Source organism: Deltaproteobacteria bacterium (assembly GCA_016183235.1).
GTDB lineage: Bacteria > UBA10199 > UBA10199 > DSSB01 > JACPFA01 > JACPFA01.
Genome location: JACPFA010000003.1, coordinates 57,672 through 114,241, shown reverse-complemented (window position 1 = coordinate 114,241; position 56,570 = coordinate 57,672). Strand labels below are relative to the sequence as shown.

The 56,570-nt window shown below is 43.8% G+C and carries 61 protein-coding genes (2 of these 61 cut by a window edge); 30 read left to right on the top strand and 31 right to left on the bottom strand.

The features are described 5' to 3' along the window. Window positions 1-351 carry the 3' end of a hypothetical protein gene (locus HYU97_00945; GenBank protein MBI2335321.1) on the top strand. Its footprint begins 966 nt before the window's first position, so the window shows 351 of its 1,317 coding nt (coding positions 967-1,317); its start codon lies beyond the left edge, outside the window; its stop codon occupies window positions 349-351. 230 nt (window positions 352-581) lie between these two features. Then, window positions 582-1,385 (top strand): ferredoxin--NADP reductase, encoded by an 804-nt coding sequence (locus HYU97_00940; GenBank protein ID MBI2335320.1) that lies wholly within the window; start codon window positions 582-584, stop codon window positions 1,383-1,385. An 85-nt stretch (window positions 1,386-1,470) separates the two neighbouring features. Here the strand turns inward: HYU97_00940 and HYU97_00935 are convergent, their stop codons facing one another. Continuing rightward, window positions 1,471-2,655, bottom strand: a complete 1,185-nt coding sequence (locus tag HYU97_00935) for a M48 family metallopeptidase (protein ID MBI2335319.1) — start codon at window positions 2,653-2,655, stop codon at window positions 1,471-1,473. Between the two features lie 223 nt (window positions 2,656-2,878). Between HYU97_00935 and HYU97_00930 the strand changes: the two genes are divergently transcribed. Together HYU97_00930 and HYU97_00925 are read left to right on the top strand one after the other, a co-directional pair. After that, window positions 2,879-3,370 carry a hypothetical protein gene (locus HYU97_00930; GenBank protein MBI2335318.1) on the top strand — a complete coding sequence of 164 codons (492 nt, stop codon included), beginning with the start codon at window positions 2,879-2,881 and terminating at the stop codon, window positions 3,368-3,370. Further along, window positions 3,371-3,889, top strand: coding sequence for a hypothetical protein (locus tag HYU97_00925; protein MBI2335317.1), 519 nt, complete (start codon window positions 3,371-3,373; stop codon window positions 3,887-3,889). It abuts the gene before it with no gap. Between the two features lie 81 nt (window positions 3,890-3,970). Here HYU97_00925 and HYU97_00920 read toward each other — a convergent pair whose 3' ends face one another. Together HYU97_00920 and HYU97_00915 are read right to left on the bottom strand one after the other, a co-directional pair. Beyond that, window positions 3,971-4,342 carry a nucleotidyltransferase substrate binding protein gene (locus tag HYU97_00920; protein MBI2335316.1) on the bottom strand — a complete coding sequence of 124 codons (372 nt, stop codon included), beginning with the start codon at window positions 4,340-4,342 and terminating at the stop codon, window positions 3,971-3,973. After that, window positions 4,314-4,901, bottom strand: coding sequence for a nucleotidyltransferase domain-containing protein (locus tag HYU97_00915; GenBank protein MBI2335315.1), 588 nt, complete (start codon window positions 4,899-4,901; stop codon window positions 4,314-4,316). The genes HYU97_00920 and HYU97_00915 overlap by 29 nt, the downstream gene beginning before the upstream one ends. Before the next feature lie 157 nt (window positions 4,902-5,058). On the opposite strand from HYU97_00915, the gene HYU97_00910 reads away from it, so the two are divergent. Beyond that, window positions 5,059-5,469, top strand: a complete 411-nt coding sequence (locus HYU97_00910) for a hypothetical protein (protein ID MBI2335314.1) — start codon at window positions 5,059-5,061, stop codon at window positions 5,467-5,469. 84 nt (window positions 5,470-5,553) lie between these two features. On the opposite strand, the gene HYU97_00905 is transcribed toward HYU97_00910, so the two are convergent. After that, complete coding sequence (locus tag HYU97_00905; protein ID MBI2335313.1) at window positions 5,554-6,024, bottom strand: hypothetical protein; 471 nt, start codon at window positions 6,022-6,024, stop codon at window positions 5,554-5,556. Window positions 6,025-6,115: 91 nt separating this feature from the next. After that, window positions 6,116-8,758, bottom strand: a complete 2,643-nt coding sequence (acnA, locus tag HYU97_00900) for an aconitate hydratase AcnA (GenBank protein MBI2335312.1) — start codon at window positions 8,756-8,758, stop codon at window positions 6,116-6,118. 408 nt (window positions 8,759-9,166) lie between these two features. Between acnA and HYU97_00895 the strand changes: the two genes are divergently transcribed. Then, complete coding sequence (locus HYU97_00895; protein ID MBI2335311.1) at window positions 9,167-9,673, top strand: YjbQ family protein; 507 nt, start codon at window positions 9,167-9,169, stop codon at window positions 9,671-9,673. Then, the gene (locus HYU97_00890) at window positions 9,666-10,559 is read left to right on the top strand and encodes an RsmB/NOP family class I SAM-dependent RNA methyltransferase (protein ID MBI2335310.1); all 894 of its coding nucleotides are present in this window, start codon (window positions 9,666-9,668) and stop codon (window positions 10,557-10,559) included. The genes HYU97_00895 and HYU97_00890 overlap by 8 nt, the downstream gene beginning before the upstream one ends. 219 nt (window positions 10,560-10,778) lie before the next feature. Here HYU97_00890 and clpA read toward each other — a convergent pair whose 3' ends face one another. Together clpA and clpS are read right to left on the bottom strand one after the other, a co-directional pair. Beyond that, the gene (gene clpA, locus HYU97_00885) at window positions 10,779-13,037 is read right to left on the bottom strand and encodes an ATP-dependent Clp protease ATP-binding subunit ClpA (GenBank protein ID MBI2335309.1); all 2,259 of its coding nucleotides are present in this window, start codon (window positions 13,035-13,037) and stop codon (window positions 10,779-10,781) included. Next, window positions 13,034-13,357 carry an ATP-dependent Clp protease adapter ClpS gene (clpS, locus tag HYU97_00880; GenBank protein ID MBI2335308.1) on the bottom strand — a complete coding sequence of 108 codons (324 nt, stop codon included), beginning with the start codon at window positions 13,355-13,357 and terminating at the stop codon, window positions 13,034-13,036. Before clpS ends, clpA begins: the two co-directional genes overlap by 4 nt. 219 nt (window positions 13,358-13,576) lie before the next feature. Here clpS and HYU97_00875 point away from each other — a divergent pair, with 219 nt between their 5' ends. Next, window positions 13,577-14,113: a hypothetical protein gene (locus HYU97_00875; protein MBI2335307.1), complete on the top strand. Its 537-nt coding sequence runs from the start codon at window positions 13,577-13,579 to the stop codon at window positions 14,111-14,113. Beyond that, complete coding sequence (locus HYU97_00870) at window positions 14,079-14,702, top strand: hypothetical protein (GenBank protein ID MBI2335306.1); 624 nt, start codon at window positions 14,079-14,081, stop codon at window positions 14,700-14,702. The genes HYU97_00875 and HYU97_00870 overlap by 35 nt, the downstream gene beginning before the upstream one ends. On the opposite strand, the gene HYU97_00865 is transcribed toward HYU97_00870, so the two are convergent. After that, on the bottom strand, window positions 14,703-15,686 hold the full coding sequence (locus HYU97_00865) for a deoxyhypusine synthase family protein (GenBank protein ID MBI2335305.1): 984 nt from the start codon (window positions 15,684-15,686) through the stop codon (window positions 14,703-14,705). A gap of 110 nt (window positions 15,687-15,796) precedes the next feature. Between HYU97_00865 and HYU97_00860 the strand changes: the two genes are divergently transcribed. Both HYU97_00860 and HYU97_00855 read left to right on the top strand, forming a co-directional pair. After that, window positions 15,797-16,381, top strand: a complete 585-nt coding sequence (locus HYU97_00860; protein ID MBI2335304.1) for a NifU family protein — start codon at window positions 15,797-15,799, stop codon at window positions 16,379-16,381. Continuing rightward, entirely contained in the window at window positions 16,378-17,418 is a 1,041-nt protein-coding gene (locus HYU97_00855; protein MBI2335303.1) for a 3-deoxy-7-phosphoheptulonate synthase, read from the top strand. Before HYU97_00860 ends, HYU97_00855 begins: the two co-directional genes overlap by 4 nt. A gap of 172 nt (window positions 17,419-17,590) precedes the next feature. Here the strand turns inward: HYU97_00855 and HYU97_00850 are convergent, their stop codons facing one another. The 13 genes from HYU97_00850 to HYU97_00790 all read right to left on the bottom strand — a co-directional run bounded on the left by HYU97_00850 (window position 17,591) and on the right by HYU97_00790 (window position 31,072). After that, window positions 17,591-18,001, bottom strand: a complete 411-nt coding sequence (locus tag HYU97_00850; protein ID MBI2335302.1) for a hypothetical protein — start codon at window positions 17,999-18,001, stop codon at window positions 17,591-17,593. A 40-nt stretch (window positions 18,002-18,041) separates the two neighbouring features. After that, window positions 18,042-19,322, bottom strand: a complete 1,281-nt coding sequence (gene hisD, locus HYU97_00845) for a histidinol dehydrogenase (GenBank protein MBI2335301.1) — start codon at window positions 19,320-19,322, stop codon at window positions 18,042-18,044. Between the two features lie 95 nt (window positions 19,323-19,417). Then, window positions 19,418-20,683 carry a UDP-N-acetylglucosamine 1-carboxyvinyltransferase gene (murA, locus tag HYU97_00840; GenBank protein ID MBI2335300.1) on the bottom strand — a complete coding sequence of 422 codons (1,266 nt, stop codon included), beginning with the start codon at window positions 20,681-20,683 and terminating at the stop codon, window positions 19,418-19,420. Window positions 20,684-21,171: 488 nt separating this feature from the next. After that, on the bottom strand, window positions 21,172-22,146 hold the full coding sequence (gene prmC, locus HYU97_00835) for a peptide chain release factor N(5)-glutamine methyltransferase (GenBank protein MBI2335299.1): 975 nt from the start codon (window positions 22,144-22,146) through the stop codon (window positions 21,172-21,174). 58 nt (window positions 22,147-22,204) lie between these two features. Further along, window positions 22,205-23,455: a hypothetical protein gene (locus HYU97_00830; GenBank protein ID MBI2335298.1), complete on the bottom strand. Its 1,251-nt coding sequence runs from the start codon at window positions 23,453-23,455 to the stop codon at window positions 22,205-22,207. A 162-nt stretch (window positions 23,456-23,617) separates the two neighbouring features. Further along, window positions 23,618-24,379, bottom strand: a complete 762-nt coding sequence (locus tag HYU97_00825) for an ABC transporter permease (protein MBI2335297.1) — start codon at window positions 24,377-24,379, stop codon at window positions 23,618-23,620. Continuing rightward, window positions 24,380-25,396, bottom strand: coding sequence for an ABC transporter ATP-binding protein (locus HYU97_00820; protein ID MBI2335296.1), 1,017 nt, complete (start codon window positions 25,394-25,396; stop codon window positions 24,380-24,382). It lies immediately after the preceding gene. Beyond that, the gene (locus HYU97_00815) at window positions 25,396-26,157 is read right to left on the bottom strand and encodes a hypothetical protein (protein ID MBI2335295.1); all 762 of its coding nucleotides are present in this window, start codon (window positions 26,155-26,157) and stop codon (window positions 25,396-25,398) included. Before HYU97_00815 ends, HYU97_00820 begins: the two co-directional genes overlap by 1 nt. A 268-nt stretch (window positions 26,158-26,425) precedes the next feature. Beyond that, window positions 26,426-27,004 carry a hypothetical protein gene (locus HYU97_00810; GenBank protein ID MBI2335294.1) on the bottom strand — a complete coding sequence of 193 codons (579 nt, stop codon included), beginning with the start codon at window positions 27,002-27,004 and terminating at the stop codon, window positions 26,426-26,428. A 38-nt stretch (window positions 27,005-27,042) separates the two neighbouring features. Continuing rightward, window positions 27,043-28,362 carry an FAD-dependent oxidoreductase gene (locus HYU97_00805; GenBank protein MBI2335293.1) on the bottom strand — a complete coding sequence of 440 codons (1,320 nt, stop codon included), beginning with the start codon at window positions 28,360-28,362 and terminating at the stop codon, window positions 27,043-27,045. Between the two features lie 67 nt (window positions 28,363-28,429). Then, window positions 28,430-29,269, bottom strand: coding sequence for a squalene/phytoene synthase family protein (locus HYU97_00800; GenBank protein ID MBI2335292.1), 840 nt, complete (start codon window positions 29,267-29,269; stop codon window positions 28,430-28,432). Further along, a complete protein-coding gene (hpnC, locus tag HYU97_00795; protein ID MBI2335291.1) occupies window positions 29,266-30,189 on the bottom strand; it encodes a squalene synthase HpnC in 924 nt (307 codons plus the stop codon). Before hpnC ends, HYU97_00800 begins: the two co-directional genes overlap by 4 nt. After that, the gene (locus HYU97_00790) at window positions 30,170-31,072 is read right to left on the bottom strand and encodes a hypothetical protein (GenBank protein ID MBI2335290.1); all 903 of its coding nucleotides are present in this window, start codon (window positions 31,070-31,072) and stop codon (window positions 30,170-30,172) included. Before HYU97_00790 ends, hpnC begins: the two co-directional genes overlap by 20 nt. Window positions 31,073-31,119: 47 nt before the next feature. Between HYU97_00790 and HYU97_00785 the strand changes: the two genes are divergently transcribed. After that, entirely contained in the window at window positions 31,120-32,274 is a 1,155-nt protein-coding gene (locus HYU97_00785) for an MFS transporter (GenBank protein ID MBI2335289.1), read from the top strand. On the opposite strand, the gene HYU97_00780 is transcribed toward HYU97_00785, so the two are convergent. Then, on the bottom strand, window positions 32,275-32,517 hold the full coding sequence (locus HYU97_00780; protein MBI2335288.1) for a hypothetical protein: 243 nt from the start codon (window positions 32,515-32,517) through the stop codon (window positions 32,275-32,277). It abuts the gene before it with no gap. A gap of 371 nt (window positions 32,518-32,888) precedes the next feature. Between HYU97_00780 and HYU97_00775 the strand changes: the two genes are divergently transcribed. The 3 genes from HYU97_00775 to HYU97_00765 all read left to right on the top strand — a co-directional run bounded on the left by HYU97_00775 (window position 32,889) and on the right by HYU97_00765 (window position 35,914). Further along, the gene (locus HYU97_00775; GenBank protein ID MBI2335287.1) at window positions 32,889-33,095 is read left to right on the top strand and encodes a hypothetical protein; all 207 of its coding nucleotides are present in this window, start codon (window positions 32,889-32,891) and stop codon (window positions 33,093-33,095) included. 331 nt (window positions 33,096-33,426) lie between these two features. Further along, window positions 33,427-35,238, top strand: coding sequence for a TonB-dependent receptor (locus HYU97_00770; GenBank protein ID MBI2335286.1), 1,812 nt, complete (start codon window positions 33,427-33,429; stop codon window positions 35,236-35,238). A gap of 34 nt (window positions 35,239-35,272) precedes the next feature. Beyond that, window positions 35,273-35,914: an HmuY family protein gene (locus HYU97_00765; GenBank protein ID MBI2335285.1), complete on the top strand. Its 642-nt coding sequence runs from the start codon at window positions 35,273-35,275 to the stop codon at window positions 35,912-35,914. A 17-nt stretch (window positions 35,915-35,931) separates the two neighbouring features. Here the strand turns inward: HYU97_00765 and HYU97_00760 are convergent, their stop codons facing one another. The 4 genes from HYU97_00760 to HYU97_00745 form a co-directional block, all read right to left on the bottom strand. Continuing rightward, window positions 35,932-37,002 (bottom strand): hypothetical protein, encoded by a 1,071-nt coding sequence (locus HYU97_00760; GenBank protein MBI2335284.1) that lies wholly within the window; start codon window positions 37,000-37,002, stop codon window positions 35,932-35,934. A 68-nt stretch (window positions 37,003-37,070) separates the two neighbouring features. Continuing rightward, window positions 37,071-38,522 (bottom strand): UDP-N-acetylmuramate:L-alanyl-gamma-D-glutamyl-meso-diaminopimelate ligase, encoded by a 1,452-nt coding sequence (gene mpl, locus HYU97_00755; GenBank protein MBI2335283.1) that lies wholly within the window; start codon window positions 38,520-38,522, stop codon window positions 37,071-37,073. 51 nt (window positions 38,523-38,573) lie between these two features. Then, complete coding sequence (locus HYU97_00750; GenBank protein ID MBI2335282.1) at window positions 38,574-39,671, bottom strand: serine hydrolase; 1,098 nt, start codon at window positions 39,669-39,671, stop codon at window positions 38,574-38,576. Further along, window positions 39,668-40,585 (bottom strand): LD-carboxypeptidase, encoded by a 918-nt coding sequence (locus tag HYU97_00745; GenBank protein MBI2335281.1) that lies wholly within the window; start codon window positions 40,583-40,585, stop codon window positions 39,668-39,670. Before HYU97_00745 ends, HYU97_00750 begins: the two co-directional genes overlap by 4 nt. A gap of 108 nt (window positions 40,586-40,693) precedes the next feature. On the opposite strand from HYU97_00745, the gene HYU97_00740 reads away from it, so the two are divergent. Together HYU97_00740 and HYU97_00735 are read left to right on the top strand one after the other, a co-directional pair. Continuing rightward, window positions 40,694-41,716, top strand: a complete 1,023-nt coding sequence (locus HYU97_00740; GenBank protein ID MBI2335280.1) for a thiamine pyrophosphate-dependent dehydrogenase E1 component subunit alpha — start codon at window positions 40,694-40,696, stop codon at window positions 41,714-41,716. Between the two features lie 115 nt (window positions 41,717-41,831). Further along, on the top strand, window positions 41,832-42,806 hold the full coding sequence (locus HYU97_00735; GenBank protein MBI2335279.1) for an alpha-ketoacid dehydrogenase subunit beta: 975 nt from the start codon (window positions 41,832-41,834) through the stop codon (window positions 42,804-42,806). Window position 42,807: 1 nt separating this feature from the next. Here the strand turns inward: HYU97_00735 and HYU97_00730 are convergent, their stop codons facing one another. Then, window positions 42,808-43,863 carry a Fic family protein gene (locus HYU97_00730; GenBank protein MBI2335278.1) on the bottom strand — a complete coding sequence of 352 codons (1,056 nt, stop codon included), beginning with the start codon at window positions 43,861-43,863 and terminating at the stop codon, window positions 42,808-42,810. A gap of 205 nt (window positions 43,864-44,068) precedes the next feature. On the opposite strand from HYU97_00730, the gene HYU97_00725 reads away from it, so the two are divergent. The 6 genes from HYU97_00725 to HYU97_00700 all read left to right on the top strand — a co-directional run bounded on the left by HYU97_00725 (window position 44,069) and on the right by HYU97_00700 (window position 49,203). Continuing rightward, a complete protein-coding gene (locus HYU97_00725) occupies window positions 44,069-45,376 on the top strand; it encodes a 2-oxo acid dehydrogenase subunit E2 (GenBank protein ID MBI2335277.1) in 1,308 nt (435 codons plus the stop codon). Then, window positions 45,373-46,332, top strand: coding sequence for a lipoyl synthase (gene lipA, locus HYU97_00720; GenBank protein MBI2335276.1), 960 nt, complete (start codon window positions 45,373-45,375; stop codon window positions 46,330-46,332). Before HYU97_00725 ends, lipA begins: the two co-directional genes overlap by 4 nt. Window positions 46,333-46,364: 32 nt before the next feature. Further along, window positions 46,365-46,880 (top strand): thioredoxin family protein, encoded by a 516-nt coding sequence (locus HYU97_00715; GenBank protein MBI2335275.1) that lies wholly within the window; start codon window positions 46,365-46,367, stop codon window positions 46,878-46,880. 63 nt (window positions 46,881-46,943) lie between these two features. Further along, the gene (locus HYU97_00710) at window positions 46,944-48,320 is read left to right on the top strand and encodes an ATP-binding protein (protein ID MBI2335274.1); all 1,377 of its coding nucleotides are present in this window, start codon (window positions 46,944-46,946) and stop codon (window positions 48,318-48,320) included. Window positions 48,321-48,452: 132 nt separating this feature from the next. Next, a complete protein-coding gene (locus tag HYU97_00705; GenBank protein ID MBI2335273.1) occupies window positions 48,453-48,962 on the top strand; it encodes a hypothetical protein in 510 nt (169 codons plus the stop codon). Window positions 48,963-49,038: 76 nt separating this feature from the next. Continuing rightward, the gene (locus HYU97_00700; protein MBI2335272.1) at window positions 49,039-49,203 is read left to right on the top strand and encodes a hypothetical protein; all 165 of its coding nucleotides are present in this window, start codon (window positions 49,039-49,041) and stop codon (window positions 49,201-49,203) included. Here HYU97_00700 and HYU97_00695 read toward each other — a convergent pair. Further along, window positions 49,200-49,481, bottom strand: coding sequence for a hypothetical protein (locus HYU97_00695; protein MBI2335271.1), 282 nt, complete (start codon window positions 49,479-49,481; stop codon window positions 49,200-49,202). The genes HYU97_00700 and HYU97_00695 overlap by 4 nt on opposite strands. Before the next feature lie 210 nt (window positions 49,482-49,691). Between HYU97_00695 and HYU97_00690 the strand changes: the two genes are divergently transcribed. From HYU97_00690 to HYU97_00660, 7 genes are all read left to right on the top strand, one after another. Then, entirely contained in the window at window positions 49,692-50,225 is a 534-nt protein-coding gene (locus tag HYU97_00690) for a hypothetical protein (GenBank protein MBI2335270.1), read from the top strand. A 54-nt stretch (window positions 50,226-50,279) separates the two neighbouring features. Continuing rightward, window positions 50,280-50,648: a 6-carboxytetrahydropterin synthase gene (locus HYU97_00685; protein MBI2335269.1), complete on the top strand. Its 369-nt coding sequence runs from the start codon at window positions 50,280-50,282 to the stop codon at window positions 50,646-50,648. Window positions 50,649-50,689: 41 nt separating this feature from the next. Continuing rightward, a complete protein-coding gene (locus HYU97_00680) occupies window positions 50,690-51,040 on the top strand; it encodes a GIY-YIG nuclease family protein (GenBank protein ID MBI2335268.1) in 351 nt (116 codons plus the stop codon). Continuing rightward, a complete protein-coding gene (gene queC, locus HYU97_00675; protein MBI2335267.1) occupies window positions 51,037-51,696 on the top strand; it encodes a 7-cyano-7-deazaguanine synthase QueC in 660 nt (219 codons plus the stop codon). Before HYU97_00680 ends, queC begins: the two co-directional genes overlap by 4 nt. A 134-nt stretch (window positions 51,697-51,830) precedes the next feature. Continuing rightward, on the top strand, window positions 51,831-52,388 hold the full coding sequence (locus HYU97_00670) for a DUF366 family protein (GenBank protein MBI2335266.1): 558 nt from the start codon (window positions 51,831-51,833) through the stop codon (window positions 52,386-52,388). Then, a complete protein-coding gene (locus tag HYU97_00665) occupies window positions 52,385-53,122 on the top strand; it encodes a 7-carboxy-7-deazaguanine synthase QueE (protein ID MBI2335265.1) in 738 nt (245 codons plus the stop codon). Before HYU97_00670 ends, HYU97_00665 begins: the two co-directional genes overlap by 4 nt. Then, the gene (locus tag HYU97_00660) at window positions 53,119-54,282 is read left to right on the top strand and encodes a deoxyguanosinetriphosphate triphosphohydrolase (protein ID MBI2335264.1); all 1,164 of its coding nucleotides are present in this window, start codon (window positions 53,119-53,121) and stop codon (window positions 54,280-54,282) included. The genes HYU97_00665 and HYU97_00660 overlap by 4 nt, the downstream gene beginning before the upstream one ends. 231 nt (window positions 54,283-54,513) lie before the next feature. On the opposite strand, the gene HYU97_00655 is transcribed toward HYU97_00660, so the two are convergent. From HYU97_00655 to HYU97_00645, 3 genes are all read right to left on the bottom strand, one after another. After that, complete coding sequence (locus tag HYU97_00655; protein MBI2335263.1) at window positions 54,514-55,683, bottom strand: radical SAM protein; 1,170 nt, start codon at window positions 55,681-55,683, stop codon at window positions 54,514-54,516. A gap of 62 nt (window positions 55,684-55,745) precedes the next feature. Beyond that, entirely contained in the window at window positions 55,746-56,387 is a 642-nt protein-coding gene (locus HYU97_00650) for a hypothetical protein (protein ID MBI2335262.1), read from the bottom strand. A 38-nt stretch (window positions 56,388-56,425) separates the two neighbouring features. After that, window positions 56,426-56,570 carry the 3' end of an MBL fold metallo-hydrolase gene (locus HYU97_00645; GenBank protein ID MBI2335261.1) on the bottom strand. Its footprint extends 494 nt past the window's final position, so 145 of the gene's 639 nt are visible here — the last part of the coding sequence; its start codon lies off the right edge, out of view — the gene reads right to left on this strand; the stop codon is at window positions 56,426-56,428.

The following is a 56,570-nucleotide window of genomic DNA, read 5'->3' as shown; positions in this document are numbered from 1 at the left end:
GGCAAGCTCAAACAAACTTATACCATCTTTAAAAAAGATGCGGTGGCAGCCAATCAAGGTGGGGGTGGTATTAAAATTGAGGTAAGGCCTGGCCGCAAATCGGGTTTCACCTTCGTTCCACCCGAGGCCTTTTTCACCAAGATTTTATATAGCATCGATGACCCTAATAAATTTATCGAGACGGGTTATTTTGATTTTGAAAATCCCGTGACTAAACAAAAAATGGCCAAGACCATGATTCAAGATGTAGAAGTGGGGCCTGGGCAACACACGGTGTATGTGAAATACTTGGATTTGCGCGGTAATGAGTCACCGGTGAGCAAGCAAGAATTTACTGTGGGGGACCTCTAAAAACGACCCATCTGTCGCGTTGCCCGCAAAGCCGCGATCCTCACGTATTTCCATATACGCTCCGGTCGCGTCTTTGCGGGCGCCTTGCATCTGGGCCCTTTTTAGAGGTCCCCCCAAATCCAAGTTATTAGAGGCGCCCTGTGGAATAGCCATAAACCCTTACCTCCTACCTGATGAGGATCAGTCATTTTTTTCTTTGCAGGAATAAACAAGCACTGTAGGGAGCATGCATGGCTTTGGAATATAATTCCACTTTGATCAACCGTAAGACCCTTTATGAGGGCTTAGACATCCTTACGGTAAAGCCTGATTTTCCTTTAAACGCTTTTAAGGCCGGCCAATTTGCCACCCTAGGTTTATTAAGCCACGAGCCCGCTTTTTCAGGCACCACGCCGCCTTCCAGCCAAGATGCCAATAAAATGATTCGGCGTGCCTATTCGGTAGCCAGTTCTCCAAAAAATTTAGACAACTTAGAATTTTATATTGTGTTGGTTCCCGAAGGCGAACTAACGCCAAGGCTCTTTAATTTAAAAGTTGGGGCCAAACTTTGGATGGCCCCCAAAATTACCGGTAAATTTATTTTAGATGATTGCCCCGCAGATAAAGATGTTTTGATGATTGCAACGGGTACTGGGGTAGCACCTTATATGAGCATGATTCGAACCCATTTTAACTCTAACCAAAAACGCAAATTTATTGTGGTGCATGGGGTGCGTATTGCTGGCGATTTAGGCTATGATGAAGAATTAAAAAATTATGCCAGCCAAAATAAAAACTTTTTTTATTTGCCCATGGTTTCACGGCCCAAGGAAAGCCCCAATTGGAAAGGGATCGCCGGTCGTATCAACGATAATATTCGAGGCGGGATTTTAGAAAAAGAGTGTGGCGTGGTGTGGGATCCCAAAAAGATAGAAGTTTTTATGTGTGGTAATCCCGGGATGATCCAGGGGATTGTCGATGACCTTTCAAAGTACGGCTTTATTCTCGATCACGGCGCTGAGCGAGGCACCCTTCATAAAGAAGATTACTGGTAAACCGCCTTCCATAAATCGCCTATCTCTGCGTTGAAATAAATTTTCTGCGCTCAACGTACCATCAAAGTACGTCTCGCTTGAAAATTTATTTTCGCCTTGATCTAGGCGATTTCTGAAAGGCTATAGCCTCAGCACGTTCTAAGGTGGTGGGGTGGGAATAGTAAAAAAAACTATACCAAGGGTGGGGCGTTAAATTCGATAAATTATCTTTAGAGAGCTTGATCAAAGATTGGGTCATGCTTGCTTTGTCGGTCGTGACTTCTACAGAAAATTGATCGGCCTCGTATTCGTGTTTGCGCGAAATCCAATTTAAAAAAGGTTCAAAGGGAAAGGTTACGGCCGAATAAAAAAGACCGAACAATAAAAATCCTATGTGAATACTAGGGGCTGAAATCCCAAAAGATAGATAGAAAGGCGCATGGTGAAGCAGTAAGGCGAGCACGTAAAACCCAAGGAGTGAAGTGAGGCTCGATAAAATCAGCCCGTTGCGAATATGTTTTTTAATATTGTGGCCCATCTCGTGGGCCAACACGGCCACCAGTTCATCGGTGGTGAGTTGGGTCACTAAGGTATCAAATAAAACAATCCGACGAGTTTTACCTAAGCCTGCAAAGAAGGCATTAGAATGGCCCGAGCGCCTTGAGCCATCAATCGTGAAAATGCCTGACATTTTAAATTTAATTTTTTGGGCAATGGCAATAATTTTTTGTTTTAATTCTCCTTCGGCCAAGGGAGTGAATTTATAAAAAATAGGGGCCAACAAAACAGGAAATAATGCCGCCACCAAAAATTGAACAAACAAAATAGCCAGCCAACCCCATACCCACCAATAGGTGCCGGTGGTCTTAATCAACCACAAAATTAATAACAGCAGCGGAGCGCCAATGATTAAAGATAGGCCTAAGGTTTTAATTTGATCGATAATAAAGGTCTTGGCAGTCGTTTTATTAAAGCCAAAGCGTTCTTCTAAAACAAATTGGTGATAAATCGCAAAAGGGAGCCCCAAGGCATAAAAAACCCCAGCAAAGAAAAATAAATAGACCAGGCTATGCAAATAGCCGGAAAAATAATGCCCCAACCAAACATCAACTTTAGCAAAAATGCCGGTTAAGAGCAGGCCCCAAAGAATCAACGCATCAAAGGCACGGTGAGCCCATAGATAGTGAGTTTTAGCCCGGGTATACTCTTGCGTCTTTTGATAATTGGCTTCATCAATATAGGGCTTGAATAGAGGAGGGATTTGCCCTGCATGCTTTTTAAGCTGAGCCAAATTAAGTATATCCAGCCCATAAGAGCTGAAAAAATAAACCAAATAAAATGCTAAAAAAATCCAGAAAAAAGGCATCATTTGTGCGGGTCATGATTCCATATTTTGGGGGAGGCCACAAGGCTTATTGTAAGGAGTGGTTAATATTAAGTCATAGATGTCCTGACTTTAATGTCAATACATTAGTATTGACATATAAAAATAATCAACCTATATTAATCATGCGATGGAAACTAAAACTGCCCAGCTACAAATTCGAATAAGTCCACAGCAAAAAAGGGCTCTTAAAATTTTGGCAAGAAAGACCAACCTAGATATGTCGGAGTGGATTTTAACTAAAATTTTACCACCTCAAAAAGAAGTATTTCATTCGCTCGTAAGGCGCCTGGCCCATGGGCAAGAGCCTAGGTTTGTTTTAGCCGAACTCAATGAATTTTTAACCAAGCTTTCTGCCCAAGAATTTACGGGGGTGGTGGAAGATCCTCCTAGAATGATTGCAGATCCTTATTGGCTCAATTACCTGGCCGCTATGTTGGAATATGCTGCGCAGAAAAAGGGGATAGAACCACCACACTGGTTAAGTGAAATCCCTCCTTTGCTAAAGCCTGTCTTTGGTTCTGATCTTGAATCGTTACGACTTCATCTTTTGACTCAAGCACTGCCGAGCTTTCGTAGGCGCAATATCTTTATTGATGCAAGCCTGGGAGATCAAATTTAAATGCTATCAAAACGAGATATTGAACGACTATTTAAGTTGCTAAACGAAGAATTGAAAAATATTTCTATTCAAGGGGAGCTTTATTTAGTGGGTGGTGCAGTGATGTGTTTAGCTTTCAATGCCCGACCTTCTACTAAAGATATAGATGGTTACTTTCGGCCAGCTTCCAAAGTTCGAGAAGCGGCAAAAAGAGTCGCAACGAAGGCGGGTATTTCTGAAAATTGGCTCAATGACGGAGTTAAAGGTTATTTGAGTGAAAAAGGGGGTTTTTGTTCTTATCTTGCCTTAAGCCATTTGAAAGTTTTTGTGGCAAAGTCAGAATATTTACTGGCCATGAAATGTTTGGCCATGAGGATTGGCGAAGAATTTCATGATTTGGAAGATATCCGCTATTTATTAAGAAATCTTAATATTGAAACTTATCAACAAGCCTTAGCAGTTATTACCGAGTATTATTCCCAGGAACGCTTCCCTCAAAAAACCCTCTATGCCTTAGAAGAATTATTAGCTGGGAAATGATCACCATTCATCGGTAAATTTTCAGCGTGCCATTATTTCAAGGTGGTTTACAAATTGGGATAGGCTACAACTATAAATAGTTTATGTTTGGAAGACTTTTGCTTCTTTCATAAGCACTAGAAGATTTTTAGCCAATTCAATATATTCTTTTTCTGAAATCCCAAAGTAATCATGAACACTGTTATTTCGAGCATCAATGCACAGTAGCCAAACTTCAGGTTTATTAAGATAATTAAGCTTCGCAGCTTGTTTGATTGCCATTTTTGGAGAGGGTGCTTCTAGGCCTTCATCTTCAACGACTAGCTTTAATTCACGCCATGCATACTCCACGACAATTTCATAGGTTTTAACGACGGTCAAAAAATTGAGTTCATTCGAGTTTTGTTGATATTGCTTGAGAGCCGCTTCTAAATTTTTTTTAGCTTTAAGCAGCTTTTTCTTTTTCGATTCCATTAAATATTCCTTGCAGATAACTAAACCCTTCTAGGTTTCCTTCTAGATAGATAACATTATGTTGAATGCTTTCTAAAAACCAATGAGGTGCTTGATTAAGATTGATGAGATCAATCTGATAAACAAAATCTTCGCTCATCTCATCAAGAATCCCTTTAAGTTTTAAAAATTCTTTACCGGTTAAAGGTTGTGGATAGCGAAGCACACCAATATCCCAATCAGAATATTTTTTCATTTGTCCGGTCACTCGTGAACCCAATAAGACTAAAGTTATATTTTTATCTTCTTTCAGTAACCGAACAACAAAGGGGTAAATTAATTGAACGTTTTTAACTTTTGTAGAAATGCTAAATTGAGGGCTCATGAGATCGAGGGGATCAACTTTTAATTTGGCTGCAATTTTTGAAAAAGCCCGACAAAATAATTCTTTACCGCGAATGAGGTTTTGTAGCGTATTGCGGTGGATCTTAGCCTTGCGAGCAAAATCAGCCATGCCACGATAACCTTGTTGAGCCAGGTATTGCTTAAATTTTTTCAGGTCAAGGCTATATTTCATCATATAAACTTATTATAAAGCCTTATGAGTATTAAGTCAATTTTATAGGCATAATGACTATTTTTTTGCTTTACAATAGTTACTGTCAGATGTGCAAGGACAAAACTCCCCATTTTGAGCTGGTTTACAAATCTCAATTTTTTGATTAAATACCTCCGTCATGCAAAATGTCCAAAATACTTCGGTTCGGTTATTTCAAAGTGATTTTCTCGAGCGCTTTACCCATATGCACCCCTTGTTACCGTTGGCGCTATTTGGTCCGGTTGTGTTGCTAGCAGGAGTTCTAGGGTTTTCGGCCCATGTTTTAGGAGAAAATCTTTTTTATTTTGGCTTAGGGATGTTGTTTTGGAGTTTTACCGAATATTGCATCCATCGTTTGGTTTTTCATTATCGTCCCAAAACTCCATGGGGCAAACGAATCATGTTTTTATTTCATGAGGTTCATCATCGTTATCCCAACGATCAAACGCGTTTATTACTCTCCCCACTAATGTCGGTTCCATTGGCGGTGGTTTTTTATTATTTCTTCAAAGAGTGGGGTGATTATCACTTCGTGAAAGTTATCACCTAAAACACCACTTCCAAAACCCCAACACCCGCTTCGGCGTCAGCAGCCCTTTATGGGATGTTGTTTTTCAAACCTTCCGGGACTAATTCATTCCCAGGTTTCTCTAACTGCCTGTTGGATACGTAAACATGTCTTTACTGAAAATAGAGCCTGGGGTACGGCAAGTTGCCGATCATTCAATAGTTGGTTGCTATTCATCACTGAAACGCATTTAACATAGCTGCCCCGATTTTTATAATACAAGCCATAGTCTTTTATTTCTTCATCTCCTACTTTGCAAAATGGAACAACTCGTTCTTCAAGCTCTTCAGGGAGAACGCAATCTGAACCTCGATTGAGAATGGGTTGCCCAGCAACTTGGCGTACAATGGCCCGCCGAGGTACCACTCCCCCGGGATTGGAAGCGATAACTACATAAATAGGGCCATTCTCAGGCCAAATTTTTGGATTTACGATGTCTTGAGGTTGTGGATCACCCCTTTGCTCTTCTTCCGCCATCGAAACTACGCCGACCAAGACCAAAGAACAAAAAATGAAAAATAAAATGAATGTTTTCATAAATACCCCTTCATAAACAAACCCTTAGCAAGGGAAATTAACCCCTTTAGCCATTGTAGCTTTTCGCTCTTTGGTAAGTAAAGCAAATGTTTTACTTAGCCATTTGGCGTAAAACCGTATGTAAAATACCGCCATTTCGTAGATAATTGACTTCGACGGGGGTGTCGATTCGACATTTTACCTGAAAAGTTTTTTTCTCACCGCTTGGCTGCTGTGCAACGATGCTCAAATATTGGCCGGGGGTCACGGAATCATTTAGGTCAGGAATTGAGAGGATCTCTTCGCCCGTCAGATTCAAGGTCTTGCGACTTTCGCCCTCTCTAAATTGCAAGGGTAAGACACCCATGCCCACTAAGTTAGAACGATGAATCCGTTCAAAACTCTCGGCGATGACCGCCTTCACTCCCAGCAAAAAGACGCCCTTAGCTGCCCAATCGCGGCTAGAGCCCGTGCCATATTCTTTGCCCGCGATAATCACGAGAGGCGTTTGATCTTTTTGATAGCGTTCGCTTGCTTCATAAATCGATAAAGTTTCGCTGGTGGGGAAATATTTTGTAAAACCACCGGTAATGCCGGGAACAAGTTCGTTTTTAATCCGAATATTGGCCAAGGTACCGCGCATCATGACTTCGTGGTTGCCTCGTCTGGCACCATAACTATTCCAATCCGTCTTTTGCACGCCGTGCGCTAATAAATATTGAGCCGCCGGACTCCCTTCGGCAATGCTTCCAGCCGGAGAAATATGATCGGTAGTGACACTGTCCCCCAACATAGCTAGCACCCGTGCACCGCCTATGGGTTTGATGGGTTGAACCGACGCGGTTAGTTGATCAAAGAAAGTTGGTTTGCGAATGTAGGTGCTGTTTGACTGCCAAGTGTAGCGATCGCCTTTGGAAATTTTGATTTGATTCCATTGGTCATTACAATGAAAAACATTTTTGTATTCTTCTTGGTAAATTTTAGAAGTTACAAATTCGTTGAGGGTGGCCTGAATTTCTTGGGGGGTTGGCCACAGATCTTTTAAATAAACGTTTTTTCCCTTTTGGTCTTTACCCAAAGGTTCCAGGTCAAAATCAATATCGATCCTACCCGCTAATGCATAAGCCACAACTAAAGGTGGAGAGGCTAAATAATTAGCTTGCACCCAAGGGTGAATACGGCCTTCAAAATTGCGATTACCACTTAACACCCCAGCCACCACTAATTTGTTATCACGAATGGCCTTGCCCATGGCATCAGGCAGTGGGCCAGAATTACCAATGCAAGTGGTGCAACCATAACCCACCACTTGAAACCCTAATTGACCAAGCGGTTCGATAAGCCCCGATAATTCAAGGTAGCGAGTGACCACGCGCGAACCAGGGGCCAAACTTGTTTTTACAAAAGGAGGCACCTTCAAACCCAACGCCTGCGCTTTTTTTGCCAGTAGCCCAGCTCCAAGCATCACACTCGGATTGCTGGTGTTGGTGCAAGACGTGATGGCAGCAATCACTACATTGCCATGGCGCAACGGGGTGTTGGGTGGAAGCTCTTGAGAAACTTGGTAAGAATTTTTTAAGGCATCTAAAAAGCTAGCTTTGACTTTTTTGAGCGAGATGCGATCTTGCGGTCGCTTGGGGCCGGCCAGGCTTGGTTCAACCGTGGCAAGATTCAATTGCACCGTACTAGAAAAATGCGGGACCGGGGAATTTTCTTCGCGAAACATCCCTTGGGCTTTGAGATAAGCTTTGGTTAAGCTAATGAGTTCAGGTGAGCGGCCGGTGGTTTGCATGTAGCGCAAGGTTTCTTCGTCTACGGGGAAGAATCCCATGGTGGCGCCATACTCTGGGGCCATATTGGCAATCGTGGCACGATCGGCCAGGCTTAAGTTTTTTAAACCTTCTCCAAAAAATTCTACAAATTTTCCAACCACTCCATGTTGACGCAAAAGTTGGGTGATGGTGAGCACAAGATCGGTTGCGGTAGTCCCTACGGGTAGAACGCCTGCGAGCTCAACTCCCACCACTTCGGGGAGTAACATATAAATAGGTTGCCCCAACATCACAGCTTCTGCTTCAATCCCACCCACGCCCCAGGCCACAACCCCCAAACCGTTGATCATAGTAGTATGGCTGTCAGTGCCCACCAAACTGTCGGGGTAAACAATCGTTTTGCCATTTTCTTTTTTCTGAATCACCACCGAGGCTAGATATTCTAAATTGACTTGGTGAATAATCCCGGTGGCGGGAGGCACTACACGAAAATTTTGAAACGATTCTTGCCCCCATTTTAAAAATTCATAGCGCTCTTGATTGCGATTAAATTCAAGCTCGGTATTTTTTCCCAAGGCATCGCTACTGCCGGCAAAATCGACCTGCACGGAATGATCCACCACTAAATCTACGGGGATAAGTGGATTCACCTTTTTGGGGTCACCGCCCAATTTAGCAATAGAGTCGCGCATGGTGGCCAAGTCTACGACGGCAGGCACACCGGTAAAGTCTTGCATGACCACGCGAGCCGGTTGAAAAGGGATTTCAACTTGGGTCGGGCTGGTTGCGCGCCAGTTGGCGATGTTGTCAATGTCGATTTGGCGGATGGTAAAATTATCATACCTTCGTAGGGCAGCCTCTAATAAAACCTTGATGGAAATAGGGAGGTGCTCTAAGCCAGGTGGTAGTTTGTAGTAAAAGACCTTGCCTTGAGGAGTTGATAATTCGCAAAGGGAATGATTGTAATCTTGAGTCATGAACATCCTTTCTCGTAGGTCTTCTCTATTTACCATGATTCACATCAGTAAGTTTTTTACTTTTAACAACTTTTTATCAACTGTCAAATAAGCAGGGGGAATTTTGGCAGAGGGGAATGTTGAAAAATGTCATTCCCGCCCCTGCCTACGCAGGGGTAAACTCCGGCGGGAATCCAGAACTGTTTGAAATCACTGGATCCCTGCTTCCGCAGGGATGACAGAAAGTGCATTTTTCAACATTCCCCAGGGCGTACAATTTATACATCAAGTTACTTATGTAACTATTGATAATCCCTTGACAAAGGCAGGCTACTTAGCATTAGAAGGGTTCGTTATTTTAATCTTTATTTTCCCAAGCAGATGCGTTAAAGAGCGATCAATTTTCTACAGGCATGGGAAGGAGAGACTAAGCTTATGATCCAATTTAAAGAGTTAACCATCAAAACGACCGATAACAATCTCAGCAAGCTCGACCCTAAGTTGGCCGATTTTGTTGAACAATACGACTATTATCACATGGAAGATTTAACCACGCTTGCACAAAACTTTGTGAAAGAATCCCAACTGAAAAATGGTGTTTTTACCGCCCAAGTTTTGCATACCACCTGTGTGCTTTCGGTGAACGAACTCAACGAACCCATGTTGATGGGCGATGTTAATAACCATATGCGTGAGTTTGTCCCCAAGGTTAAAGATTATCTGCATAATTCCAAATTACGCACCGCCAATCGTTGCGAAGACGATCATAAGTGTGATCGTAATGCCGATGCCCATATTAAATCCTTTATGATTGGCAACACCTCTATTTCTTTATTGGTTCGCGAAGGCCAATTGGTGTTAGGGCAATGGCAACGCTTAGGCATGGTCGATTTTGATGGGCCCAGAACACGAAAAATTGTCTTCCAAATCATGGGTGAATAAAGCGGCCCTTTTTGATTATTATTCTCAGTGGTTTTCTCCCCCAATCCTTGCTGGTTTAATTGAATGCGAACATCGCTCGTTGCGATTTCATCAAATGCAGGGGGATCCTGAAGGCGAGACAATTAAACTAAAAGAACAAGGGGTGCAATTAGAACCCTTACCTTTTTACCCCCAGGCCTTTTGGGTTATTCATCCAAGCGATGTTAAGAAACTCGATCATCATAGTTCGGCTTATTATCTTCAAGACCCCTCTTCACTGTTGCCCGTATTAGCCTTGCAAGTTCAACCCGGCGAGCGAGTGCTCGATTTATGCGCTGCCCCTGGCGGCAAAAGCTTGTTCATGGCCGATCTCATGGCTTATCAGGGTACCTTATGGGCCAATGAAATCTCACCAGCGCGGTTTTTAAGGTTAAAACACAATTTTCAACGCTTCAAAGTGCCGCGTGATCAAGGGCAGTGGGAACTTAAACTCCTGCATCAAACCCCGCGCGATATCGCAGCCGAGCACCCTAATTCATTTGATAAAGTTTTATTGGATGTGCCTTGTTCGATGGAAGCCCATGTTTTACAAAATTCAGAAGAATTAAAAAAATGGAACCCCAGCCGTTCTCATTTATTGGCTAAACGGCAACGTAAAATTTTCAAAGCAGGTTTAGCTTGCACCAAACCCGGTGGAACCATTGTTTATTCCACTTGCAGCATTTCACCTTTGGAAAACGAAGCGAACATCGAATTTTTATTATCGAAATTCAAAAACGAAATTGAAATTGACGAAGCTTGCCCATTAAATATCGGTTGGAAACGCAAATACGGATATTTAGTCTTACCCAGCGAGCATCATATGGGGCCGATGTATTATTGTATCTTGAAGAAAAATAGTGCTTAAGGTCTGTGTTGTTGAAAACCTTTCAGCGCAGGAGGTCGGATCCTTCGCTAAGCCTCAGGACAGGCTCCGGAGGGCTAAAAAATTTTATTGTTTTTTTGAATTAGAGGATGACGAAGGAATACTCTAATTCAACCAAAAACAAAAAATTTTTTAGCCCGAGTAGGCCGACCGGGCGCGGGTTTGAAACAACACAGACCTTAAGCACTATTTTTCTTCTATTTATGCCTTTATTTCTTCAGGCTTTTTGGATTTGGCTTGGTACTGAAAATCGAGTTGATCATCTTTGCAGTCGAGTTCGACCACCCCGCCTTTTTCTAATTTTCCAAACAACACTTCATCAGCCAAGATTCTTGCAATTTTATCTTGAATAAGCTTTTCCATGGGCCGGGCCCCATTTTTTGGGTCGTAGCCATACTTGGCCAAATAATGACGTGCCGTATCGGTGATGGTGAGTAAAACCTTTTTTTCAGCCAATTGATTTTCGAGCCTTGCCATAAATTTGTCGACCACTTTTAAAATGGCCGTTTCATCGAGAGAATTAAAATGCACCGTAGCATCCAAGCGATTGCGAAATTCGGGGCTGAAAATTCGATCGATTTCTTGCTGCGGGGAGCCATACACGGTGGTTTGATGAATACCAATAGAGGGTCTTTGAATTTCCCGCGCCCCTGCATTGGTGGTCATAATTAAAATCACATTTTTAAAATCAGATTTACGACCGTTGTTGTCGGTAAGAGTGCCATAGTCCATCACTTGCAAGAGAATATTAAAAAGATCGGGATGAGCCTTTTCGATTTCGTCGAGTAATAAAACTGCATGGGGTGTTTTGTGAATGGCATCGGTCAAAAGGCCGCCTTGGTCAAAACCAACGTAGCCGGGCGGTGCGCCAATAAGCCGGCTCACCGTGTGTTTTTCCATATATTCACTCATGTCAAAACGAATAAACTCAATCCCCAACACGCGGGCCAATTCTTTAGCCAATTCGGTTTTGCCAACCCCAGTGGGCCCGGCAAAAAGAAAATTGCCAATCGGGCGGTTGTTATTGCCCAGCCCAGCGCGAGAAAGTTTAAGCGTACTAGCGACTTTTTCAATGGCTTGTTCTTGGCCAAACAAGGTTAATTTAATGTTAGATTCTAAATTTTTAAGTTGTTCCTTGTCAGAACTTGAAACCGTGCGCGGAGGAACACAGGCGATTTTCGCAACCATTTCTTCAATGTCTCTTACGGTTACTTGGCGAACCGTGGTATCGGTAGCATTCAAGCGCAACTGCGCGCCTACTTCATCGATCACGTCAATAGCTTTGTCGGGCAATTTCTTTTCATGAAGATATTTTGACGACAGATCGACCGCACTTTTGAGTGCTTCTGCGGGATATTCAACGTTATGAAATTTTTCAAATTGGGATTTGAGACCGATGATGATTTGATAAGTTTCTTCTAATGAAGGTTCATTAATATCAACCCTTTGAAAACGGCGAGCTAGCGCATGATCTTTTTCAAAATAATTGCGAAATTCTTTATAGGTCGTAGCGCCAATACAGCGTAAATCGCCCGCGTTAAGCGCAGGTTTCAGTAAATTGCTAGCATCGAGGGAGCCGCCCGTGGTGGCGCCAGCCCCAATCACGGTATGAATTTCATCAATAAATAAAACCGCATGCGGGTCGTTGCTTAATTTTTGTAATACCGATTTTAAACGCAGTTCAAAATCACCCCGAAATTTAGTGCCCGCTAATAATGCCCCCATATCGAGCGCATAAATCGTGAGGGCTCGAATCGGTTCTGGCACTTCTTTTTTTACAATTTTAAGCGCCAATCCTTCGACAATAGCGGTTTTGCCAACCCCGGCATCGCCCACCAGCAAAGGATTGTTTTTGCGGCGTCGGCACAAAATGTGAACGACTCGATCGAGTTCACGTTCCCGGCCAATGAGCGGGTCAATCTTGCCGCGCTTGGCCCGTTCATTGAGATTTAAAATAAAACCTTGCAGGTTGGTTTTAGAACTTTCACCTTCTTCTAAAGGAAGAGGTTCTTCAAAATTAGCGCTGGGGAGTTTGTGGATACCATGTGACAGATAGCTCACGATATCAATGCGAGTAATATCCTGTTTTTGTAAAAAGTAAGTGGCATAACTTTCTTTTTCATTAAAAAGTGCCACCAACACATGGGTGGGCAAGATTTCATTTTTGCCGGCGGCTTGCACATCAAAGGCCGCTCGCTGAATCACTCGTTGCACGGCTAAGGTGGTTGGGACTTTACCATCGGCTTTAGGATATTTGACTTCGGGCAGGGTATCAAAATGCGCTTCTAAATTACGCCGTAAGATTTGCAAATCTCCACCCAAGGCCTCGAGTGTTTTGCGCACTTCAGAATTTTGAATGAGGGCATAGAGAAGATGTTCTAAGGTGACATACTCATGGGTCAATTCCATGGTTTTAGAAAACGCGAAATTAAGACAGCTTTGTAATTCAGTACTAATCACGCAAGCTCCATAACACATTGTAACGGAAAACCCTCTTTGCGAGCAAGATGTATCACCGTTTGTACCTTGGTTTCAGCAATTTCTTTACTGTAAATACCACAAACTCCCATGCCCGACTGATGTACCTGCAGCATGAGTTGATGCGCTTCTTCTTTGGATTTTCCAAACACCGTTTCTAAAATATAAACCACAAAATCCATGGTGGTGTAGTCATCGTTAATGAGCATCACCCTATACATAGGGGGGCGACGGGTTTTGGTTTTTTTCTCCGTAAGAATCCCAGCGTCACCTTGGGTTTGGGGGCGATCTTCTTGTGCCATACTTAATAAAGTAATACCGATTGAGCAAAATGGAAAGAGGACTTTGTTCTCCATTGGGGGCTACCTTAGTGGGGGCCTGGGGCCCCAATAGACCCTAAAATTTTTAGGAACGTGGCCAAAAAGTTTTAGATTCTAAGCCCTTAACATTTGTATAAAATGTAGAATATTGGCACATTATATGCACAAACTGACTTAAAGATTTGTAGCAAGGAGAATACGATGGAATTGTCTAAATTAGCTCAGGGTTGGCTTGAATCGTGGCAAAGTGATCAATCACTCGATGGTAAAAAAATTAGTGCTGAAGAAATCACTGCAACCTTCGAATTGGCCAAGAGCGATGGGGTTAACCTTGATGAATACCAAGCCATGGGCGAGATTATTAGCCACATCAAAAAACTCGAGACCCGTGCTCATTATAGCTTGCATTCGAGTGCTAATGGTCCTTTTACCTGGCTTTGGCATGCCCAACGAATGACACAGGATTATAGTGTGGAAGGTCTTATTTTTAAAGATCATCTGCCTCCAAGCCTGGCCCTTGAAAAATACGTCAGCGGACTTTCTTTAACGAGCAGTACAGTTCCTTATACCGAAAAGATGTTTGACGGGCTTGAATATTACTGTGGCCGTTTGCCCAACAATTATATTTTTAATAACGATGTTTGTCCGGAAAATACCCTTTGGTTGAAAAGTAACGGTAAGCCTCCGCTTGATTTGCAAGTCCGTGGAGGCCCTAGTCGAGGTGGCAAGCCTTGGTAAAGAGGACTTAGCCAACCCCGCCGCCAAGATTTTAGAGAGGGACTTTTATCATTATGTTAGCGACGATTACGAGATCGGTAGAAAAAATCTTCAATTAAAAGACCCACGCCTTACTTACTACCTCATGGATGCATTGCTCGATCCTAATGTGCCTATCGGCAATAAGCAGAAGCACATCCTGCCTTTATTAAGAAGAATCCCCGATTTTAAAGTAGCTGGAACTATCGTGGGCATCTTCACATCGGGTCAAGCTTTGAATTCCCACTACGTTTCTGATCTTTCAGCAACATTAGGTATGGTGGCAGAAAGTGCCGAAGACCATATGAGATATGACAGTTACCTGCTTGCCTATGGTTCATCCATTCCAATCGAGTGGCAAGTGGAGCGAGCCGTCAAGTTAGCTGAGGAAGCTTTAGCTTATTTTCGAAATAATAATGGAATGACTTATTGGTCCAACTCATGGGCAGCGGGTGCTTATTTAACTGTAAAGAATTTTCTCAACTTAAAAGTAAAACGGGCCGCCAATCCTGATCCTAAGTGGATTTTTAGATTAGAGATGGCCCTTGCGCCTTTTGAGATTAAAAAATAATTACCCAGCCAGTACATAATTGAAAATCAAAGGGGCTACAATCGTAGCGTCTGACTCAATCACAAACCGTGGGGTGTCAGGGCCTAGTTTTTCCCAAGTAATTTTTTCGTTAGGCACCGCGCCGCTATAAGAACCAAAGCTAGTGGTGCTATCGCTGATTTGGCAAAAATAACTCCAGAGCTTGCAGGGGGTTTGTAAATCTTGACGAATCAGCGGAACCACGCAAATAGGGAAGTCGCCGGCAATGCCCCCACCAATTTGAAAAAATCCTACACCGTTGTTTTGCGTATTTTCTAAATACCAGCCAATCAAAAATTTCATGGCCTCTAAACCTTGCCGAACAATGTGCACATTTTTGACACTGCCGTCATATACGTGGCTGGCAAAAATATTGCCTAAGGTTGAATCTTCCCAACCGGGGGTGATGATGGGCAGATTTTTTTCAGCCGCCGCCACCATCCAAGAATTTTTAGGATCGATTTGATAAAACTTTTTTAAACTATTGTTGCGGATGAGTTCGTAAAAATATTCGTAAGGGAATAGGCTACGGTTTTTCTGATCGTTATCTTTCCATAAAGGCAACATAGCAGTCTCAATCCGGCGAATGGCTTCGTGTTCGGGGATGCACGTATCGGTTACACGGTTTAAACCACGTTCTCGCAATTTAACTTCTTGGTCAGGGGTGAGTTGCCGATATTCTGGGATGCGTTCGTAATAATCGTGGGCGACAAGATTAAAAATGTCTTCTTCTAAATTAGCCCCGGTGCAAGTGATGATATGCACTTTATCTTCCTTAATCATTTCGGCCAAACTAATCCCAAGTTCAGCTGTGCTCATGGCACCGGCCAGGCAGACCATCATTTTATTGCCAGATTGAATTTGCTTTTCATAAGCAAGGGCCGCATCTTTTAATACCGCGGCATTAAAGTGTTTATAGTTTTCATCAATAAAATGGCGAATGGTTTGGCGTTCTGATTTTTTCATGCCCGACTAGTAACAAAAATAACCTATGGGGTGCAAGTGTGTAGTTTATCAAACTTTTTCCACCTTTACAGAGTAAGCTAAAATAGTTATTAATGCTTTATGAGGTTACTATGAATAAAAATTATGAAATTCAAAGACTTGATTGGACCCCTAATCCCAATGCCTTTAAATTGATTTTAAACGATAAGGTTACGGCAGGGGCCGGGCTCAATTTTACAACGCCGGAGGAGGCCAAAGATAATGCCTTGGCATTAAAACTTATTCAAATCAAAGCTGTAGAATCGGTTTTTTTGAAAGATAATTTTATCACCATTACGCAAATGCCTGAAGGGGCGATGAACGATATTCATGACCAAGCCGTTTCCATCATTCACGACACTCAGGTCTTTCCGGCCGATCAGTTGGCCACCGCAGATAGTCAAACTGAAGGTATCAATTTTAGTGGCGACTTTGATGAAAAAGAGAATGAAGAAAAATTGGCCATCATTAATCTTTTATTTGATAATGAAATCCGCCCTGGCTTAGCCATGGATGGTGGGGGTTTAGAAGTGTTAAGCCTAGAAGATAATGTGCTAGTGGTTCATTATCAAGGGGCCTGTGGGTCTTGCCCAAGTGCCACTGCCGGGACGCTTAATTACATCAGCCAACTTTTAAAGAATCGCTTAAGTCCCAGTTTGGAAGTGATTAATCAGTGAAAAAACTCATCAATCGTAATGTCGAAAGTTCCAAACCTTTACCGACACCGCTAGAAATTAAAAAAAGCCTTCCCGTAACGCCGCAGCATGAGCAGACCGTCATGCAAGCAAGGAACACCATCGAGGCTATCTTAGATGGAAAGGATAAGCGAATTTTTGCGGTGGTGGGGCCCTGTTCGATCCACGACCTTCAAGCAGCTCATGAATATGCTGAAAAACTTTCGAAATTAAAACAAAAGATCGAAGATAAAATTTTTGTAGTGATGCGAGTCTATTTTGAAAAACCTCGCACGACCACAGGGTGGAAGGGTTTGATTAACGACCCTGATCTCGATGATTCGTTTCATATTGAAAAAGGCATTAAAATTGCCCGGCAACTTTTATTAGATTTTGCCCAATTGGGCTTAGCTGCTGGCACCGAGGCCCTCGACCCCATTATCCCACAGTATATTTCTGAATTAATCTCATGGACGGCGATTGGCGCACGTACAACCGAAAGCCAAACCCATCGTGAAATGGCCAGTGGTTTATCCATGCCGATTGGTTTTAAGAATGGAACCGATGGAAATATTGAAGTAGCGCTCAACGCGATGAAATCAGCGCTGAAGCCGCACCATTTTTTGGGGATCGATCAAGATGGTAAAATCACCGTTTTTAAAACCCGTGGCAATCGCTATTGTCACATGGTTTTGCGGGGAGGCAAAACTCCGAATTATTCTCCTGAACAAATTGCCAAGGTTGAAAATGAATTAAACAAAAATAATTTACCTGATAAAATTGTGGTGGATTGTAGCCATGGCAACTCAGGCAAAGATTATGCCAAACAACCTCAAGTGCTTACTGAGGTCATTGCGCAAATTCGGCAAGGCAATGCATCGCTTGTGGGGGTGATGTTGGAAAGTAATCTCATGGCGGGCAGGCAAGATATTCCCCAAGACCTCAAACAATTAAAATACGGTGTTTCGGTAACCGATGCTTGCCTCGATTGGGAAACCACCGAAAAAATTCTCACCGAGGCCTATCGGCAACTTAAATAATTCTGTCATTGCGAACCCAGCAGGGTGAAGCAATCTCTTCTGTATAACCGGTGAGATTGCCGCGCCCGTTGGGCTCGCAATGACAGAAAGTCCATACCGGCTAGCCCGCATGGGGGCCCCGCCGCTTCCGCGATGGGTCTCCTCAGCAAGGCTGCGAGACTTTAAAAAATTTCTACTTGTTGAGTTGCCGATACTCGCCTTGGGCGTAGTCTTTGGTGGGGGAGACGAGATGATTAGTGAAGAGCTTTTTGTGTAAGACGGTTTCAGGGAGCACGTTGACCTTGTTGTAAATGGTCACGGGTTCTCTAGATTTTTCGTCCCCCCCTGCATAAACGGCAATATTGTAGGGCCCGCTGGGTAGGGTAAATTCATAAACATCGCGGTTGGCGTCTATCTTAATGGGTTTCTTTTTGCCTTCGGGGAAAATAGCTAAACCATAACCCTCCACGGCAAGTTGGCCATTAGGCAGATGAATCGATAAGACGACCGTGCCTTGATGAAAGGAGTATTTTTTCTTGGGTTCCTTGGCCGTAACCGGAGCGGCGATAAAAAATAATAAAAACAACAATAGGGCTTTTTTCATCGAAGGATACTTATACTAAATGAGTTGCTCGAAGCAAGCGCTAAAGTCTGGCGCGGATACTGTCGGCGTGGGCAATCAGAGATTCCATTTCGGCTAGCCGAATGATATCGGGGGCCATTCGTTTAAAGGTCTTTTCATCACAACCCATGATACTGGTGGCTTTAAGAAAGTCTTGCACGTTGAGGCAACTGGAAAATTTAGCCGTGCCTGCCGTAGGCAACACATGAGAAGGGCCTGCAAAATAATCACCCAAAGCCACCGGGGCATGATGGCCCAAAAAGATAGCCCCTGCATTGTTAATTTTTTCGGCAATCTTAGCGGCATCTTTAATAACTAATTCGAGATGTTCGGGGGCAACTTCATTGATCAGCCCGATCGCACTTTCAACATTTTTGGTGATGATAATAAAGGTACGGTTTTTAATCGCCGATTCAGCAATGGTTCGCCTGGGGGTAGCGCGTAATTGGCGACGCAGTTCACCATCAACCCGGTGAGCAAAATTGATATTAAAAGTTACCAAAACACAGGTGGCATTTTCATCGTGTTCAGCCTGGCTTAATAAATCTGCGGCGATGATTTTAGGGTCAGCCTCTTCGCCGGCCAAGACGCAGATTTCGGTAGGGCCAGCAATCATATCAATGCCAATAAACCCAAACACCAATTTTTTTGCGATGGTTACATAAAGGTTCCCAGGCCCCACGACTTTATCAACCTTAGGAATAGAAGGCGTGCCATAGGTGAGGGCCGCGATGGCGTGGGCCCCGCCCACTTTATAAATATGATCAACTTTGGCAATATCGGCAGCTACTAAAACAGCTGGGTTCACTTGCCCTTCTACAAAGGGGGTGACCATAGCAAGATATTGCACCCCAGCTACTTTAGCGGGGATGGCATTCATGAGCACCGTTGAAGGATAAGACGCCTTGCCACCAGGCACATAAATACCCACTTTTTCAATAGGCGTAAAACGCAAGCCTAATTCTAGGCCGTTTTCTTTTAAGCTAAAATTATTAATGGGTTGTTTTTCGTAGAAACGAGTAATGTTATCGGCAGCCCGCTTTAAAGCGGTAATTTCTTCTTTTTTTAATTGCTGGTAGGCCTTTTTGATTTCAACCTTGGTGACCGCAATTTTACCATCTTTAATTTTATGTTTGTCCCACTTTTCAGTGTAGGAAATGAGAGCTTTATCACCCCGCAAGCGAACATCTTCCAGAATTTTTGCAATTTCAGTTTCTAAAGGGCTGGCAAGCGTCTCCTTGCGTTTAAGGATTTTTTCAAATTCGTAACGAAAGTTTCGTTCGCTCGAGCGAAGTATTTTCATAATAGAGGTGCCACGTCAAAAGTGAATGAGCGGGCAAGATTACTAAAAAATTGCTCCAGAAGCAAGGGGCGAAGGGGTGGTTAAAAGAGGTGGGTCTAGAACCGGTATTTGACTTTGATACGACGGACTTTAGCGCCTACATTACGGAATTTCTTTTCAATCCCCTCATAGCCACGGTCTATATGATAAACCCGGCTAATCTCTGTGATGCCCTCAGCTGCAAGCCCGGCCAACACCAGGCAGGCACTAGCACGAAGGTCGGTGGCCATGATGGGTGCGCCGGAGAGCTTGGGGACGCCCTTGATAAAGGCTTTATTGCCTTGCAAGTGAATGTCGGCGCCCATGCGGTTTAATTCTGACACATGCATAAACCGATTTTCAAAAATGTTCTCTTCGATCACACTTTCCCCTTTGGCCAAGGCCATCAACGCCATGAATTGGGCCTGAAAATCCGTGGGGAAATTTGGGTAAGGGCTGGTGCTAATATCCACCGGGCTAATTTCTTTAGGCCCTCGAATTTTTAACTGTTTTTGACCATTTTCAACCATGGCACCAGCCATTTTAAGTTTATCAATGAGGGAAGTGAGGTGATGGGGATTGGCATTTTCGAGGGTGATTTCACCCCCGGTCATGCAGGCACCAATGAGAAAAGTGCCAGCTTCAATACGATCGGGCATAACGCTAAATTTACAACCCTTTAAACTTGCAACCCCTTCAATGGTGATGGTCGAAGTACCTTCCCCTTCAATCTTTGCCCCCATGGCTTTTAGCATCTGGGCTAGATCTACCACTTCAGGTTCACAGGCGGCATTGGTAATCACCGTGGTGCCTTGGGCAAGGCAGGCTGCCATCATGGCATTTTCAGTGCCTGTGACCGTGATGGTGTCAAAATGAATGGGTGCCCCTTGCAACGCTCTAGCCTCGGCATGAATATAACCGTGCTCAACTTGAATCTTGGCGCCTAATTTTTCTAACGCCACCAAATGCAGATTAACCGGCCTTGCGCCGATCGCACAACCACCGGGCAAGCTTACCACCGCCTTGCCAACTTTGGCCACTAAGGGCCCCAACACCAAAATCGAAGCGCGCATGGTACGCACCAAATCATAGTGGGCGAGATGTTTAGTAAGAGGCGCTGGTTGGGTTTTGCACTGATGATTGCGATAGCTTACTTTCATGCCAAAACCCTCCAATAGGCGCATCATGGTTTTGACATCGGAAAGATTAGGGACATTGTCGATTGTTACCGGCCCATCGGCTAAAATCGTCGCAGCTAAAATAGGCAGGCTAGCATTTTTAGAACCCGAGATCTTGACCTTGCCTTTTAAGGGCCATTGCCCTTGCAAGATAATTTTATCCATCCCGCTGATCTAAGCCTATTTATAAGGAGAGTCAAATACTACTCCACGTCTTTTCGAGGTAGGGAGAGGCCAATGGAGAGCCCGCGCCCGGTCGGCCTAGTCGGGCTAAAAAATTTTTTGTTTTTAATTGAATTAGAGTATTCCTTCGTCATCCTCTAATTCAAAAAAACAATAAAATTTTTTAACCCTCCTACGTCCGACCTCCTGCGCTAAAAGGCTCTCCCTTGGCCTCTCCCTACCTCGAAAAGACTTTCTGCAAATATTTGCAGAGATATAAAAAGTTTTACTGAAGTGGGCTAAGGGGTAATTTGAGAACTTTTAGCACAGGAGTGAAGCCGTAGGAGGTTCAAAAAATCCTATTATTTTTTTGAATTAGAGGATGACAGAGGAATACTCTAATTCAATAAAAATAAAGGATTTTTTGAGCCGAGTAGGCTTCACGGGTGCGAGTTTTCAAATTACCCCTTAGCCCACTTCAGTAAAACTTTTTAGGTTTGGCAATTGTCTCTCTGCACGATTTCAATTTCAAGAACGCGATCGTGATGGGCTAGGTCTTGGTGAAGTTTGGCTTGTAGGTAAGAGTTTTTAGAAATGAATTCAAGGCACGCCTTGCCTTGAGTGGCTCCAATTTCCAATAGGGCTTTACCCGTCGGTTTAAGCCAATTTCTGAGTCGATTGATCAATTGAAAAATTAAATCGAGTCCGTGGTTCTTTGCCACCAGGGCTTTCCGCGGTTCAAACTTGGCTACCTCGGGCATAAGCCCTTCGATTTCATCGCTACTAACATAGGGGAGGTTGGCCACAATTAAATCAAAGGCATGGTCAAATTCAGGTTGGTCAAAATTAGTAAAATCACGATTGATCCACTGGATACGCTCTAACACCCCATGAAACGCGGCATTTTCTTGGGCACAGGCAATGGCCTCTGGGCTAACATCCATGGCAATGCCAGTAGAGGACGCTAGATTTTTTAAGAGTGAAATGAGAATACAACCCGAGCCTGTGCCGATATCGAGGATTTTAATGGTGTCATTATAAAGGGGCATATCTGTCATTGCGAACCCAGCGGGGTGAAGCAATCTCTTCTGTCTAATCGGTGAGATTGCCACGCCCGTTGGGCTAGCAATGACAGATATGCCCAACTCCACAATCAGCTCTGTTTCAGGTCGGGGGATCAACACCCCGGGCCGAATTCGAAACGGAAGTGAAAAAAAATCTTTTTCGCCTGTAATGTAAGCAAGCGGTTCACGATTGGCCCGGCGCTGAATTAAGGCCTTAAATTGAGCAAGCTCGGCTTCATTGATTGGTCGTTCAAAATTTGTATAAAGTTGTACGCGAGTGAGTTTAAGGCAATTTGCCAAAAGCAATTCAGCATCGAGCCGAGGGGAATCAAGCCCCTTTTTTTGAAAAAATTGCTCGGTCCATTGCAGTAGAGTAAGAATAGTCCAGGTTTGAGTTGTCATATAAAAAAAGACCCTGATGTTTTACGCCAGGGTCTTTTTTATGCAAACAGAATTTTTTTTATAATTCAAACACCAAATATTGCAACACCCGCTCTTGCGGCCAAAAGCCAGTGGTGGGGCAACTTTCCGAGGTATGATAAGAACTATAAAGCACCCGACCACCACTAGACCCAGCATCAAAGGTGACCGTTAAAGGACGATCTTGGGAGTCAACATCGGTACCAGTGATCCATGTTGTAATCGTGGCACCCGATTCAGCGCCATCCATCATGGCCCAACCACTCAAAAAATCACCAATAAAGATAGAGCCATCAGCATTGCGCGCTCCGGCGGTTCCATTGACGGTAGTGCTGGAACAATCTGTTTCATTGTTCCCGGTGTTGACGGTACGACTATCAAGCCAAGTCCCTAAAGCCGCGACTTCGACAGTAGCGTTTTCATCAAAAAAACTGCTACTACCATCTTCGGCCTCGCCTGCAGTTTCTGCAGAAGTGCCAGAACCACCATCTTTGAAATCAACAAATTCGGGGAAGGCTTGCTCTACATAATCATAGGACAGATCGGTGACATAAAGTTTCCCACCTGCTAAAACATAATTTCGAAGATTGGTGACCTTAGTACTTGTATCCGTGTCGAGTTCATCCCCAAGATCAAATTCATCACAGTTGATAAAAATAATATCATGTTGAGCAAGTTTGGTAGTATCTAACATAACATCAGCCCAATTTTCGTAGTCGGAGTCATCTAAACTACTGTCACCATCATAGAGAGTGAAGGTTTCGGTCCCTAGTTCAAGTCGCCCCGCACTCGTAACAGTACCGAATCCTAGTTTGGCTAGCACGTCTTGCATGCTGTCAAAGCTTCCAGTGACCACAGCCATATTAATGCTGGTGGTAGCTACGGGTGCAGTTGTTGGAGCAGCGCCGCAACTGATCGTGGTTGAACCACTAAAACTACCCTTTAAATATTTCACCGTGGTTGAACCTGTGCCAGAGCATGTCAAAGTAGCTTGCCCCGCAGCATTGGTACACTCACTATCACTGGCTGTTTCCGTAGGGTCATCGCAGGTTTCGCCCTCAGAATCGGTTAAAGAATTTCGAATAATTTGAACCTCAGCCGCTGAAATACTCGAACTAGCCGGGATCCATACGGTCGCTCCAGAAACCGGGTCAACCCCGTTGGGGGCAGTAAGGGTTAGGGTGATTTGGCCAGGGGTACCACCGGCATCTGTACCCGAACCACAGCCCAAGTGACCTATGGCTAAAGTTAATAATAAAAGGATGGGAAAAAGGAAAAGCCGCTGAAACATAAAGCCCCCTTCTTGGGTTTAAAGGTGTAAGCCCCCACACATTGCTGTATTTATCTACAAGACCCAAGCAAAAGTCAAAAGGTTAAATATTTTGCCACTGGCTTTAGCCGGTGACAAAATATTTAATCCCGGACTCGATCCGGGATCCATCTGCCTTTCATTCTAAGTCACCATTTTATACCCTATTTTAAATAACCACACACAAATTGCAAAAGTGGCGATGGTCAAAAAAACCAGAATTCCAAGGGATAAGCTCAAGGCAACGGCGCTGGTCCCCAAAATGCTATAACGCAAACTATCCACCAGATAAAAAATAGGATTAATCAAACTCACCTTGTGCCAAAACGGGGGCAGCATTTGGATAGAATAAAAAACCCCACCCAAATAAACCAGGGGGGTGATGAGAAAGTTGGTAAACATGGCAATACTGTCCCAGCCCTCCGCTTGCAGGGCAGAAATAATGCCTAAGTTAGAAAAAATGATAGAGGAAAGGGTCAACACCAATAAAGTGAGCGGCCAATCGTGGACTTTTAAGTGCACCGAAAAAATTCCTACCAATAAAGTGATGAGCCCAATCACCAAACCCCGTAAAATGCCGCCAATGGCTAGCGAGAGCGCCATTTGAAAATAGGTGACCGGGGCAATCAGCGTGTTTTCGATGCTGCGGTCCATGCGGGCCATGAAGAGACTGGTGGAGGTGTTGGCATAGGCATTGGTGATCACCGACATAGAGGCCAAGCCTGGCAAGATAAACATAATGTAACTAAAACCTTCGATTTGTCGAATCGAAGCGCCCAATGAAAATCCAAAAATAAAAATGAACAACAAGGTCGTGATGATGGGCGGAAAAATGGTTTGCCGGGAAAGTCTGGAAAACCGGTAAACTTCGCGCTCAATGAGTGTAAAAAATCCTTGGTACATCATTTATATCGCGGGCCCGGTCCCGGGCCTTCCCCCAGCAGTGCTCGTCTGCAAGGCAGACTCCGCGCTGGTGGGGGGCCCCCTGCCCGGGTCACCCGCTATACCTGCAATTGTCTTCACAAATACTTCTTCCAAGTCGCCCTTTTGAATATTGATATCCAAAACCTTGCGAGAAGATTTTTGCAAAATGCGTTGTAAAATTCGCTCGGTTAAGGGGCCCAATTGTTGCCCTTTAGCTTGTAATAAAGATCCATTAACATTCACATCGGATATGTCGTGAAATTCTTGGGCGTCAATAGGTTCGTTGAGTAAAATCTCCACGCGATGTTCGCAGTATTTATCAACCAAGGCCTGCGGCGATCCCATTTCAACGATTTGCCCGTGATTAATAATTCCCACCCGCTCACAAAGATATTCGGCCTCATCAATATAATGCGTGGTTAAGAGAATCGTGGTGCCGCTTACATGCAGGTCTTTTAAAAATTGCCAAAGCTCGTGGCGTTGCTCCACATCAATGCCCGCCGTCGGCTCGTCTAAAATAAGAATCTTAGGTTTGTTCATTAAGGCGCGAGCAATGAGTAAGCGTTTTTGCATGCCGCCCGATAATTTGTAAAATTGTTCTTTGGCTTTGGCGGCAAGATCAAACTGTTCCAGCAACTCCTGTGCCCTCAGCTTAGATTCTTTGCGCGAGAGGCCAAAAAAACCCCCTTGAAATTGCAAGGTGCGTTCAAGATTAAAAAAGCGATCTACATTCGTGTCTTGAGGAGAAAAACCAATTTGAGCCTTGGTGTAGGTATAATCTTGCAAGGTAGATTTGCCAAACACCAACACCTGCCCTAGGGTTGGCCGGCAAAGCCCCACCAAACAATGAATCAGTGTGGATTTGCCAGCACCATTAGGCCCTAACAAACCAAAAAATTCTCCTTCTGAAATTTCAAGATTAACGTCGCGGAGTGCCTCTACCTTTGGGTATTTTTTGGTTAAGCCTTGAATAGCGATGGCAGGAAGGGGCGATTTCATCAATGCAAGCCCACTTTGACAAATGCGCTACCATTCCATTGGTAAACATGGGTGTTAAATTTTTCAAAGTTCCCGGTTTTAACCCTCAATAGGGGAATCCCCTTTTCCTCACCTAAGGTGACTTGGGTTGAAGTTACTGCGCTGTTGCCCTCTAAAAAAGTAGCGAGGCTTAACTCATTATCTTCTTTTAATTTCGCCCATGCGGGTTTGCCTGCCTGCAAATACATGACCGTCGCGGTTTTTAAAACATCCTCGCGCACAAAGGTTCGCACTAAGAAAAAAGGGATGCCTTGCTTATCAATAATAGGTTTTGCGCTCAATTGGGGCGGGCCTAAAGGTTCGCCTTTGAGTTGATCTTTAATAGGGGCAAAATCCAGCAATTCCTTATGCGTGCCCCCGGTGGGGTCTTTTTTTAAAACCATGATTTTAGGTTTGCCAAGGTCGGGGTTATCGAGATTTTTACCTTGGGCATAGGCAAGGATGGTGTAATCGTTGTGATGGAGCCCGGTAAAATTTTGGTCGATGGCATCGAGGGGCAATAAGGGTAATACTTTTTCAGGTGCAACGGTTTGAAACAAACTATCCGTTGAAGGGGCGGAAGCTAAGGGTGCGGTATTAACTACGGTCGCCGGGCGTTTGACTGAAGATCCATTGCTGCTCCAGTGGTCCAGTTGCTCGTAAAGCAACACCGCCCCGCAAGCGATGAGAATAAACACCAAAGCGCGAGTGTAATAATCCCTTTTTTTACGTCGTTTTCCCATAAAATTAAGCAATCTATAACTCAAAAAGGAGGGCGTATGAAGGGCTTTTTCGTAATGCCTCAGTTTTAGGGGTTTAGCTTTCCGAAACCCTTTGTGCGAGAGCGACGAGTCATGAGCACTTTAAAAACATATGGTTTGTAGAAGTTAGGGTATGACCAGAGGGAATACCCTAACTTCTAAACAAACCAATGTTTTTTAAGTGCGAATACGAGGAGCGGAGCACGGGTTGAGGAAAGCTAAACCCCTAAAACTGAGGCATTACGCTTTTTCAGCTCTGGCTTAAAGATTTGATACCTAATAGATTACACAAAACTTTGCTGCTGACTTCTGCCATGGCTTGATAGCCTTCTGAGTTAGGGTGGGCGAAGTCTTCAAAAAATTTGCGATTGGGGGTTTTGGTTTTCGGATTGAGTAAGGCCGAAAAAAAATCAATGTAAGGTAATTTTTGAGCCCGGGCTTGTTTTTTGAGCCAATTGCGAAACTTGGTTAATTCTTTTTCTCGCTTCTTGTCTAACACGGGTGGGGGCAAGCCAATAATAGGGTTGATTTTGTTTTGTTGTAATTTTTTAATTAAAGCTTCAAAATTTTCTTTCATAAACTCATAGCGGTGATTAGTAAAAATGTCGTTGGTCCCCCCCATCACAATGCAATAATTGGGCTTTAAATCAATCACATCTTCCATCACCCGACGCACGAGGTCTTTGAGAGTGCTACCGTTAGAACCATGATTTAACAAAGGAATTCCAGTTTTTTCTTCAGTGATTGCCACCCACGAAAGCGGATGACCATAAGGGAACCCATAGGTGAGGCTGTCACCATAGGCGATGATGCGAATGGATTTCTGCATGCTTTATTATGGGAATTTAAAAGGAATTTGGCAAATGTTCAAAATGATGCAGTGCGTCTAACGATGGCGTCGCTGGCTTTAAACCCGCTCAAGACCGCGCTTTCAATGGTGCTAGGTAATCCGGTGGCCGTCCAATCGCCGGCTAAATAAAGATTGGGTAAATGGGTTTGCGTGGCAGGGCGTTGGTGAGCGCAATTGATTTGGTTAGCAAAGGTAGCTTCAAATTCGCGAATCACCTGGCTGTGCAGCAATTCTTTATTTTGGCTATCCGGAAAAATTTTGTGTAATTCTTCAAGGGCTGTGTCCACTAATTCTTGGTTGGTTTTTTTGGCCAGGGGGTGACTTGCGCTAATCACAAAAGATAATGCACTTGCGGGGTCACGCAGCACCTGGGTTTTATCAAAGAGCCAATGCAAAGGGCTTTGTAATAACCCACAAAACATTTCAGGAGCCTGCCAGTCTTTGAGCCATAGGTTAATCGCAAGGATAGGCGATGGCTTTAACATTTCCCAGTTGATGCGTAAATTTTCAGGCAAGGCAATTTTTTTCAATGCCGCAGGTGGAACTGCAAACACCAAATGACGGCCACGATATTCATTGCCATTAAAATCTTTCACTAACCAATCATTGGCATGGCGTTCGGCACTTTGCATTTGACATTGCGTATGAACCTCAGCTGCGTATTGATTTAAAAATTTTAAAGCAGGTTCAACGTAAAGCTCACTCAATCCCACTTGAGATATAACGAGCTGAGAATCTTTTTTACTAGCCAACAAGCCTCGGCGTAGCACCTCGACAAATAATGCACTACTGGCGATATGGATATCTTCATTGATCGTTGCTAGTACCACGGGTTCCCAAAATTCTTGGATGGCATGTTGGGATTGACCTTGCTGATTTAAAAAATCGATGACAGTCATTGAATCAAGTTCTGGGGGTAAACGATTCAATTTAACCCGCAGCATCATTTTAACGGCGCGCCATTTTTCTTGCGCCGAAAAATTTTTGAATTTAAGTAGCCCCATTAATAAATGAAAAGGTGCAGGTAAATTAGGGCAGCTTAATTTTGCCAAGCGATGCGTGTTACGAAAAGTTACCTCAAGTCGATTCATAAATTTTAATTTGGGTAAGGCACCGATGATTCGCAAAAATTCCAGAGTGTTATGATAACAACCCATCATGAGGTGTTGGCCATTATCAACCGTTGATTGGGTTTTGGGTTCGCGAAACGAATAAGCTCGCCCCCCTAAAAAGGGCCGCTTCTCTAATAAAGCAATCTTATGGCCAGCCAGGGCAAGCTTCACGCTTGCGGCAAGGCCTGCAAACCCACCACCGATAATGATTGTATCGTAAGTCATAAGTTATAGAGAAAGGGAATGGATTCCGGCTCAGGGGGCCGGAATGACGGCTGCACGTCATCCCGGGCTAAGACCCGGGATCCAGGATTCCTTTAAGCAAAATAAAAAATTTCCTAAATTTAGATAACGTGATCTTTCCCTGGTAAACATCATAATTCTTCCGGCGTATTTTATTTAAAATTTGATGATAAATCTTTCCCATCACCCATGCCGCTTGTAAGGGTTTTTTAGGCAAATTTTGCATAAGTGAAAAGGCCTCTGTATAGTGCTGTTCCGCAAGGTTAGCAAAATGGGTTAAACACAAAACAACCTTTTCTCGAGGTACACCCGTTTGAATGGCATCAGGGCTTAAATCAAATTGTTGCAAAAGTTCTAGCGGTAAATACAAACGCCCTTTTTTAGCATCCACTGCAATATCCCTTAAAATATTGGTGAATTGTAAAGCCAAGCCCAATTCGGTGGCGGCTGTTTCAGCCGCCGGGCCGTTGACTCCAAAAATTTTCATACAAACCAAGCCAACTAGGCTAGCCACATGGTAGCAGTAATTTTCTAAGCTTGAGATATCAGAATAATTTTGCGGGTGAATATCCATGGCCACACCTTGCAAAATCCCATCAAAATATTTTTTAGGGATTTCATATTCACGAATTATTTTTTGCAATTCACTCGCTAAGGGTTGAGTGGGCCAACCATGATAACAAAGGTTGATTTGTTGTTGCCACTGGGCAATAAGTTTTGTGGCTATTTCGCTTGAGTGTTCATCGACCGCATCATCCACCACGCGGCTAAAGGCGTAAAATGTGGTTAAGGCCTGGCGACGTTTTTTAGATAAAATCCAAAACGAACTTATAAAATTAGATTGGCTTTTTGCCGCAATTTGTTCGGCAGACATCCCAAGTGCATTCATGCACTCTCCGGCTTTCTTACAGCTACTAAGGGTTTGCCAAGGGATCGTTTGAAACGAAAGCAGGCTTTCAATAAAATTTTTAATTTTTGACCCTTGGTAAGGGCCGGCCGGGTATGCAAGGTGTCATATTGTACCGCTTCAATCGCTTTTAAAATCCCCATACCTCCTAAAATGACCGCTCTTAATTCAAAACCCAAACGGCCCCCTACGAGCGAAGGCAATTCTTCGGCCTTGCGAAAGAGCCTTTTGGTGCGTTGCACTTGAAAGGCCATGAGCCGCTGAAATTGAATGTTTAACTCTCGATTCACCAACTGTTTTTCGGTGTATTGAAATTGGGCAAAATCTTCTTGCGGAATGTAAATGCGATCTTTTTCTAAATCAACACTCACATCTTGCCAAAAATTAGCCAATTGTAAGGCCGTGCAAACATAGTCTGACAATAAATAGGCGCGAGGTTCTTTGACATTGAAGAGATGTAAAATCAAACGTCCTACCGGGTTGGCTGAATGTTTACAGTAGTAGAGCAATTCTTCAAAAGTGGCATGACGTTTTTTGATGACATCCATTTTAAAGGCAGTGATGAGGTCAACAAAAAGGTGCTGAGGGATTTTAAATTGCCGCACCAATTCACCCAAGGCCAAAAAAACCGGGTGATTCACTCGGCGATGGTAGCAATGCAGCAACATGTCTTGCCAGCGATCTAATTTAGGCAGGCGATCTTTTTCTGCATAATCTTCATCGGCATAATCATCGGCCTTGCGAGCAAAGGCATAAATTGCCCATACATAGGGGCGCAATTTTTTAGGGATAAGCCACGACCCAACAGGGAAATTTTCATAGTGAGATTTTGCCACCCGCTCACAATATAAAAAAGATTCAGGGATAGACCACGTTTTTTTTTCAATCAGGGGGTTTGTCATGGGAAAACAACTCTATGTGAAATTTCACTATTTGGTCAAGGGCTTGGTGATAGAAGATCCCCAATGCCAAATACCCTTGGGCAAGCGGCGATTTAACGCAAGAGGTGATGGTGCCAATCTTTTGTCCATTTTGTTGTATCTCCCACGGCAAGCTAGGAGGTGGTTTTTGTAGTTTAACTTGTTTAAGGCTGCGATTGACGTGGCCTCGGGTGTGTACCCTGGCTACAATTTCTTGGCCCAAGTAACAGCCCTTCGTAAAACTTACCGCGGAAGTTTCCAGCCTCGCTTCTTGGATGAGCATATGATCAGTAATATCCACTCCATCCCGAGGCTCACCCGCTTCAATTCTTAAAATTTCCAGAATTTGTGGATCAACAAAATCAGCCCTTACCAGACTTTTTTTGGGAATCAACAGCTCAAATCCTGGCAGGCCGTACATATGATAACTCCATGTCATTGCGAACAATTTCATCCCTGCGGAGGCAGGGACCCATGATGGTGAAGCAATCTTCAATTTTATCTCTTTTCCACTTTTAGGCCCCAGCACAATCAAGTGCTGAAAATTTTGCAGTGCTTCAACCTTAATTTCACTTAACAGTAAAAATGTCTCTAAATGTTTGAGCAATGCCTCCACTTTAGTATTCTCAACTTTAACCAAAAATTGATGATCCTCTCGTCTTATAATCAAACTTAAAGCGACAATCGTGCCTTTACGATCCAAGAAAGCCGCTTGTGTCACTTCCCCAGGTTTTAGTTTCTTAATATCTTGAGTGGTATAATTGTGTAGAAATGTATGCACTTCTTTACCGCTAAAACACAAAAAAGTTTGCTCAGTGATAAGAAAAAAGCCAGCGGCATTTTTTGTAAGTTGGTATTGTTTCATAAAACTTTTCGGTAGCGTGGTCCATGTAACACCATTATGCTTCCTCCATGCAATTAAAACATCGTGCCATCTACCTTTGTCTAGCAGCCTTTTACTTTTTTAAGATGGGAATCTTAGGGACTCTGCTGCCTTTTTTCCAACTTTATCTTGATCATTTAAAATTTTCAAAATTTCAAACCGGCATCATTTTATCTTTGTTAGCCGTTACCCGCATTGGGGTTCCCTTGCTATGGGGGCGGCTAGCCGATCGTACAGGCAAGGCGCCACTACTTGCCAGTATTCTCATGTTTATTTCGACAGTTCTATTTGCAGGGCTTTTCTGGGCGCAAAGTTTTTGGGGAGTTTTTATAGTCACCTTACTTGCCATGTTGTTTCGCACCGGGGTCTTACCTTTGGTCGAGGCCATCAGCCAACGCTTTTGCCAAAAACACGATTATATTTATGGCCGCATTCGAGTGTGGGGCACCTTGGGTTTTTTTGCAGCGGTTTTTTTGGGCGGGTATTTGATAAAATTTTATCCCTTAAGCATCATTCTTTGGGTCATCCTTTTTTTAGGTGGCCTAGCGGGGCTTAGTGTCTTGTGCCTGCATTTTGCCCATAGCACTTCGTTTGTAGAACCAACTCTTGATTTACACCGGCCTTGGTTCAAACTCATGGTTGGCGTGTTGGTGGTTTGTTTTTTGATGCAATTGAGTCATGGGGCTTATTACGGATATTTTTCCCTCTATTTAAAAGGGCTTGGCTATGAAGGCCCTTATATTGCTTATCTGTGGGCGCCTTGCTTATTGGCGGAATTGTTGATCATGGTGGTGTGGGCACCACGACTCAAAATCGTTCATCCCATTAGCGTGTTGGGATTTTCTTTGTTCATGGCCACCTTGCGTTGGGCCTTACTTGCTTATTTCCCCAAACTCCCGCTGATTTTTTTAAGTCAAATACTCCACGCCTTTACTTATGGCACGTTTCATTTGGCGGTTATGGAATTTATTAGACGAAAGGTGCCATGTCATCTTAAGGCCACCGGCCAAACTCTTTATTCTACCGTGACTTATGGTTTAGGTAATACGGTGGGTTTTATTCTCATGGGTAAACTGGGAGACATTGCGAATTTTACGACCATGTTCGGAGTTTCAAGTGTGATTGCAGGGGTCGGGTTGATTGTAATTATAATGGTGAAGTTCAGTAGGATGAACCAGGATTAATCAGTTTTTGGGATTTTTAAAATACCCTTCGAGACCCTTGGGGGCTACACCCTTATCTGCTGAAGCGACAGGAGAACCAACTGAAAATTTATCTCCCCCAATGCTGTTAGTATTGTCTAAGGGTGGACGCTTTAAAGTGCCTAGGATGAGGGAGTCAAAACCCTCGAGTGCCTTACCAACAGCGATAGGTTGTTCTTCGAGTACCTTACCAACAGCGATAGGTTGATCAGTAATTTTTGTCATGAAAAAACCTACTCTTAAAAGACATATCGGTTATTCACACTTCACTTGTTGCTAATATTGTTCCAGGTTTTATAACCTTAGGCAAGGACTAAATTCCTAATCCAAAATAGATATAACTTATTAATATTATTTGTACTTTTAACATCTAATTGTCATTCTAAATCCAGCAGGATGAAGAATCTTCCATTTTAAAATGTTAGAATTTGCCACGCCTGCTTTAAGCTTGCGATGACGGCTTTTCTAAATAGATAAATTTTCATGTTGACAAACACAACCAAGATTTATACTTGACTTCTATAAATGAAAATGATTTTCAATTTCATTATAGAGGGCTAGCCTAAGTTCAACCTAAACCGGAGAGGGTAAATTTTATGCAAAATCCAAATATGCGTCGAACTGATTGTGCGATCACGATTTGTCCTAATGGCTGCATTTGTCTTCATTTTGGAGTAACGGCCATTCATTTGTCCTATCAAGATTTTCTCATTTTTGTGCAAAACGTAGCTCAAACGGTTCTCGATCTTGATGAACGCAAAAGACCCGCTTATTTTATGCATGAAACCAGGGTTCAACATTGAAGCAAGAGAGACGTAAGATATTTGTAGAATTTCATCACGACGATACTAACAGCTTGTCAAAGGTTAGTGGTGATTGCCAGGAGGCACGCTGCGAGTGTGGCAACTTACTGGCTCGCTTACGACCTAATGGCGTTGAGTTAAAATGCCGTCGTTGCAAGAGAACGGTGGTGTTATCTATTGAGGAGCAACAAAAGGGATAAATTGAATGGCTGGGTAATGTTTGCCCAGCATTAAAAAAAATAGCGGCCAGCGGTTTTAAATCTAGAGCCCAGTAGCAAGACAAACTTGTTGCTGGGTTTTTTTTGGCAAAATTTTGAGTGTGAACAATAAAATGAGTATAACAAAACTTAAAAAAATTTGGATGATGAGCTTAAGCCTAATATTCCTTCTTTTGCCAAGGCTGGTTATTGCTGAGACTTTGAGCAAAAATACCCATCATCAAGAATTAGGCTTTGGACAACCCGATGTAGTTATTGATGGCGTTGAATTACACACCTACGGAACATCCTTTTATGAATTAGAAGAGCCCTTAGCCCTGCGTGCCGGGATTACCTTTCTTTCCACCGGTGATGCGGCATCGGAGGATTGGCTTTTGATTCGAGGCTTGCCTAGGGATTCTTCAAGAAATGTGTTGGTTCTCCTCGACGGTATGCCGATTAACAACGCGGCCTACGAAGGTGTTGAGTTTCACGATCTTCCCACCGGTTTATTGAAACGTGCCGAAGTTTACAAACCGCCTTTGCCGGCCCGTTTTGGTGGTTATCATGCGGTGATCAATTTTGTTTTGCAAGAGCAAGCTAAAACTCACGGTGCAACGGCACAAGCGGCTATTGGATCTTTTGATACCCTACGGGGTGAATTAACCGGAACCACAGGCAAGGGGCCTTTTTGGGCAAAACTTGGGGTTGGATTTTTAAAAACAGACAACTTGACCGACGTGCGGCGCACGCCTCCGCTCAGCAATCTTCGTTACGAAGATCGTTCTTATTGGGATATTACTCCAACTTTTTTTGCGACCTATAACCCTTCACCCAATACGAGCTTGCGGCTCCTTTCATTATATTCCCGGGGCCGCAAGAAATTTTCTAATGATGAATTTCGCAACCGTTGGTTTTTGAATTCCAACTTGGCCCTCGATCATCAATTTGGAGAAAGGGCTTCTTTTCATGTGAATGCTTTTGGTGGGGTGGAATATTATTTTCTCAATCTTCAGATGCATCCTGATGTTACGCGCCAAGATCGAGCGAAGATGGGGGTACGGACCAACACCGAAGTAAAATTGACTTTCCATAATATTTTAAATGTAGGTGCCGATTTTACTCGTAACGAGCTGGATGAACCCAGTGGGTCTCACAATTTTCATACTTGGAGCGCATTTTTAGAAAATCATTTTACACCAACGAAGTGGTTTGGGCTTACCGCAGGCCTTCGTTATGATGGCAGTGACGTTGACAAACTCGAGTTTAACCCCAGCGCAGAATTGCGCATCATGCCGTGGCAGGGTGGAGTTTTGTTGGGGCGATGGAGCAGAAGCACGCGCTGGCCTTCATTGGGCGAGGCTGCTTCAGCCGGAAGTGATTTGCATGGTGAAACTTTGCAAGGTTTTACCGCAGGGGTTCAACAAAAACTTCTTCATGATCGATTAGTCTTGAAAGCAACGGGGTTTCATCTCCGTTTGACTAACGAACTTACCCCTGATGCAACCACCGGGCTCTATGGGCATAGCCAGGTAGCATCGACTTCGCGCGGTTTTGAGTTCGAAGTATCGGCAGAACCATTGCGTGGTTTGCACACCTTTGCTTCCTACACGTTTAATCAAGTTCATCAAGCGGGGGACTCCATTGCCTACGGCCCACCTCATCATATGGCAACTGGCGGGGTTTTATATTCGAAGGGTCCCTATACCGCGCGACTTTCAATGAAGTATCTTGGCAAAAAGCGCGGGATCTTTCGTCACCTGGGTCAACCCACCACAGTGAACGATGCCTTCATTGTTGATCTTTATGGGGCGCGTAATCTTGGGAAAAATTTTCGCGTTTTTGTAAATTTGGAAAATTTAGCCAACCTTCGCTACGAGACATTTCAAGGGAGACCCATGTTTCCCCTGACCATCTTGGCAGGGTTGGAGCTGCGCGTGCCTTGAGCACCTAACTCATAATATAAAGGAGACAAGTCGTATGAAACTAAAATACTTAAGTTTAGCCAGCCTGCTAGTGCTCTTGGTGAGCGCCTGCGGAGTTACGGGCGAAGAGCCATTCAACAATAACAACGCCGATACCGAAGATCATTCGGGTCACAACCCTGACTCAACGGAGAATGCTGTCTTATCAGGTGAAACGATCATTGATGCTAGCAGCACGAGCAACTGGGCCTATTGGGATTTTTCATCGGGTGCCGTTGTGACTCCCGCTGACCCCTCTACGTCACACGAGTGGGACATGGCCTTTCGCAGGGCGCAGATTGCTGCCAATTGTGGCACAACACACATGATGGCAGGGCATGAAACTCAAGGCGGGGTGATGAACATGGCAACCACCGATTGGGCAGGAACTACCGAATGTCCGGCTGAAGGTTATGAGGTTGATGAAATGATGCCCATTCCTGGCCCTCCTGGATCGGGTGAATACTCAGGTAATCCGGCATTAGCTGATTGGTTTGATTATGATCCGGCCACTCACGCGGTTTCATCCAAGAGCCTTGTTTATTGCATCCGCACGGCCGATGGAAAATATGCAAAATTCACGATTATCAATTATGCCGGTGGGCAAATGACCATTCGTTGGGAATACCAACCCGATGGTAGCCGATCATTGCCATAAAGAGTATGATTTAGGGTCTATTGATAATTCAGAAAAATCGTGCCCTCGGAGGCTGTACCAGTTCCGCCAGGATTAAAATCTGATGTTTCACAAGCTAAATCTTCGGTTGTGAATGGGGTTATGGCATCCACATCGCTTTGATAGGGGGCGCAGTTGGCATCGACGGTATCTGAGCCTTCTGCGCTCATGGCTCGCAACTCGGTTTCGCCATCTTCGGCCCCGATGCAATAATACTTTCCGGTTAGATCGTTGTTGGTGATTTTTACCAGAAAGTAGTTCCCTGTACCTTGGGAATAACCTTTGCCTATGATAGAGATATAAGCCGAATCAGCCACTTTATTTCCTTTGATGGATCGGAAGGTGAATAAATGAGTGGAGGTATTGCCATTGATGTCGTTTCGGTAACAATAATCATTAGCCCCATCGTAATCGACCCATAGTGCAATGTCGACCGAGAGGTCATCCGTTAGGGTATCTAAGATTGCTTGCAAAGTGCCATATTCATTGTGATTGCTGTCAACCCATACAAATCCAAACACCCCGTATTTGATAGCGGCTGTTGTATCGTTGCGAGATGCGGATGTAATTTCAACAATATTGCCATTGGCATCGAGTTCTTTCAACGCACCTCCAAAGTCATAGCCTCCATCGGTGTCTTCATTATAGGCACAATTATAGGTGGTGGCAGTATTTTCAAAATTGAAAGGAGGAGTGATGGTCTGTTCGGTGATGGCCTGGCAATTGCTTTTGGCGTTAGTAAAAAAATTTTTTGCCTCCCACATACTCTTGTAGAGGTTGGAAGTGTCGATAACTCCGTTATCCGTATCCGGATTAAAGGTTCTTAAGATATAAAACAATTCATAGAGTGGATTGCCGGTTTCCCAGGTGGTTGTGACAGTTGCCATGGTGAGAGGATTTAACGAAGAGTTACTGACAGGGGTAAAAGAGGGTGCCACTAATTGAACAGCATCATAGAAAGGGGTGTTGCTTGAACTCTGATCATTGGAGTTCGTACTAGAGCCACAGCCCATGAGCACAAGGGCACATAACCCAAGGCATTTCCAAAAAAAATTCTTAAAAGTAAACATAAGCCCCCCTTTTGATTGCACCCTATAAAGCTATTTTAAGGAAGAATGACTATCAATTACAACCTGATTCAAATCAGGCTGTTTAGGAGGTGTTGATGAATACCGCCAAAACCACCATTACTCATGATCAGCAATATGTCCCCTGCTTTGGCATGATCTTTGATGTAAGAAACGATGGTGTCAATACCTGAAAGATGTTGGGCCTTGAGGTGTTCAGATTGTTGATTGATTTGAGCAACGACCTCATCCACATTCAAAACTTTTCCATCTTTTACTTTTTCGGGCATGAATACGTCGTGAATAAGCACAGCATCAGCTTCTAAGAAGGCAGCTGGATAATCTTTTTGAAACACATCGCGCTTACTCGAATTACTACGTGGTTCAAACACGGCCCAAATTTTTCGATTAGGAAAGCGGGCTCGAATTGACGCAATGGTTTCGCGCACGGCGGTGGGGTGGTGGGCAAAGTCATCGATGATGGTAATGCCATGGGGCTCACCAATAATTTCTTGGCGACGTTTAATGCCTTTGAAAGTTCGAAATGCGTCGGCAATAGTTTTTAGATCAATCCCGATCTGATGGGCAATGAGCGCAACTCCCACGGCATTGCTGACATTGTGAGTGCCAAACATGGGCAAGAGAAACTCAACTCCATTCAGATGGAAACACATACCGTCTGGCGTGGCTTGGATTTTTTCTGGATAAAAAACGATGTCATTGTAATCCACGTCATCCCGGGCTTGCCCCGGGATCCATGATGGCGAAGCAATCTTTCTTGTTGAGTAACAAACTGTTTTTTTAAAGTTTACTTTCTCCAAAACTTCTCCCACCGCTGGAAAATCTAAATTAGCCACTAAACTTCCCATGCCAGAAATTATCTCAAGCAACTGAACAAACGAACTCTTTAAATGTTCCAAATCACGGTAAATATCGGCGTGATCAAATTCAATGCTGGTGAGCAACACGTGCGTGGGGTTGTAATGTAAAAATTTGGGGCCCTTATCAAAAAAGGCGGTGTCATATTCATCGCCTTCAATCACAAAATACTTTCCGGTATCCAATTTAAAATTGTCTTTAAAATTGAGCGGGATACCACCCACAAAAAAACTAGGGTTTAACCCAGCATATTCTAACACCCAGGCGAGCAGACTTGTGCTGGTGGTCTTGCCATGTGTACCAGCCACCACTAGGCAAATTTTATCTTGCAAAAAAAAGTCGTGTAAACAAGCCGCCATCGATAAATAAGGAATGCCTTGCTGTAAAACGGCCTCGGCCTCCACATGATTTTTAGAAATCGCATTGCCAATGATCACTAAATCAGGGCGTGGATTTAAGTTAGTTGCTTGATAAGGTGTTTTAATTTCAATCCCTAGTTCACTCAGCTTGGTGCTCATAGGCGGGTAGGCATTTTGGTCACTACCTTTAACGACGTGCCCTTGAGTCTTCAACATGCCAGCCAGAGAAGCCATGCCGGTGCCACAAATACCCATAAGATAAATATTTTTATTGGGATTAATCATATGACCAAAATGTCATCTGTGGATCCCCCGATCAAGTCGGGGGATGACATGTCAAAATAATTCCTCGCAGATGAGATTGTGAATTTTAATGCGGAATTGATTGAACACCGTTTTATCGTAGCGCTTAGGATAAGTGCGATTGGTGAGCAAGACGATCGATTTTTGATCTTCGAGATCAAGCCAAAACGAGCAACCCGTAAAGGCCAGATGCCCTATAGAATTTTTAGAAAAGTATTTCCCCGCTAACGAAGCAGCGTTGGGTCGGTCAAACCCTAAGAAATAAGGTTGAGCTTGGGGTACAAAAATTTCAAAAGTGGATTTTTTTAACCAACTAGAATTTCCCAAGTGGGCTTTGAGCATTTCTTGCACCCATTGACCAACCGCCCGCAAAGTCGCAAATAATCCAGCATGGCCAGCCACTCCCCTCATAAAATAAGTATTCTCATCATGCACTTCTCCTTGAATGGTTCGATTGCGCCAAGTGCAAAACTCAGTGGGTACAAAGCTCGAGGTGTCATTGCGATCCACAGGTATCATTTTGGCCCCCGAGGGTGCATCTATTAAAGGCAAATAAAACATATCTTTAATATTAAGTGGCCCCGCAACTTTTTCTTGAAAAAGCACGTCTAATTTTTTTTCATAAATCTTTTCTAAAATGAATCCCAACAAGATAAAATTCAGATCGCTGTAGACATGGCTGCCTTGTTTAGCACGGTCTAAGCCCTTTTCTTGAATTTCGTTTAAGATTAAGTTTTCTAAAGTGAGTTTACCTTTTTTAAGTCGATGCGTTTGTTGATAAAGCGGCAGCCAATCTCGTAACCCCGAAGTATGGTTGAGTAATTGGGTGATGCTGTAATTGTGAGCTGGGGTCAAGGTAGGAAAAAAGTTTCGAGCGGGTTGATTTAAATCAAGCCGGCCTTCTTGGGAGGCAAGCATAAATAAACAGGTGGTCGCGATGGCCTTGGTAAGCGAAGCAATGTCGAAATAGGAACTTGCGGTGACGCTTAAGCTATTTGTTTCGTAGGTGAAATGGCCATAATATTTTTCTACCAACGCTTCTTGCCCCTTTCCCACTAACAAAGCGGCGCCGGGAAAAAGTTTTTCCTTACTTCCGGCTAAGCAAGCAGCATCAATGGCTTCAAGGCTCATGATTCTAAGGCTCCTTCTAAAAAAGTCAGTGCAGGTTTAGTGGCATTTAAACGAATGTTGACGCCAAACGGAATCGTAAGCGAATCGGTCACATGGCCCGAGGGAAAATTAAACACAATAGGGATAGGGAGATCTTCTACCCATTCTTTCAGTAGGTCGGCCACGTAGTTCAAATCATGGTGGGTATCTTTCAGTGGGCCAAATACAATTCCTCGCAATTCATTAAACAGCCCCGCTTGGCGTAGTTGCAACAACATTCGGTCTATAGAATAGGGTTTTTCTCCCACATCTTCTAGATATAAAATCTTGTTTTGGGTGTTTATTTGATAAGGTGTCCCCAAGGTGCAGGTGATCAACGAAAGACATCCGCCCACCAAAACCCCTTCTGCCACGCCAGGATGAATAGTGATGAGTTCAGGAGGGCTGAGTTCCCCCAACGGTTTTACAGAGGTCAGGGCTTGCACGAGAGATTCAAGGCCGCGGGGGCGAAGGTTGTCAAAGTCTTTGGCTAAGCAAGGGCCCTGAAAAGTAACCCAACCCAACATTTGCCCAAAATAATTTAAGATCGAGGTAAAATCGGAATAGCCCAATAAAACCTTGGGGGAAAATTGAGCTTGAGCGGCATCGAGTTTGTTTAAAATTCTTCCTGCCCCATAGCCACCCCGGGCCGTGAGAATGGCTTTAATCGAAGGGTCGGCTAAATAACCAATCAATTCTTGACTGCGCCGTTCATCGGTGCCGGCCAAGTAACGGCGGGTAGAAAAAATATCTTCTTGAAAGACCACCTTAAATCCAAGCGTCTTTAATTTCTCCACCCCTCGCAAAAAGGGCTCTTTTTCAAAAGAACTGGAGGGTGCCGCAATGGCTAAAGTATCACCGGGTTTTAACACCTTGGGTTTGATGGGTTTTTTCATGACGCGTTATGCCTTGAAATGACGCTATGAGGCTGTTCAAATTACATTGACTGTGATACAATAAATCTGTCTTGAGGTGTACATAAAAATAATTTTACAGGAGGCCTATTGGAATTAACGCCCGACCTGTTAAAAACCCTCTACCGCTACCTGGTGACCACGCGCACCCTGGAAAACCGCGTTGCAACCATTTGTCAAAGCCAAAATGCTAACGATCCCTTAATTGTTGGAAAGGGTTATCTCTCCGCGGGCCAAGAGGCCATCAGTGTTGGGGCAGCTCATGCGTTACGGCAAGGTGATTGGCTGGCGGTTGGGCATCGTGACATGGGCGCTCATTTGGTGCGCGGCATTACTCCCCAAGAAATCTTTGCACAGTATTTTTGTCGTGCTACTTCGCTGACCCAAGGCCGAGATGAAAATATTCATTTTGGTTGTACCGATAAAAAGATTTTAGGATTTATCAGTCACATGGGGGCATCTGCTTGTGTGGCCAATGGTTTGGCGGCTGCTATGAAATACCGCGGTGATCCCAATTTTGTTTTAACGACTTTCGGAGATGGTGCCAGCTCTCAAGGTATTGTGCATGAGAGTTTAAATTACGCTGCCGTGTTTAAACTGCCGGTGGTTTTTATAATAAATAATAATGGTTATGCGATTTCAACCCCCGTGCAAGAGCAGTTTGCGGTCAAGAATCTAGCCGATCGCGCCGCAGGGTATGGCATCTCCGGGATACTAGTAGACGGGAATGATGTCGTGGCCGTTTATCAAAATGCTCTTAAAGCCCGTGACCATGTGCTGGCAGGGAAAGGCCCCGTTTTAATGGAATGCAAAACCATGCGCATGTGTGGCCATGGTACTCACGATAGCGCGGGTTATGTGCCGCGTGACGAAATAGAAGCCTGGGAAAAACGCGACCCGCTTTTATTAATGAAAGAGCAGCTGGTGAAAGAAATTGATTTTACCGAAGAGGCCGACAAAAAACTCAGCCTCGAAGTTAACGAGCTTATTGAAGCCGCTTGGCAGGCAGCGGCCAAAGCTTCGGGACCTAGGGCAGAAGATTTATTAACCGGCGTTTATACGGAAGGAAATTTGAGTGATGTAAATTTTAGGGGACGTTCCAGAATGCTTTAGATGCAAGGCAGCCCGAGGAGGCCGACTGAGGCGTACTAGCGAGTACGCCGCAGGGAGAGCCGACGAGGGCAACGCAGCAGATGAACATTCTGGGACGTCACCGCGGAGGAAAATAATGGTCGAAATGACCTACGGCGGGGCAATACGCCAAGCCCTCTTTACCGCCATGGCCGCTGACGACGATGTTTACGTCTTTGGCGAGGATGTGGCAAAATTTGGCGGTGTGTTTGGGATCACCAAGGGCCTTTACGAAAAGTTTGGGCCCAAACGGGTGAAGAATACACCCCTATCCGAGGGGGCGATTATCGGTGAGGCCATTGGGGCGGCCCTTTATGGTTTAAAACCGGTCGCTGAAATTCAATTTTCTGATTTCATCACCACGGCCATGAGCCCTTTGATTGATGTGGCCGCCAATTATCATTATCGCAACAACGCTTCCTTGCCGCTGGTCATTCGAATGCCTTCAGGTGGGGGCATGCGCATCGGGAATTTTCATTCTAAATGTTTAGAAGCCTGGTTTTATCATGTGCCAGGTTTAAAAATTGTCGTTCCCTCCACTCCGCGCGATGCCAAGGGCATGCTGCTAGCCGCGATTAAAGACCCTGACCCCGTATTATTTTTGGAACAAAAAAAACTCTACTACACCGTGAAAGAAGAAGTGGAAGAAGAATATTTCGAAATTCCTTTAGGATTTGCAAGGACCGTTCGTGCAGGTAGTGACCTTACCCTGGTCACTTATGGTGCTATGGTGGGCCTAGGCCTAGAAGCAAGTCAAGAGGCAAGCAAACAGGGCATATCTGTCGAAGTGATCGACCTACGCACTTTGACGCCCCTCGATGAGGCAACCCTCAAGACCTCGCTGGCCAAGACCCACCGCGCCATTTTGTTGCACGAAGCGGTCAAGCGGGGAGGGGTGGGCGGTGATATTGCGAGCCTCCTCATGGAAAATTGTTTTGAAGATTTAGCCGCGCCCCTTTTAAGAGTAGGCGCGGAGTTCTGCCCAGTCCCGGCTGCACCTGCCCTAGAAGACGCCTATCTACCCAGCGTAGAAAAAGTTTTAGCAGCGATTGATCGGGTGATGAAGTATTGAACTAAGCTAAACTATACCAAGAACCTTTGCCTTTGCCGTGTTGAATTAAAATTCCATCGGAAACTAATTTTTGTAAATGGACCTTAATGGTGTTTCGATTTGCATTAGTAAAATTTTGAATTGCTGCATTCGTTATTCGACCATGTTCTTTCACTAGGGTAAGAATTTGTTGAGAGAGCAAAGGGGTTTTTAAGAAGATTTTTTCTTGTTCAATTTTTTTGAGTAAAACATCTTTCTGTGCCTTCAAAGAATTAATAAAAAATAATAGCCAACTTTCTAAATTTTCGTTTTCATTGCCTAATTCTTTTTGAGAGTTGTGTAAGGCTAAGTAGTAATTTTCTTTATTTTCTTCAATGATATGTTCCAAAGAACTAAAAGGGACATAGTGATAGCCATGTTTAAGCAATAGCAAACTCGTAAGAATTCTTGAGATGCGGCCATTTCCATCTTGAAAAGGGTGAATCGCTAAAAAATTAACGATAAAAACCGCGATAACTAAAAGTGGATGCAATAATTTTTCTTCAAAACTTCTATTAATCCATTCGAACAATTCTTGCATCCGTTGAGGGGTCTCAAAAGGAGAAACAGTTTTAAAAATAACTCCTATACTTTTTCCATTTTGATCAAAAGCTTCTACATGGTTAGGAAATTTTTTATATTCTCCTCGATGACGAACATCCTTGGAGCTAAATTTAAGTAAAATACCATGCAGTTGTTTGAGATAACTTTCGGTTAATGGAATATGTTCATAAGATTCAATAATGGTATGAATAACTTCGGCATAACCCCTCACTTCTTCTTCATCTCTTGTTCGAAAACTTTTTATTTCCAAACCTTTTAAAAGTTTTTCAATTTCTTGATCAGTTAATTTTGCACCCTCAATGCGAGTTGAAGAACCAATAGATTCAATCGTGGCAACAGTCTTCAAGCTTTGAAGTTGAGTAGGGGAAAGTTGCTTTAAGGTAGTCCATTGACCCTTAAATTCATCAATTTCAGTAATGAGTTTTAAGATTTGAGGAGTAATCGAAATCTTAGGTTGAAATTTTTTAATACCCATAAATGCACCCATATATAACCATATATTCAAACAAAGTCAATATTTATGGATATATATGGGTATGTTTATGGGTAAAAAATAAATAGTAATATCTTAATAAGGATTGCACAATCTTGCACGATCAATCCCGTCAATTTAGCGGGTTGGGAGATGGGGCTTCAATTGAACTAGCCGTCAAAAAAAAACTGTGCTTAGACTATGAACTATGGATCTACTACTTGTCATGCCCAAACCGGGCGAAACGATTACGGAAGCGTTGATTGTCAATTGGCTTAAAAGCGAAGGCAATTCGGTTGAAGAAAAAGAACCTATCTTTGAAATGGAAACCGAAAAGGCCGTCTTTGAATACGAATCACCCCTTAAAGGGACATTACAAAAAATTTTAGTGAAGGGTGGGCAAAAAGTTGCTGTTGGTACACCGATTGCGGCCTTTTCGGTCGAAGAAGCTGAAGGTAAGCGTTATGTAACAATGGGCGTGGCTATTGCAGCAAGCGGTGAAACTGCCCAATCAACTCCTTCAGCCCCAAGCTCGGATGTTCCTGCTGATACTTTTGTCTTTGCCACCCCGCCGCCACGTAAATCGGCACCTGTGAGCCCTAATTTATCAAACGTTACTCCGCTTCGCAGTGAGCCATCTACTAGCCGACCTAAGATTTTCTTGAGCCCCTATTTAAAAAAAGTGGCTCGTGAGCTCAATATTACCGATAAAGATTTAGCCAAAATCAAAGGCCACGGGCCCGAAGGTAGGATTACAGAGCAAGATTTAAAAAACTTTCGTTCCACTTCAGCAACCCCTGGGGTGTTAGATCCAAAAATGGAGGCCATCCGAGCGCGGATTGCCGAGAATCTTACTAAATCCAAACGCGATATTCCTCATGCGGGTGCAGGCGTTGAAATAGACTTGACCCCTTTGTATGAAGAGTATCAAAAGTTAAAGGTGCAAGCCTCACAGAAACATGGGGTTAAGTTAACCTTGTTTGTTCCATTTTCTTATGCAGCCGTGCAAATTTTAAAAACAGATCCCTATTTAAATAGCGTTTATGCAGGGGAAGGAAAGGTGCAAATTTTAACCGAAGTTAATTTGGGGATCAGTGTGGCCGGCGATCAAGGTTTGCTGGTGCCGGTTTTAAAATCAGCTCAAGGGTATGCTTTCGTTGATTTTTGGAAAAAGTTTCAAGATCTCATTGAACGCACTCGCACCCGTAAAATAAAACCTGACGAAATGATTGGGGGTACTTTTACGGTGAATAACCCTGGTGCCCTGGGTAGTGATAAGATTTTGCAAATTATTCCGCCCGGCCAAGTGGCCATTTTGGGTTTTAATCGTGTGGTGCAAAAGCCGGCTGTAGTTGAAGGTAAGGTCGTCCCACGTTATATGATGAATGCCGATTTACAATTTGATCATCGTGTGGCCGATGGGCGTGAGGCCTTGCGGTTTTTAACCGCGCTGAAAAAACAAATTGAAGTTATGTCATTGCCCGACTTGATCGGGCAATCCATTAATGGATCATGAAACCCACTTGGCTCAAAGCAAAAATTCCCTCAGGGGCTAATTACCATGGCCTCAAAAAATTATTCCGCGATTTAAATTTACACACCGTATGCGAGGAAGCTCAGTGCCCAAATATTGGGGATTGTTGGGATCGCAAAACCGCAACCGTAATGATTATGGGCGACACCTGCACGCGCGCTTGTGGATTTTGTGCGGTGAACACCGGCAGGCCCAAACCCCTTGATATTTGTGAACCGCAAAATGTTGCGCAAGCCTTGGCCCAATTAAATTTACAACATGTGGTGATTACCTCCGTCGATCGTGACGACCTTCCTGATGGTGGTTCGCATCACTTTGCTCAAACCATCCAAGAAGTTAAAAAGGTCTGCCCTAACATGACGCTTGAGGTGCTGATCCCTGATTTTAGAGGGCAGCGAGAAGATTTAAATCGCGTGTTTGCGGCCAGCCCAGATATTTTAAATCACAACCTTGAAACTATCGCACGGTTGCAAAAACACGTTCGCCCGCAGGCCCATTATGAACGTTCGTTAAAAGTACTGAGCTTGGCAGCAGAAGCAGGATTGGTCGCTAAGAGTGGCATTATGGTAGGATTAGGCGAAACTTTTGATGAGATCGAGCAAACCTTATGTGATTTATATCAAAAAGGGAAAATTTCTATTTTAACAGTGGGCCAATACTTGCAACCCGGCCCTCAAAATTTAAAGGTCGAACGTTTTTATTCCCCCCAAGAATTTGCAAAAATTCGTCAAATGGCTTTAGACATAGGCATCCCCGAAGTAGCAAGCTCTACCTTCGTGCGCAGTTCCTACCACGCCGACGTATCTGCGAGTAAATTATCGATGTCATTGCGAGCTGCTCCTGTCATCCCCCGGCTTGATCCCCCGATCAAGTCGGAGGACGGGACCCATGATGCCGAGTGTGGCAATCTTCATCATCTCTCATCATCCCGGGCTTGACCCGGGATCCAGATTTGCGTTAGTTTCCTGCCATGGTCCTGCTTAATTCAAAAAACATTTCCCTAGGTAGCCCAGCCCCTGAATTTAATTTGCCCAACGTTCTAGATGGCAAAACTTATAATCTTTTAAGTTTTGATGATAAGAAAATTTTAGTGGTTATGTTTATTTGTGTGCATTGCCCCTATGTGCAAGCCGTCGAAGATCGCATCATTCAATTGCGTAAAGACTACGAAGACAAATCGGTTCAACTGGTGGGTATTTGTGCCAATGACCCCACCGATTACCCCGATGACAAACCCACCAACTTAAAAAAACGGGCCCTCGATAAAAATTATGGGTTTCCTTATTTGGTCGATGCAACGCAAGCGGTTGCCCGTAGCTATGGGGCGGTTTGTACCCCTGGCCGTATTGATAACAATTGGAAAGAACCTGCCAAAGTAACCCGTCAAGAACTACGCGAGGCCCTCGATGCCATGTTGTTAGGCAAAAAACCTTCCCCCGAACAATTCCCTACTATGGGTTGTTCTATTAAATGGAAGAAAACCTAATTATACTAAAAAATACCTTTATTTCATCTTAATTTATGCTAAAATCAGGGTATATTTTAGCATATGATTGCAAGAACCTTAGAAAATTCCCTTACTGAATGGTTTCGAAAAAAGCCCAGAAAGCCGCTTGTTTTACGAGGGGCCAGGCAAGTGGGGAAGTCTACCCTCGTTCGTAACTGGGCCCGTCAACAGAATTTAAAATTAGCTGAGATTAATCTCGAACGTCATCCACGGTTAGATCTTATCTTTCAAAGCAATGATATTCCCAGAATCTTGCGAGAACTCGAGGTGCTTGCCAATCTCTCGCTTGCTTTGCCCAATGTGGTTTTATTTTTAGATGAAATTCAGGCCACTCCCCATGCCTTGCCTGCCTTGCGCTATTTTTATGAAGAAAAACCGGATTTGCCTGTTGTGGCCGCAGGGTCTTTGCTGGAATTTATTTTGGAAAAACACAGTTTTTCAATGCCAGTGGGAAGGATTGATTATTTACATGTAGGGCCTTTAACTTTCAGTGAATTTTTATCGGCTTTAGGTGAAGATCAGCTTGTCAAAATCCTGCAAGGGTTTCAACTTGGTGAGAAAATACCTGAAATGGCCCATGCGCGGTTGCTTGAGAGGCAACGGGAATTTTTATTTGTGGGGGGCATGCCTGAGAGCGTGGCTGTTTATCAAAACACTTTGAGTCCCCTTGAAGCGCGGGCGGTACACCGGTCTATCCTTCAAACTTATCAAGATGATTTTTCGAAATATAATACTTCTCAAAAATTTCATCTACTTCTTCAAAAGATTCTTGATATTTTCCCAAAGATTGTGGGTCAAAAAGTAAAATACTCGAAGCTTTCTTCGGATGATCGCTCAGTCGATGTAAAAATGGCGATTGAAATGTTAACCAGAGCGAGACTTCTTCTTCCTTGCTATCATAGCGATTGTTCGGGTTTACCTTTGAAAGTGGGGCGTGATGAAAAAGTTTATAAACTCTATTTTTTAGATGTTGGGTTGTTTAATTATTTATGTGGGTTGGAGTGGAGTGATATCTCAAAACTCAATTTAAGAGAACTGGTGCACGAAGGTTATTTGGCAGAGCAGTTTATTGCTCAGCATCTGGCTTATGGTTCAAAAGGCTTAGAAGCCCCTGAACTTTTTTATTGGTTGAGAGAAAGCAAATTAGGCAATGCAGAACTTGATTTTGTCATTTCTCTTGCCTCAAAAATTCTCCCTATTGAGGTAAAGGCAGGCAAAAGTGGAAGCTTAAAATCAATTCAACAATTTGTGCGACAAAAGCAGGTCAAAAATACCCTTCGGTTCGATTTAAATCTTCCCACTATTCAACCCGTTTCACATAAATTGACGGGTCCCTTCCATGGGGGAGAAGAAATCTCCTTTACCCTTATTTCGTGGCCACTTTATTTGGTGGAGAGGGTGAAGGCCATTTCCTTGTAATAAACAGGAAAAGAATGAGGATTAAGGCAGCGCGACACATTTTTATTTAGCTTATAAATAACGATCTCACTCTCGTCCATATCTGGGATACCCCCCGAATATGAAGGAGTGGAGTTAATACCAGGAGAATCCATGTTCAAAAAATATATTTTGCTTTGCCTCATGTTTTTTACAAGCTCGATTCTGCTTACTACTTCAGTCTTTGGATTTTCGATAGCTGAGCTCAAGGGGAAAATTAACTTACTGCCGGGTTGGACCTGGAATGAAAGCGGGGGGAGGTCTAATATTTTTATGATGGATGCCAATAAGGCAATCGACCGAGTGTGGATTAGAGGCGAGCTCTATACGACTTCCAAATCCGCGAAGAAGTTTTTGGAAGACATGCGCCAAGGCGTGTTAAAGAACCCTGGCTACGAACACCAAGGTAGCTCTCTCTCAGCAGTCGAGACATTTACCATGAGGGAAAAGACCTGGTATAATTTCACGATGCAAGACAAAAACGGGGTAAGGCAGGAAACGTGCGCCAGAAACGTAGCAGGGCAGCAGCTCATGGTCATTACATACACTGCTGCTACGGTAGCCTATTATAGTTCTTATCATTTTGACTTTGCAGCTCTCTTGTACCAGGCATCTGGCTTTTGAGACTGAAGATCAATTTTAGGTACCCACCCCATTTAGTCGATGCAACGTAATCAGTTGCACGTAGCTATGGGGCGGTTTGCACGCCAGATATTTTGGCCGTATTGATAACAATTGGAAAGAACCTGCCAAAGTAACCCGTCAAGAACTACGCGAGGCCCTCGATGCCATGTTGTTAGGCAAAAAACCTTCCCCCGAACAATTCCCTACTATGGGTTGTTCTATTAAATGGAAGAAGGGTTAAGGCAAGGCTTCCGGTTCTACTGGTTCAATCCCCCATGGATCGGGTGGTAAACCACAAAGCAATCTTAACATAATGTTCGGGGCTGCTTTATTGGTAAAAAGGGTTCGTTCGGTTTTACAAATGTGACCCGGATTTTTTTGAGTATAGGCTTTTTCGGCCTTGTTAATCTTTCCTTCACAAGCCGCCTTGTCGGGTGAGTCAGGTGCCCCGCCCTTTGCAATAGGATAATAACAAGCGGCTACTTCAGAACGTTGATCAATTTTAGGTGGTTTACCCATCAGCCCCCCTTTAGTTTAAAGTTCTAAGCTATTATCGCCAAAAGCCAGGTCTAGGTTTCGCTGAAAATATTCATTAAATTGGAAGTTTAGCTAATTTTTATGTATAAAAATTTATAATAAACTCAAAATAGATGTATTTTTTTGGAAACTAAATTGTTATGGGGACGATAATAAGAGCCAAATGGGGGTTTAACAATTTTAGGAGGTTTTATGGGACTCGGAAAAATTGCTGGTGAAGTTGGTAAAGTGGCAGTTGAAGTTTTGACCGGTGGCTTGCCTACGGTGGCCAAAGCTGTGTATCGTCAGGTAAAAGATTATAAAGTAGATACGAAAACTCCTCCCATCGCTCACTATGAACACTTGGCTCGCCAGTCTATTAGGAGTCTGAGTCAACGATCTATAGTTATCAATCCTGAAAAGTGGGCTAAATTAGAAGAGTCATTAGGAGAAAGAGAGTATTTTTTGTCGAGGCGCTCCGCTGCTAGTTTGGTTTCGTTTGAACACATGAAATCACGGGACCCTGCATTCCAATGGGATTTATCCGAGTTGTTAGTCGGTTTAACTGCAGCGGTAGTAGCAGCACAGGTTGATCGTATGACCCCAGTCCCTCTTTGTGGGAATGAAGTTTCCCAGGCGGACTGTATTACGAGATTTATACAACAAATAGGGGAAACTATAAAGATAGAGAAAGCTGCAGCGCGAGCCCGCGGCGAAAACCCTACTCCACACAAAATCAAGCAGTAAGCTCAGCGATCCCTATTGACCTTAAACGAGCCGCTGGGTTAACGCCTAAGGCCTATGTTTGAGGTCATTATCACCAAACCCTTTGTGGCGGCCCATAACTTGCGACTTTATGACGGCTCGATGGAGCCACTCCATGGTCATAATTGGAAAACCGAAATACGAATAATGGGCGAAAAACTCGATGGCATAGAAGTGCTTATTGATTTTCTCGAGGTGAAAAAAGAAGCTGAAAGTATTTATAAAAAAATCGATTATACTTACCTCAACGAAAATGCCCTTTTTAAAAAGATAAATCCCAGCGCTGAACAAGTGGCCAAGTTTATTTTTGGCGAAATGAGCAAACAGTTAAACCGTGCGGGGGTGCGGGTAGCCCGTGTTACCGTATGGGAAACCGACGATTGTGCGGCGAGTTATTATGAGTAATAAATGTCATTCAGAGCGGAGCGAAGAATCTTCCATTTCATATGAAAGACCATAATTATTACGTTTATATTATGACTAATATCAATCACTCCGTCTTGTATACGGGTGTAACCAACGATATTACACGTCGCATTTATGAACATAAAAACAAAACTATCCCTAGTTCTTTTACTGCAAAGTATAATCTTACCAAGTTAGTTTATCTGGAATATTTTGGTGATATTAATGAAGCTATAAGTCGGGAAAAACAGATCAAGGGGAAATCGAGGGAGAAAAAAATTTTGTTAATTGAAGTTAAAAATAGAGGGTGGCAGGATCTATGTGAACAATGGGAAATGGAAGATTCATCGTCCCTGCCCAACGCAGGGACTCTGAATGACATCTTACTATGAGTAATCGTTCCTTAATTTTACTTTCCGGTGGTCTTGATTCAACAGTGGCGGCCTACCTTTATCGTCAAAGTGCTCCCATTGCCTTGGCCCTCACCTTTGATTATGGGCAACGGGCCGCGCTGCGCGAAATTCAAGCCGCACAAAAGATTTGTAATCAACTGGAATGCGAACATAAAATTATAAAAATGACTTTACCCGAACCACGTTTAGCCGGCGCCTTAGTTAATCCCGAACTGGATTTGCCTGCTTTAGAATCATCTCATCTGGATAGCCACGAACATATCGTCAAATCAGCCCGTGCGGTGTGGGTACCTAATCGCAATGGCATCATGATTAATTGGGCAGCCTTTATTGCCGAGGCCCAAGGCATTGGTAAAATCATCGTGGGTTTTAATATTGAAGAAGCCGCTACCTTCCCTGACAATTCACGCCAATTTGTCGAAGCCATTAATCAAAGCCTCTATTTTTCAACCGCTAATCATGTCGAAGTGGTAAGCCCTACCTTGGGGATGAGTAAAACCGAGATTGTGCAAGAAGGCATGAAGCTTGGGGTACCGTTTCGGGAGCTGTGGAGTTGCTATGAGGGTGGGGCCAAGTCCTGCGGCAATTGTGAATCGTGCTTAAGATATTTTAGAGCGATGGCGAATAACACCTAATGCCATTGCGAGGACCAAAGAATGGGTGCCCCGGTCTTTCCCCCAGCAGTGCTCGTCCCCAAGCGGACTCTGCGCTGGTGGGGGGCCCCCTGACCGGGTCACCCATTCTTTGGTCCTCGCAATAACATCTAATTATGAAAACAAAATTTCTTGATAAAACAATCCAATACAACGGCGCACAATTACGTTCGCATTTTATTTATGAGCAAACCGGTATTTTAGGCAATTGCCTAATCGCCTTCCAGGGGCCTTGTGATGTGCCTTTGACAGCCATGGTCGATCAAGTCGACGTGCGTAATTGCGAACCCATTTATAGTGAAAGCATGTTGCATTTTATTGGCGAATTTTTTGGATTTGATCTTGCCACCACGGTATTTGCCCAACGCCTCTTAATGGTTGGTATCATGGAAAATATTTTAAAATTAAAACCCAAATTATCGATCTTACGCCAAGGCGATGACCTCTATGTGGGAAAGCAAAAACTATCGGTTTCGATTGCAACGGTAACGCCTGTTTCAACGGTGTTGCATGTAGGTCTTAATATTTCTAGTCAAAATACCCCCGTGCCCACAATAGGTTTAAAAGATTTAAAAATCTCTACCCCCATCTTAGCTAAGGCCGTGCTAAAGGCTTGGGAACAAGAGTTTGCCAGTGTTCAAGAGGCGCTGGTAAAAGTAAGGGCAGTGCCATGACCCTCACCGCCCCACTCATCGAGATCTATTCAACGATTCAGGGCGAGGGACCCTATGTGGGGCAACAAATGCTTTTTGTCCGTTTTTTGCAGTGTGATCTGGCTTGTGCTTTTTGTGATACTCCTTCGACCTTTCAAAAATTAGAAAAATATCGAGTCGAATATTCCCCGCACAGTGGAGATTTTACTTATTTTGAAAACCCTAGCACCGTTGCCCAGCTCATGTCGCATCTCGAACGTTTCCAAAATCAAACCCTAAGCCTTACCGGAGGTGAACCCCTGCTCCATCACAAATTTATTCAAGCCCTTCTCACCCAATTAGCCGGGCGGTATCGTGTTTTATTAGAAAGCAGTGGCATTCATGCCGATCGGCTTGCTACAATCATCGACCAGGTAGATATTGTAAGCATGGATTTTAAATTGCCCAGCGCTGCTCAAACCGGGACATTTTGGCAAGAGCACTTAAAGTTTTTGCAAGTGGCCCAAAAAAAAGAGGTCTATGTGAAGGCAATAGTAACGAATGATACCCAAGCCGAAGATATTTTAATGGCGACTCAACTTTTAAAAAATCTCGAAAAGCCCATCGAACTTATCTTACAGCCCGTCAGCCCGGGGGGCAGAATCAAAACGCCTATTTCCCTTGAGCATTTGTTGCATTTACAAAAGGTAGCCACTGAAAATTACGCCCATGTACGCGTGATTCCACAAATTCATAAAATATTGGGGGTGTTATGAGTCATCAGGGTTTGCGCGATCGAGAAGAATTTGAAGCTGAAGAATTAGCTCGCTTAGCCGCTTATGCGTGCAACAGTAAACATTCACTGGGCAGGCGTTATCAAGAAGAAGAGCATCCTTACCGCACCTGCTTCCAACGGGACCGCGATAGGATCATTCATTGCAAGGCCTTTCGTCGTTTGGAATACAAAACCCAAGTGTTTGTGAACCACGAAGGCGATCATTACCGTACGCGATTGACCCACAGCCTCGAAGTAGCGCAAATCTCACGCACGATTGCCCGTACTTTGCGGGTCAATGAAGATTTAAGCGAGGCCATTGCCCTGGCCCATGACCTGGGGCACCCGCCCTTTGGCCATTCGGGGGAAAAGGCCATGAACGAATTAATGAAAGATGCGGGTGGCTTTGAACACAACCGACAATCTTTCCGGATTGTCACCCATTTAGAAAAAAGAGACCCACGCTATTTAGGCCTTAACCTTACGTTGGAAGTTCTAGAAGGTTTATCCAAACATTTTACCGAATACGATTTGCCCGGTGGCCATGAATTTACGCGGACCCACGAGCCCTCCATTGAAGCGCAGATCGCCAATTTTAGTGATGAGATTGCCTATAACAATCATGATTTAGATGATGGCCTGCGGTCTAATTTAATTAGCTTAGAGCAATTAAAAGAGGTGGAGTTGTGGCAAACTACTTATAACGAAGTGGCGGCAAAAAGGCCCGGGGCAACGTTAGAAATTCTTCGTATTCAAACCATTCGCAACATCATTAATCAATTGGTGACCGATTTGGTGAAAACCACTTTGGAAAATCTTGAACAAAAGAAAATCAAAAATTTAGAAGATGTTTATACGCAAGGTAAAAATTTAGTGGCCTACAGCGAACCTATCAAACGACAAAACACCGAGTTGAAGCGATTTCTTTTTACTAAACTTTATCGTCATTATCGAGTCGAGCGTATGGCAGAAAAGGCCGAACGCATTTTGCGAGATTTGTTCTTGGCCTTTTTAAAAAATCCCAAAATCATGCCTGATGATTTTGACAGTGGGCAGGCTCACGACCTGCCTCGCCATATTTGCGATTACATCGCTGGCATGACCGATCGCTATGCGTTAGAAGAGCATCAAAAGCTGTTCAACCCCGAATCGCGCGTCTGATGTCATTGCGAGCGAGCACCGTTTGCGAGCGTGGCAATCTTCCATTTTATTCTTCAATTCATCTGCAAATAGTGTCACGTCTTTTCGAGGCAGGGAGAGGCCAATGGAGAGCCCACGCCCGGTCGGCTTATGAGGGCTTCTGTCATTGCGAGCCCAACGGGCGTGGCAATCTCACCGGTTAAACCGAGGAGATTGCTTCGTCGCAGATTCCTCGCAATGACAGAGGACTTTTCAACTAAGCGGGTAAGGAAACGGCCCGTGTTTTGGGATGGGGTGGATGTATTGCTCACGGAACGTTTTGTCTTGCATGCGGCAGGCCTTGGCCCGTTGGTGATACGGGGATGTTGAAGTCATTTTTTGCCAGAGTTCTTGAATGCTTTGTTCTGGGAAACGACCGATCGTAAGGGGAGTAAAATCGCAGGGGCACATGTCGCCAAAGGCGGTCAGGTAAAATTGGGTGTTGGCTGCGAAACAAAAGGCACTGCCGCAAACGCTTGTCATTGTGGATTGGGCAGAAATCCCCGGGTAGTCTAATTTTTTTCGATATTCTCGGACCAATTTCGCGATTTTTTCGCGATCTTTGGGTTGTAAAAGGCAAGTTTCATCTTGCAACCAGCGACCACTGGGGATGGCATCAAAAAAGGTCACTTCGTGCGCACCTACAAGTTTGGCTAGTTCGAGCGTGTTTTCAAAATGATTTTGTTCTAAATTCGTGGGGCTTAGGTGACTTGAGATACCCACCAACAATCCCGCCTCTCGCATGGCCTGAACTCCCTGCAGGGCCTTGGCAAAAAGGCCTTTGCGTTGCCGAAAGCGATCGTGGGTGTCAGGGTCGGTGCTGTCCAGTGAAATAAAACAGCCCAACACACCTGCCTCTTGCAATTGGCAACAGAGTTCCCGATTGAGTCGTTCCCCATTCGAAAAAAAGATGACCGACGCTTTTTCTAGAGGGACACTTTTTACCAACTCAATAAAATTTTTATGCAAGGTGGGTTCGCCACCTAAAAAAATAATTGTAGTGGTTCCTAATGCGCAGGTCTGTTGAATCGCTTTTTTTAATTCATCGCAAGAGAGTTCTTTTTGTTGAGCATGATTGTAAAAAACAGCAGAGCAATGTTCGCATTCACATTGACAGGCCTTGGTGATGGATAGGGTTGCCGTAGCAGGAACGCGTAAATGCTGAAACCGTCGTGACAAACGAAAGTCTAAAGAGCGTTGCCCTACGGGGGTGGCCAATGGGGGTTGATAGAGAGAGAAAACTGGTGAGCCTTGATGAAAACCAATGACTTTATAACCATTGACCTTGTTTAAATAGGCTTGAAGGTAAGCTTTTTCAGCCTCAAGGATCTGGGGATTTTTCAAAACCAGTTTTTTCTCGCAATATTCGATCGAGAATTCCATGATCTTTGGGTGATAGGAGGCTTTAAGCCAAAAGTCAACGGCCAGGGGGCTAGGCCAGCCAGTTAGCTTAAAATGGCTTCGCCTAAAGCGATGAGTTTTTCTAGGGTGGGCAAGTCTTTTTTGACCGGGAAACGTATTTCAAGCCCTTGGTTTGACACCATGATAAAAGGCCTGCCGTCTTGCCAATTTGCCAAAATAGTTTCAGCTCGAGGTTTAAGGACTTGACGCAAGGAGTGGCTGCTGTCAGCTACGCTCACAAAGCGACTGTTCAGTTCAGCATTTGGCAAATCCACCACCTGAACATTTTCCAACAGCTCTTTAGGGATGCCTAAAGTCGTTCGGATCATCCATTTAGCGATAGGGCTATTCATCGAGTTTTCTAAACGCGGATAGGTTTTGTTTTGGCGGGGGCTGATCATGCAAAGCCGAGGCGGATTTTTAAAATCTTGCGAAGTAAAACAAAAGTCACTTTCTTTATTGGAGGCTTTGGTAGAAAGGCACCATTTTTTCCCAGAAGAGGATTTTCCTGTTAAAGTAAAACGGAGTGCAAGAAGAGAGTTCTTTTGAAACCCATAACCTTTGGCGACTGAATATTGTTCAAGACTCGCGAAAAAATCTTTATTTCTTGCTTTCAGACTATAAAGTAAACCAACCACAATGATGGCATCCAGCAGTAAAAATCCCCCCACAATTAGGATAATCATTTGTGTGTCGGAAAAAAACGATGCTGACATACCAAAAATTATAAATTAATCAAAAAGGGATTACTATTCTTTTCTTGACCTAGAGTGGTAGCAGGGCCATGGCCTGGATAGACCTTCGTTTGAGCATCAAAATCAAACAGTTTAGTTTTAATAGATTTTAAAATCGTAGCATAATCGCCACCC

Excerpts from the sequence above, each read along its gene's own strand:
- HYU97_00940 (MBI2335320.1), top strand. The coding sequence starts at position 582 with ATGGCTTTGGAATATAATTCCACTTTGATCAACCGTAAGACCCTTTAT.
- HYU97_00920 (MBI2335316.1), bottom strand. The coding sequence starts at position 4,342 with ATGGAATCGAAAAAGAAAAAGCTGCTTAAAGCTAAAAAAAATTTAGAA.
- hpnC (MBI2335291.1), bottom strand. The coding sequence starts at position 30,189 with ATGACAAACCCCCTGATTGAAAAAAAAACGTGGTCTATCCCTGAATCT.
- HYU97_00650 (MBI2335262.1), bottom strand. The coding sequence starts at position 56,387 with ATGATTATCCTAATTGTGGGGGGATTTTTACTGCTGGATGCCATCATT.
- HYU97_00775 (MBI2335287.1), top strand. The coding sequence starts at position 32,889 with ATGCAAAATCCAAATATGCGTCGAACTGATTGTGCGATCACGATTTGT.
- HYU97_00780 (MBI2335288.1), bottom strand. The coding sequence starts at position 32,517 with ATGACAAAAATTACTGATCAACCTATCGCTGTTGGTAAGGTACTCGAA.
- HYU97_00910 (MBI2335314.1), top strand. The coding sequence starts at position 5,059 with ATGCAAAATGTCCAAAATACTTCGGTTCGGTTATTTCAAAGTGATTTT.
- HYU97_00825 (MBI2335297.1), bottom strand. The coding sequence starts at position 24,379 with ATGATGTACCAAGGATTTTTTACACTCATTGAGCGCGAAGTTTACCGG.
- HYU97_00800 (MBI2335292.1), bottom strand. The coding sequence starts at position 29,269 with ATGAATGCACTTGGGATGTCTGCCGAACAAATTGCGGCAAAAAGCCAA.
- HYU97_00670 (MBI2335266.1), top strand. The coding sequence starts at position 51,831 with ATGAAAACAAAATTTCTTGATAAAACAATCCAATACAACGGCGCACAA.
- HYU97_00830 (MBI2335298.1), bottom strand. The coding sequence starts at position 23,455 with ATGTTTCAGCGGCTTTTCCTTTTTCCCATCCTTTTATTATTAACTTTA.
- mpl (MBI2335283.1), bottom strand. The coding sequence starts at position 38,522 with ATGATTAATCCCAATAAAAATATTTATCTTATGGGTATTTGTGGCACC.
- HYU97_00765 (MBI2335285.1), top strand. The coding sequence starts at position 35,273 with ATGAAACTAAAATACTTAAGTTTAGCCAGCCTGCTAGTGCTCTTGGTG.
- HYU97_00810 (MBI2335294.1), bottom strand. The coding sequence starts at position 27,004 with ATGCAGAAATCCATTCGCATCATCGCCTATGGTGACAGCCTCACCTAT.
- HYU97_00745 (MBI2335281.1), bottom strand. The coding sequence starts at position 40,585 with ATGAAAAAACCCATCAAACCCAAGGTGTTAAAACCCGGTGATACTTTA.
- HYU97_00895 (MBI2335311.1), top strand. The coding sequence starts at position 9,167 with ATGATCCAATTTAAAGAGTTAACCATCAAAACGACCGATAACAATCTC.
- HYU97_00665 (MBI2335265.1), top strand. The coding sequence starts at position 52,385 with ATGACCCTCACCGCCCCACTCATCGAGATCTATTCAACGATTCAGGGC.
- HYU97_00925 (MBI2335317.1), top strand. The coding sequence starts at position 3,371 with ATGCTATCAAAACGAGATATTGAACGACTATTTAAGTTGCTAAACGAA.
- acnA (MBI2335312.1), bottom strand. The coding sequence starts at position 8,758 with ATGTTCATGACTCAAGATTACAATCATTCCCTTTGCGAATTATCAACT.
- hisD (MBI2335301.1), bottom strand. The coding sequence starts at position 19,322 with ATGAAAATACTTCGCTCGAGCGAACGAAACTTTCGTTACGAATTTGAA.
- HYU97_00905 (MBI2335313.1), bottom strand. The coding sequence starts at position 6,024 with ATGAAAACATTCATTTTATTTTTCATTTTTTGTTCTTTGGTCTTGGTC.
- HYU97_00715 (MBI2335275.1), top strand. The coding sequence starts at position 46,365 with ATGGTCCTGCTTAATTCAAAAAACATTTCCCTAGGTAGCCCAGCCCCT.
- HYU97_00760 (MBI2335284.1), bottom strand. The coding sequence starts at position 37,002 with ATGTTTACTTTTAAGAATTTTTTTTGGAAATGCCTTGGGTTATGTGCC.
- lipA (MBI2335276.1), top strand. The coding sequence starts at position 45,373 with ATGAAACCCACTTGGCTCAAAGCAAAAATTCCCTCAGGGGCTAATTAC.
- HYU97_00850 (MBI2335302.1), bottom strand. The coding sequence starts at position 18,001 with ATGAAAAAAGCCCTATTGTTGTTTTTATTATTTTTTATCGCCGCTCCG.
- HYU97_00770 (MBI2335286.1), top strand. The coding sequence starts at position 33,427 with ATGAGTATAACAAAACTTAAAAAAATTTGGATGATGAGCTTAAGCCTA.
- murA (MBI2335300.1), bottom strand. The coding sequence starts at position 20,683 with ATGGATAAAATTATCTTGCAAGGGCAATGGCCCTTAAAAGGCAAGGTC.
- HYU97_00860 (MBI2335304.1), top strand. The coding sequence starts at position 15,797 with ATGAATAAAAATTATGAAATTCAAAGACTTGATTGGACCCCTAATCCC.
- HYU97_00695 (MBI2335271.1), bottom strand. The coding sequence starts at position 49,481 with ATGGGTAAACCACCTAAAATTGATCAACGTTCTGAAGTAGCCGCTTGT.
- prmC (MBI2335299.1), bottom strand. The coding sequence starts at position 22,146 with ATGACAACTCAAACCTGGACTATTCTTACTCTACTGCAATGGACCGAG.
- HYU97_00915 (MBI2335315.1), bottom strand. The coding sequence starts at position 4,901 with ATGATGAAATATAGCCTTGACCTGAAAAAATTTAAGCAATACCTGGCT.
- HYU97_00725 (MBI2335277.1), top strand. The coding sequence starts at position 44,069 with ATGGATCTACTACTTGTCATGCCCAAACCGGGCGAAACGATTACGGAA.
- HYU97_00930 (MBI2335318.1), top strand. The coding sequence starts at position 2,879 with ATGGAAACTAAAACTGCCCAGCTACAAATTCGAATAAGTCCACAGCAA.
- HYU97_00790 (MBI2335290.1), bottom strand. The coding sequence starts at position 31,072 with ATGAAACAATACCAACTTACAAAAAATGCCGCTGGCTTTTTTCTTATC.
- HYU97_00865 (MBI2335305.1), bottom strand. The coding sequence starts at position 15,686 with ATGAAAAAATCAGAACGCCAAACCATTCGCCATTTTATTGATGAAAAC.
- clpS (MBI2335308.1), bottom strand. The coding sequence starts at position 13,357 with ATGGCACAAGAAGATCGCCCCCAAACCCAAGGTGACGCTGGGATTCTT.
- HYU97_00660 (MBI2335264.1), top strand. The coding sequence starts at position 53,119 with ATGAGTCATCAGGGTTTGCGCGATCGAGAAGAATTTGAAGCTGAAGAA.
- HYU97_00690 (MBI2335270.1), top strand. The coding sequence starts at position 49,692 with ATGGGACTCGGAAAAATTGCTGGTGAAGTTGGTAAAGTGGCAGTTGAA.
- HYU97_00805 (MBI2335293.1), bottom strand. The coding sequence starts at position 28,362 with ATGACTTACGATACAATCATTATCGGTGGTGGGTTTGCAGGCCTTGCC.
- HYU97_00705 (MBI2335273.1), top strand. The coding sequence starts at position 48,453 with ATGTTCAAAAAATATATTTTGCTTTGCCTCATGTTTTTTACAAGCTCG.
- HYU97_00710 (MBI2335274.1), top strand. The coding sequence starts at position 46,944 with ATGATTGCAAGAACCTTAGAAAATTCCCTTACTGAATGGTTTCGAAAA.
- queC (MBI2335267.1), top strand. The coding sequence starts at position 51,037 with ATGAGTAATCGTTCCTTAATTTTACTTTCCGGTGGTCTTGATTCAACA.
- HYU97_00680 (MBI2335268.1), top strand. The coding sequence starts at position 50,690 with ATGAAAGACCATAATTATTACGTTTATATTATGACTAATATCAATCAC.
- HYU97_00655 (MBI2335263.1), bottom strand. The coding sequence starts at position 55,683 with ATGGAATTCTCGATCGAATATTGCGAGAAAAAACTGGTTTTGAAAAAT.
- HYU97_00820 (MBI2335296.1), bottom strand. The coding sequence starts at position 25,396 with ATGAAATCGCCCCTTCCTGCCATCGCTATTCAAGGCTTAACCAAAAAA.
- HYU97_00815 (MBI2335295.1), bottom strand. The coding sequence starts at position 26,157 with ATGGGAAAACGACGTAAAAAAAGGGATTATTACACTCGCGCTTTGGTG.
- HYU97_00875 (MBI2335307.1), top strand. The coding sequence starts at position 13,577 with ATGGAATTGTCTAAATTAGCTCAGGGTTGGCTTGAATCGTGGCAAAGT.
- HYU97_00750 (MBI2335282.1), bottom strand. The coding sequence starts at position 39,671 with ATGAGCCTTGAAGCCATTGATGCTGCTTGCTTAGCCGGAAGTAAGGAA.
- HYU97_00735 (MBI2335279.1), top strand. The coding sequence starts at position 41,832 with ATGGTCGAAATGACCTACGGCGGGGCAATACGCCAAGCCCTCTTTACC.
- HYU97_00785 (MBI2335289.1), top strand. The coding sequence starts at position 31,120 with ATGCAATTAAAACATCGTGCCATCTACCTTTGTCTAGCAGCCTTTTAC.
- HYU97_00685 (MBI2335269.1), top strand. The coding sequence starts at position 50,280 with ATGTTTGAGGTCATTATCACCAAACCCTTTGTGGCGGCCCATAACTTG.
- HYU97_00730 (MBI2335278.1), bottom strand. The coding sequence starts at position 43,863 with ATGGGTATTAAAAAATTTCAACCTAAGATTTCGATTACTCCTCAAATC.